General features: G+C 71.1%; 41 protein-coding genes and 1 pseudogene. 22 read left to right on the top strand and 20 right to left on the bottom strand.

Annotated features, from left to right (window positions below; genetic code table 11):
• Positions 1-322: 322 nt before the first annotated feature.
• Entirely contained in the window at positions 323-1,330 is a 1,008-nt protein-coding gene (locus tag ACFXAE_RS29235) for a stage II sporulation protein M (protein ID WP_384720212.1), read from the bottom strand.
• A gap of 149 nt (positions 1,331-1,479) precedes the next feature.
• Between ACFXAE_RS29235 and ACFXAE_RS29230 the strand changes: the two genes are divergently transcribed.
• On the top strand, positions 1,480-2,436 hold the full coding sequence (locus tag ACFXAE_RS29230; protein ID WP_384720215.1) for an RDD family protein: 957 nt from the start codon (positions 1,480-1,482) through the stop codon (positions 2,434-2,436).
• A gap of 20 nt (positions 2,437-2,456) precedes the next feature.
• On the opposite strand, the gene ACFXAE_RS29225 is transcribed toward ACFXAE_RS29230, so the two are convergent.
• Both ACFXAE_RS29225 and ahcY read right to left on the bottom strand, forming a co-directional pair.
• Positions 2,457-3,071 carry a hypothetical protein gene (locus ACFXAE_RS29225; RefSeq protein ID WP_384720209.1) on the bottom strand — a complete coding sequence of 205 codons (615 nt, stop codon included), beginning with the start codon at positions 3,069-3,071 and terminating at the stop codon, positions 2,457-2,459.
• A gap of 150 nt (positions 3,072-3,221) precedes the next feature.
• Complete coding sequence (gene ahcY / locus ACFXAE_RS29220; RefSeq protein WP_384720206.1) at positions 3,222-4,679, bottom strand: adenosylhomocysteinase; 1,458 nt, start codon at positions 4,677-4,679, stop codon at positions 3,222-3,224.
• 385 nt (positions 4,680-5,064) lie between these two features.
• Here ahcY and ACFXAE_RS29215 point away from each other — a divergent pair, with 385 nt between their 5' ends.
• Positions 5,065-5,211, top strand: a complete 147-nt coding sequence (locus tag ACFXAE_RS29215) for a hypothetical protein (protein WP_384720203.1) — start codon at positions 5,065-5,067, stop codon at positions 5,209-5,211.
• An 89-nt stretch (positions 5,212-5,300) separates the two neighbouring features.
• Here the strand turns inward: ACFXAE_RS29215 and ACFXAE_RS29210 are convergent, their stop codons facing one another.
• The 7 genes and pseudogenes from ACFXAE_RS29210 to ACFXAE_RS29180 form a co-directional block, all read right to left on the bottom strand.
• A complete protein-coding gene (locus ACFXAE_RS29210) occupies positions 5,301-6,281 on the bottom strand; it encodes a cation diffusion facilitator family transporter (RefSeq protein WP_384720200.1) in 981 nt (326 codons plus the stop codon).
• Between the two features lie 144 nt (positions 6,282-6,425).
• The gene (gene manA, locus ACFXAE_RS29205; protein ID WP_384720197.1) at positions 6,426-7,577 is read right to left on the bottom strand and encodes a mannose-6-phosphate isomerase, class I; all 1,152 of its coding nucleotides are present in this window, start codon (positions 7,575-7,577) and stop codon (positions 6,426-6,428) included.
• 95 nt (positions 7,578-7,672) lie between these two features.
• Entirely contained in the window at positions 7,673-8,800 is a 1,128-nt protein-coding gene (locus tag ACFXAE_RS29200; RefSeq protein WP_384720195.1) for an SIS domain-containing protein, read from the bottom strand.
• A 63-nt stretch (positions 8,801-8,863) separates the two neighbouring features.
• Complete coding sequence (locus ACFXAE_RS29195) at positions 8,864-9,034, bottom strand: Trm112 family protein (protein ID WP_217131152.1); 171 nt, start codon at positions 9,032-9,034, stop codon at positions 8,864-8,866.
• A gap of 326 nt (positions 9,035-9,360) precedes the next feature.
• The gene (locus ACFXAE_RS29190) at positions 9,361-10,728 is read right to left on the bottom strand and encodes a phosphomannomutase/phosphoglucomutase (protein ID WP_384720191.1); all 1,368 of its coding nucleotides are present in this window, start codon (positions 10,726-10,728) and stop codon (positions 9,361-9,363) included.
• 129 nt (positions 10,729-10,857) lie between these two features.
• A pseudogene (locus ACFXAE_RS29185) lies at positions 10,858-11,430 on the bottom strand (RNA-guided endonuclease TnpB family protein); the annotation flags it as partial.
• Positions 11,361-11,783: a DUF3499 domain-containing protein gene (locus ACFXAE_RS29180; protein WP_040907000.1), complete on the bottom strand. Its 423-nt coding sequence runs from the start codon at positions 11,781-11,783 to the stop codon at positions 11,361-11,363. The pseudogene ACFXAE_RS29185 and the gene ACFXAE_RS29180, both read right to left, overlap by 70 nt.
• Before the next feature lie 283 nt (positions 11,784-12,066).
• On the opposite strand from ACFXAE_RS29180, the gene ACFXAE_RS29175 reads away from it, so the two are divergent.
• A complete protein-coding gene (locus tag ACFXAE_RS29175; RefSeq protein WP_384720187.1) occupies positions 12,067-12,516 on the top strand; it encodes a metallopeptidase family protein in 450 nt (149 codons plus the stop codon).
• 214 nt (positions 12,517-12,730) lie between these two features.
• Here the strand turns inward: ACFXAE_RS29175 and ACFXAE_RS29170 are convergent, their stop codons facing one another.
• The 3 genes from ACFXAE_RS29170 to ACFXAE_RS29160 all read right to left on the bottom strand — a co-directional run bounded on the left by ACFXAE_RS29170 (position 12,731) and on the right by ACFXAE_RS29160 (position 18,455).
• Positions 12,731-14,248, bottom strand: a complete 1,518-nt coding sequence (locus tag ACFXAE_RS29170; RefSeq protein ID WP_384720184.1) for a DUF5719 family protein — start codon at positions 14,246-14,248, stop codon at positions 12,731-12,733.
• Positions 14,245-17,934, bottom strand: a complete 3,690-nt coding sequence (locus ACFXAE_RS29165; protein WP_384720181.1) for a glycosyltransferase — start codon at positions 17,932-17,934, stop codon at positions 14,245-14,247. Before ACFXAE_RS29165 ends, ACFXAE_RS29170 begins: the two co-directional genes overlap by 4 nt.
• A gap of 257 nt (positions 17,935-18,191) precedes the next feature.
• A complete protein-coding gene (locus ACFXAE_RS29160; protein WP_003975777.1) occupies positions 18,192-18,455 on the bottom strand; it encodes a WhiB family transcriptional regulator in 264 nt (87 codons plus the stop codon).
• 717 nt (positions 18,456-19,172) lie between these two features.
• Between ACFXAE_RS29160 and ACFXAE_RS29155 the strand changes: the two genes are divergently transcribed.
• Genes ACFXAE_RS29155 through ACFXAE_RS29140 form a run of 4 tightly spaced genes read left to right on the top strand, consistent with a single transcriptional unit; the run spans position 19,173 to position 23,051 of the window.
• The gene (locus ACFXAE_RS29155; protein WP_384720178.1) at positions 19,173-19,679 is read left to right on the top strand and encodes a cysteine dioxygenase; all 507 of its coding nucleotides are present in this window, start codon (positions 19,173-19,175) and stop codon (positions 19,677-19,679) included.
• A 33-nt stretch (positions 19,680-19,712) separates the two neighbouring features.
• The gene (gene cofD / locus ACFXAE_RS29150; protein WP_384720175.1) at positions 19,713-20,696 is read left to right on the top strand and encodes a 2-phospho-L-lactate transferase; all 984 of its coding nucleotides are present in this window, start codon (positions 19,713-19,715) and stop codon (positions 20,694-20,696) included.
• On the top strand, positions 20,693-21,994 hold the full coding sequence (locus ACFXAE_RS29145) for a coenzyme F420-0:L-glutamate ligase (protein WP_384720172.1): 1,302 nt from the start codon (positions 20,693-20,695) through the stop codon (positions 21,992-21,994). The genes cofD and ACFXAE_RS29145 overlap by 4 nt, the downstream gene beginning before the upstream one ends.
• Positions 21,995-22,049: 55 nt before the next feature.
• Entirely contained in the window at positions 22,050-23,051 is a 1,002-nt protein-coding gene (locus tag ACFXAE_RS29140; RefSeq protein ID WP_384720170.1) for a DNA-3-methyladenine glycosylase family protein, read from the top strand.
• A gap of 435 nt (positions 23,052-23,486) precedes the next feature.
• Here the strand turns inward: ACFXAE_RS29140 and ACFXAE_RS29135 are convergent, their stop codons facing one another.
• Complete coding sequence (locus tag ACFXAE_RS29135; protein WP_384720168.1) at positions 23,487-24,569, bottom strand: sugar phosphate nucleotidyltransferase; 1,083 nt, start codon at positions 24,567-24,569, stop codon at positions 23,487-23,489.
• Between the two features lie 96 nt (positions 24,570-24,665).
• Complete coding sequence (locus ACFXAE_RS29130; protein WP_384720166.1) at positions 24,666-26,252, bottom strand: N-acetylmuramoyl-L-alanine amidase; 1,587 nt, start codon at positions 26,250-26,252, stop codon at positions 24,666-24,668.
• A gap of 128 nt (positions 26,253-26,380) precedes the next feature.
• Here ACFXAE_RS29130 and ACFXAE_RS29125 point away from each other — a divergent pair, with 128 nt between their 5' ends.
• The 6 genes from ACFXAE_RS29125 to ACFXAE_RS29100 all read left to right on the top strand — a co-directional run bounded on the left by ACFXAE_RS29125 (position 26,381) and on the right by ACFXAE_RS29100 (position 34,863).
• Positions 26,381-27,142 carry a TIGR03089 family protein gene (locus ACFXAE_RS29125; protein ID WP_384720164.1) on the top strand — a complete coding sequence of 254 codons (762 nt, stop codon included), beginning with the start codon at positions 26,381-26,383 and terminating at the stop codon, positions 27,140-27,142.
• 218 nt (positions 27,143-27,360) lie between these two features.
• Entirely contained in the window at positions 27,361-28,566 is a 1,206-nt protein-coding gene (locus ACFXAE_RS29120; protein WP_384720162.1) for an LCP family protein, read from the top strand.
• Between the two features lie 244 nt (positions 28,567-28,810).
• The gene (locus ACFXAE_RS29115; protein WP_384720160.1) at positions 28,811-30,559 is read left to right on the top strand and encodes an LCP family protein; all 1,749 of its coding nucleotides are present in this window, start codon (positions 28,811-28,813) and stop codon (positions 30,557-30,559) included.
• A gap of 71 nt (positions 30,560-30,630) precedes the next feature.
• Positions 30,631-32,253, top strand: coding sequence for an LCP family protein (locus ACFXAE_RS29110; RefSeq protein ID WP_384720158.1), 1,623 nt, complete (start codon positions 30,631-30,633; stop codon positions 32,251-32,253).
• 148 nt (positions 32,254-32,401) lie between these two features.
• A complete protein-coding gene (locus tag ACFXAE_RS29105; RefSeq protein ID WP_384720156.1) occupies positions 32,402-34,000 on the top strand; it encodes an LCP family protein in 1,599 nt (532 codons plus the stop codon).
• 443 nt (positions 34,001-34,443) lie between these two features.
• Positions 34,444-34,863: a spore-associated protein A gene (locus tag ACFXAE_RS29100; protein ID WP_384720154.1), complete on the top strand. Its 420-nt coding sequence runs from the start codon at positions 34,444-34,446 to the stop codon at positions 34,861-34,863.
• A 262-nt stretch (positions 34,864-35,125) separates the two neighbouring features.
• On the opposite strand, the gene ACFXAE_RS29095 is transcribed toward ACFXAE_RS29100, so the two are convergent.
• Complete coding sequence (locus tag ACFXAE_RS29095) at positions 35,126-36,163, bottom strand: glycosyltransferase family 2 protein (RefSeq protein WP_384720152.1); 1,038 nt, start codon at positions 36,161-36,163, stop codon at positions 35,126-35,128.
• Positions 36,164-36,397: 234 nt separating this feature from the next.
• Between ACFXAE_RS29095 and ACFXAE_RS29090 the strand changes: the two genes are divergently transcribed.
• Complete coding sequence (locus ACFXAE_RS29090; RefSeq protein WP_384720150.1) at positions 36,398-37,759, top strand: LCP family protein; 1,362 nt, start codon at positions 36,398-36,400, stop codon at positions 37,757-37,759.
• Between the two features lie 18 nt (positions 37,760-37,777).
• Here the strand turns inward: ACFXAE_RS29090 and ACFXAE_RS29085 are convergent, their stop codons facing one another.
• Positions 37,778-38,335, bottom strand: coding sequence for an acyl-CoA thioesterase (locus ACFXAE_RS29085; protein WP_384720148.1), 558 nt, complete (start codon positions 38,333-38,335; stop codon positions 37,778-37,780).
• 119 nt (positions 38,336-38,454) lie between these two features.
• Here ACFXAE_RS29085 and ACFXAE_RS29080 point away from each other — a divergent pair, with 119 nt between their 5' ends.
• Positions 38,455-39,729, top strand: coding sequence for an LCP family protein (locus ACFXAE_RS29080; protein WP_384720146.1), 1,275 nt, complete (start codon positions 38,455-38,457; stop codon positions 39,727-39,729).
• 52 nt (positions 39,730-39,781) lie between these two features.
• Here the strand turns inward: ACFXAE_RS29080 and ACFXAE_RS29075 are convergent, their stop codons facing one another.
• The gene (locus ACFXAE_RS29075) at positions 39,782-40,150 is read right to left on the bottom strand and encodes a four-helix bundle copper-binding protein (protein ID WP_384720144.1); all 369 of its coding nucleotides are present in this window, start codon (positions 40,148-40,150) and stop codon (positions 39,782-39,784) included.
• 202 nt (positions 40,151-40,352) lie between these two features.
• On the opposite strand from ACFXAE_RS29075, the gene ACFXAE_RS29070 reads away from it, so the two are divergent.
• The 5 genes from ACFXAE_RS29070 to ACFXAE_RS29050 all read left to right on the top strand — a co-directional run bounded on the left by ACFXAE_RS29070 (position 40,353) and on the right by ACFXAE_RS29050 (position 44,166).
• Positions 40,353-41,516 carry a phosphatidylserine/phosphatidylglycerophosphate/cardiolipin synthase family protein gene (locus ACFXAE_RS29070; protein ID WP_384720142.1) on the top strand — a complete coding sequence of 388 codons (1,164 nt, stop codon included), beginning with the start codon at positions 40,353-40,355 and terminating at the stop codon, positions 41,514-41,516.
• Positions 41,517-41,584: 68 nt separating this feature from the next.
• Positions 41,585-42,226, top strand: a complete 642-nt coding sequence (locus ACFXAE_RS29065) for a dihydrofolate reductase family protein (RefSeq protein ID WP_384720140.1) — start codon at positions 41,585-41,587, stop codon at positions 42,224-42,226.
• A gap of 413 nt (positions 42,227-42,639) precedes the next feature.
• Positions 42,640-42,831 (top strand): hypothetical protein, encoded by a 192-nt coding sequence (locus ACFXAE_RS29060; protein WP_384720138.1) that lies wholly within the window; start codon positions 42,640-42,642, stop codon positions 42,829-42,831.
• The gene (locus tag ACFXAE_RS29055) at positions 42,815-43,339 is read left to right on the top strand and encodes a DUF6879 family protein (protein WP_384720136.1); all 525 of its coding nucleotides are present in this window, start codon (positions 42,815-42,817) and stop codon (positions 43,337-43,339) included. Before ACFXAE_RS29060 ends, ACFXAE_RS29055 begins: the two co-directional genes overlap by 17 nt.
• The gene (locus ACFXAE_RS29050) at positions 43,336-44,166 is read left to right on the top strand and encodes a helix-turn-helix domain-containing protein (RefSeq protein WP_384720134.1); all 831 of its coding nucleotides are present in this window, start codon (positions 43,336-43,338) and stop codon (positions 44,164-44,166) included. Before ACFXAE_RS29055 ends, ACFXAE_RS29050 begins: the two co-directional genes overlap by 4 nt.
• 606 nt (positions 44,167-44,772) lie before the next feature.
• Here the strand turns inward: ACFXAE_RS29050 and ACFXAE_RS29045 are convergent.
• Entirely contained in the window at positions 44,773-45,318 is a 546-nt protein-coding gene (locus ACFXAE_RS29045; RefSeq protein ID WP_384720132.1) for a hypothetical protein, read from the bottom strand.
• A gap of 140 nt (positions 45,319-45,458) precedes the next feature.
• Between ACFXAE_RS29045 and ACFXAE_RS29040 the strand changes: the two genes are divergently transcribed.
• On the top strand, positions 45,459-46,643 hold the full coding sequence (locus ACFXAE_RS29040) for a tyrosine-type recombinase/integrase (protein ID WP_384720130.1): 1,185 nt from the start codon (positions 45,459-45,461) through the stop codon (positions 46,641-46,643).
• 200 nt (positions 46,644-46,843) lie between these two features.
• Here the strand turns inward: ACFXAE_RS29040 and ACFXAE_RS29035 are convergent, their stop codons facing one another.
• Positions 46,844-48,001, bottom strand: a complete 1,158-nt coding sequence (locus tag ACFXAE_RS29035) for an acyl-CoA dehydrogenase (RefSeq protein WP_384720128.1) — start codon at positions 47,999-48,001, stop codon at positions 46,844-46,846.
• Positions 48,002-48,182: 181 nt separating this feature from the next.
• Here ACFXAE_RS29035 and ACFXAE_RS29030 point away from each other — a divergent pair, with 181 nt between their 5' ends.
• Positions 48,183-49,526: a UDP-glucose dehydrogenase family protein gene (locus ACFXAE_RS29030; RefSeq protein WP_384720126.1), complete on the top strand. Its 1,344-nt coding sequence runs from the start codon at positions 48,183-48,185 to the stop codon at positions 49,524-49,526.
• The last annotated feature ends 119 nt before the right edge of the window (positions 49,527-49,645 follow it).

The following is a 49,645-nucleotide window of genomic DNA, read 5'->3' as shown; positions in this document are numbered from 1 at the left end:
CTTGCGTTTCCGACTCTATCAGATCTTCCCGACCCGATTTCCTCGGTGCTTTCCAGGTTCCCGCTTCCGCGTTTCCCTTTCCGGCGGCTCCGACTTTATCAGAAGTTTTAGGGCGGACTGACCGGCCTTCGTTTTCCGATTTATCAGGAGGTGCTTCTTCGAAATCAGCGTTTCGATGAGAAGCTGACAGATGCTCACTGTCGCCTTCCGGGTCAGACCCCGTCTCCAGGCAACTGTTTGAATCTACCTCCCCACCGGATCCGTGTCAACGGGTCCTGCGGGGCGAAGAGGAGACTAGCAGCTCAGTGGTCCCTCGCGCACATCAGGCAGCCATGGGCACGTCGGCGCTGCGTTCGGACGCCTCCAGGTCACCGGTTTCGCCGGCGCGCGCCGCACGTCCGCCCAGGACATAGACGTAGGCCAGGAAGGTCAGCTCGGCGATGACTCCGATGGTGATGCGCGCCCAGGTGGGCAGGCCCGATGGGGTGACGAAGCCTTCGATGGCGCCGGAGACGAAGAGGACCAGGGCGAGGCCGATCGCCATGGCCAGGGCTGCCCGGCCTTCTGCCGCCAAGGCTGTGCGGCGGGTGCGGGGACCCGGATCGATGACGGTCCAGCCGAGGCGGAGGCCGGTTCCGGCTGCGACGAAGACCGCGGTGAGTTCCAGGAGGCCGTGCGGCAGGACGAGGCCGAGGAAGGTGTCGAGTCGGCCGGCGGAGGACATCAGACCGAAGCCGACGCCCAGGTTGAGCATGTTCTGGAAGAGGATCCAGAGGACCGGCAGGCCCAGGAAGACGCCCAGGATCAGGCAGAGGGCCGCGGCCCACGCGTTGTTCGTCCAGACCTGGGCGGCGAAGGACGCCGCGGGGTGGCTCGAGTAGTACGTCTCGTACTGGCCGCCGGGACGGGTGAGCTCGCGCAGCTCGCTGGGAGCCGCTATGGACGCCTGCACTTCGGGGTGGGTGCCTATCCACCAGCCGAGGAGTGCCGCGACGGCTGTCGAGAGGAGCGCTGTGGGCACCCACCAGTGGCGTGATTTGTAGACGGCGGCCGGGAAGCTGTGGGACAGGAAGCGTGTGACGTCCCGCCAGGAGGCGCGGCGGGCGCCGGTCACGGCGCTGCGCGCGCGTGCCACCAGCTGGCTGAGCCGGCCGGTCAGCTGCGGGTCGGGGGCGGCCGACTGGATCAGGGAGAGATGGGTGGCCGTGCGCTGGTAGAGGGTGACGAGTTCGTCGGCTTCCGCGCCGGTGAGGCGGCGCTGGCGCCGGAGCAGGGCGTCGAGGCGGTCCCACTCCGCGCGGTGGGCGGAGACGAAGACGTCGAGGTCCATCGGTGTGCCTGCTCCTCGGCTGTTCATCGGCGGTCGGCCGGACCGGTGAAAGGATGATCTGCTTGATCGGCTGGTCGTACTGCGGTGCGATGTGCCATCAGCTTGGCAGACTGGCGGTGTTCGGGGCAGGCCAGGGAAGGGCGGCGGGCGTGAGTGAGCTGGTGACGGGCGAGGCGGTGGCGTTGGAGCTGCGCCCCGCGAGGCTGCCCAGCAGGGCGCTGGCCGTGCTGCTCGATCTGGTGGCGGCCGTGGCCGCCTATGTCGCGGTGGCCATCGCTCTGGTGGCTGCCACGGCCTCGTTGGACGAGGCGGCGCAGACGGCGATATCGATCACCTTGTTCGTCCTCGTGCTGGTCGGTGGGCCGATCCTGGTCGAGACGCTCAGCCATGGGCGGTCGCTCGGGAAGATGGCCTGCGGGCTGCGGGTGGTGCGGGACGACGGGGGACCGATCCGGTTCCGGCACGCGCTGGTGCGGGGCCTGATCGGTGTGATCGAGATCCTGATGACGCTCGGGGTCGTGGCCTGCGTGGCGTCCCTGGTTTCGGCGCGGGGGCGGCGGCTCGGGGATGTGTTCGCGGGGACTCTGGTCGTACGGGAGCGGGTGCCGGTCGGACAGGCGGGGTTCGTGCCGCCGCCTCCGCCGTGGTTGGCCGGGCGTTTCTCGGGGCTTGATCTGTCGGCGGTGCCCGATGGCCTGTGGCTTGCCGTCCGGCAGTACCTGACGCGGATGGGGCAGCTCGATCCGCAGGTCGGCTGGTCGATGGCGGAACGGCTGGCCGCGGACCTGGCTGGGCGCACGGGGGCGCCGGTGCCGCCGGGGGTGCCGTCTGCGGCGTATCTCGCGGCGGTGGTGCAGGAGCGGCAGGCCCGGGAGGCCCGGCGGGCGTTCGGACACGGGTCGGCTGGAGGTGGCGGGCCCGTGGGTACGGCCGGTCCGGCGGGTTCCCCTGCCTCGCCGGTGTATCCCGCTGCGGCCGTCACGCCGGATGTACGGCCGACTGCGTATCCGTCGGCGGAGCCGGGAACCGTGGCGGAGCGGGCCGCCCTGCCGCAGAAGGGATCGTCGGCCGATCGGCCGTCGACGGGGTTCGCCCCGCCGGCGTAGGTGCCTTCGGAAGGCGCCGGTCAGTCGAAGACCGACGGTGGCGATTCGAGGTCCTCCAGCTCGATGCCGGGGGCCGCGAGGACCACGTCCCCGGCGAGGTGCACGGAGTGCTGCTCGCCCGTGTCCAAGGCTGTGACCTGGTATTCGTCCATGGTCAGGGGGCCGTTGTCAGTGGCGTGTGCTTCTCTTTTCACCAGCGCCCAGGACTGGTCCAGGGTGCGCGGGGCGAGGACCGGGTCCGTGAAGGCGACGAGGCGTACGCGGGTGGCTGATGCCGAGGGGGTGAGGCGCAGGAGGCGGGCGGTGGCGACGAGGAAGGCGGGGGACGAGCCGGTGAAGGCGTGGGCGCGCGCATTGCCTTCGGTGGCGTGGGTTCCGGTGGGGTCGGTGCGGACCCAGGTGACGCCGTCGAGAGCGGCGCCGCGGACCTGCCAGCTCGCGGCGTGGAGTTCGAGGCGGATGGGGCGGCCGAGTTCGTCGAGGGCGAGGTCGACCGAGCCCAGGTGATCGCCTGAGGGGGCGGTGAGCTGGGAGACGTAGCGCCAGCCGGAAGGGCCGGGGGCGCAGTGGAAGTGCTCTTCTGCGAGGGGGGTGTGATCGTGCGGATCGTGGAGCGAATAGCGGCCGCGGGGCATGGGGGTCCTGGGTCGTGACGGACTGGGCCGGGCTCCGGTCCGCCCATGGGGCAGGCCCCCGACACGGGGGTGCGGGGGCCTGCCTCGGAGGACCTGCTGCCGGGGAGTCCGTCCGTGCGCGGACGGACTCCCCGCGGTGGGAGCTCGGGCTCAGTAGCGGTAGTGGTCCGACTTGAACGGGCCCTCGACCTGCACACCGATGTACTCGGCCTGCTCCGGGCGGAGCGTGGTCAGCTTGACGCCGAGTGCGTCGAGGTGGAGGCGGGCGACCTTCTCGTCGAGGTGCTTGGGCAGCACGTAGACGCCGGTCGGGTACTCGTCGGGCTTGGTGAACAGCTCGATCTGGGCCAGGGTCTGGTCCGCGAAGGAGTTGGACATCACGAACGACGGGTGGCCGGTGGCGTTGCCCAGGTTCAGCAGGCGGCCCTCGGAGAGGACGATGATCTTCTTGCCGTCGGGGAAGGTCCAGGTGTGGACCTGCGGCTTGATCTCGTCCTTGACGATGCCGGGGACCTTGGCGAGGCCGGCCATGTCGATCTCGTTGTCGAAGTGGCCGATGTTGCCGACGATGGCCTGGTGCTTCATCTTGGCCATGTCGGCGGCCATGATGATGTCCTTGTTGCCGGTCGTGGTGACGAAGATGTCGGCCTTGTCGACGACCTCGTCGAGCGTCGTGACCTGGTAGCCGTCCATCGCGGCCTGCAGGGCGCAGATCGGGTCGATCTCGGTGATGATCACGCGGGCGCCCTGACCGCGGAGGGACTCCGCGCAGCCCTTGCCCACGTCGCCGTAACCGAACACGACCGCGGTCTTGCCGCCGATCAGGGTGTCGGTGGCGCGGTTGATGCCGTCGATCAGGGAGTGGCGGCAGCCGTACTTGTTGTCGAACTTCGACTTGGTGACGGCGTCGTTGACGTTGATCGCCGGGAACAGGAGGGTGCCGTCGCGCTGCATCTCGTACAGGCGGTGGACGCCGGTCGTGGTCTCCTCGGTGACACCGCGGATCTCGGAGGCGAGCTGGGTCCACTTCTGTGAGCCCTCGGTGATGGTGCGGTTGAGGAGCTCGAGGATGACGCGGTGTTCGTCGTTCTCGGCGGTGTCGACGGAGGGGACCTTTCCGTCCTTCTCGTACTCGACGCCCTTGTGGACGAGGAGGGTGGCGTCACCGCCGTCGTCAAGGATCATGTTGGGGCCACCGGTGGGGCTGTCCGGCCAGGTCAGCGCCTGCTCGGTGCACCACCAGTACTCCTCCAGGGTCTCGCCCTTCCAGGCGAAGACCGGAACGCCCTGCGGGTTGTCGGGCGTGCCGTTCGGGCCGACGGCGATGGCGGCCGCGGCGTGGTCCTGGGTGGAGAAGATGTTGCAGGACGCCCAGCGGACCTGTGCGCCGAGGGCGGTCAGGGTCTCGATGAGGACGGCGGTCTGCACGGTCATGTGCAGGGAGCCGGTGACCCGGGCGCCGGCCAGGGGCCGGGCCTCGGCGAACTCCTTGCGGATCGCCATCAGGCCGGGCATCTCGTGCTCGGCGAGGGTGATCTCCTTGCGGCCGAACTCGGCCAGGGAGAGGTCGGCGACCTTGAAGTCCTGTCGGTTGTCGACAGTCGTCATTACGAGCTGCTCCTCGGGGTGTGGGTCGAGGTGGGTACGGCTGGTCTGCACGGCGGCGGACACAGGGGTGCCCGAGGAGGACACAGGTATGCCCGCGTGCGCGCAGCACAGTCCGTCGGAGGCCCTCTCTCCCTCGGCCGGTCCTCGGTGGACCGCCCGACCGCCATCAGCAGCGACGTCTGGCTCCGTCCCAAGCTACACCGCCGGGCCGGGCCGACCCCAGTCCGCCCGCGTACACATCAGGCCGATCTGGCGAGCAGCCCGCTCCCGGTTCCCCAGTGGCCGTCGCCGTGCGGGCTGCCGGCCCCGCCCCGCGCGGACGGGCCGTGCGGGGAGGGGTTCGGGCATGGACCCGGGGCGGGGCACGCTGGTCGCGTGATGGGTGATGCTCGCGGCAGGGCTGCTGACGGTGGTGGCCCTGGGGGCTCTGCGGCTGGACCACGGGATGGCCGATGTGCGGGGCGAGAGCACGGCACCCGCGTACCGGCCCGGTGCGGAGTTCAGTACGGAGTTGTGGCCCGCGCACTTCTGACGCGCGGCGCCGCCCGGACGACGGAGGGGCCCGCCGTTGTGGCGGGCCCCTTCGTCATGAGGTCCTGTGGTTCCCGGCGGGGTCAGGACTCAGTGAGCGGTGTCGTGCGGCGTCGGGCCGCCGGGGGTGGCCTTGGGGTCGGCGCCCTTGGCGGCTTCGGTCTCACTGTAGATGTCGGGCTCGAGGTAGATCACCCGGGCGATCGGGACGGCGTCGCGGATGCGGGACTCGGCGGCATCGATGGCGGAGGCGATCTCGCCGGCCGTGTCGTCGTGCCGGACGGCGATCTTCGCGGCGACCAGCAGCTCCTCGGGACCGATGTGGAGGGTACGCATGTGGATGATGCGGGTGACGGTGTCGCCGTCGACGACGGCGGCCTCGATCTTCTGGGTCTCCTCGGCGCCCGCGGCCTCACCGAGCAGCAGCGACTTCGTCTCGACGGCGAGGACCAGGGCGATCAGGATGAGCAGGACGCCGATGCAGAGGGTGCCGATGCCGTCCCAGACGCTGTCGCCGGTGGCCAGGGCCATGCCGACACCGCCGAGGGCGAGGATCAGGCCGACGAGCGCGCCGAGGTCTTCCAGGAGGACGACCGGCAGCTCGGGCGCCTTGGCGTGGCGGACGAACTCCTTCCAGGAGCGCCCGCCGCGCAGGACGTTGGACTCCTTGATGGCGGTACGGAAGGAGAAGGTCTCGGCGATGATCGCGAAGACGAGGACGCCGACCGGCCAGTACCAGTGCGTCAGCTCGTGCGGGTGCTTGATCTTCTCGTAGCCCTCGTAGAGGGCGAACATGCCACCGACCGAGAACAGCACGATGGAGACGAGGAAGGCGTAGATGTAGCGCTCCCGGCCGTAGCCGAAGGGGTGCTGCGGGGTGGCCTGGCGCTGTGCCCTCTTGCCGCCGACGAGGAGCAGGGCCTGGTTGCCGGAGTCGGCGAGCGAGTGCACGGACTCGGCGAGCATCGATGACGAGTTACTGAAGATGAACGCCACGAACTTCGCTACCGCGATCGCGAGGTTGGCGACGAGTGCCGCCACGATCGCCTTGGTGCCGCCTGACGCGCTCATGTGTTCGCGTTGTCCCTTCGTACGCCGTGTGGGGCCCGGGCAGGCGTGAGTGCACGCCGCCCGGGACTTTGCCCGTCCTTTGACGGTGGGCCATTGTTGCAGCCCGGTTCGGCGACGGCGTGTCAGGTCGCCGTCACGGGGTGATCAGGCGACGACGGTGGCCCTGAACAGGGTTCCGGTACCCGATACTTCGGCCTTTTCACCCGAAGGGACGAACACGGAGGTGCCCGGGGTCAGGTCGTGCTCGCCCGCTCGTACGGAGCCGGCGGTGCAGAGCAGGATCTGCGGGGTGGTCAGGGTGAGGTCGTGGGTGGCGCCGCCCGCGGGGAGGACGTAGCGGGAGAGGCGGAACTCGTCGATGGGGGTCTCGTAGACCTCCTCGCCGTCCGGGCCGGCCTCCGGGCGCAGCACGCCGGGGTCGCCGGCCTCGAAGCGGACGATGCGCAGGAGTTCGGGGACGTCGACGTGTTTGGGGGTGAGGCCGCAGCGCAGGACGTTGTCGGAGTTGGCCATGATCTCGACGCCGAGGCCGTCGAGGTAGGCGTGTGGGACGCCGGCGCCGAGGAAGAGGGCCTCGCCGGGCTGGAGCCGGACGTGGTTGAGGAGCATCGCGGCGATGACACCGGGGTCGCCCGGGTAGTGGTGGGCGATGTCGGCGTACGGGGCGTAGTCGCCGCCGAGGCGGTCGCAGGCGGCGGCCGTCTCGGTGACGGTGCGGGCCATCGCCTCGGGGTCGGCGGTGAGGATCGCGGTGAGGACCTCGCGCAGGGCCGCCTCTTCGGGGTGGGCGTGCAGCAGGTCGACGTACGGCTTGAGGGAGTCGACGCCGAGGCCGTCGAGGAGCTCGGCGGCGCGCTGCGGGTCGCGGAAGCCGCACAGACCGTCGAACTCGGTGAGAGCGCAGATCAGTTCGGGCTTGTGGTTGGCGTCCTTGTAGTTGCGGTGCGGGGCGGTGACGGGGACTCCGCGGCGCTCCTCGTCCGCGTGGCCCTCCTTCGCCTGGGTCAGGTCGGGGTGGACCTGGAGGGAGAGCGGGGCTCCGGCGGCGAGGAGTTTGAGCAGGAAGGGCAGGCGGGGGCCGAACTTGGCGACCGAGTCCGCGCCGAGTTCCCGCTCCGGGTCGGCGTCGATGACCTCGACGAGCGTGCCCCGGTCGGTGCGCGAGGGCGCGCCGGGGTGGGCGCCCATCCACATCTCCGCCTGCGGCTCGCCGGTCGGTTCGGTGCCGAGCAGCCCCGGGATGGCGGTGGTGGACCCCCAGGCGTAGGGGCGGATGGTGTTGTCGAGGCGGTCCATGGGGTTCTCTGCGTTCCTTCTGCCGGTTCTCACGCGTACGCGCGGTGCGTGCCGTGCGTCTGCGCGGAGGGAGGGTCAGGTGTTCCCGGGCATGATCAGGCTCCCGAGGCGAGCGCCAGGTAAACGGCGGCGAAATCCGTGACGGCGATCAGTTCCGCGAGGGTCTCCAGTTCGCCGCCCTCCTCCGGTTCCAGCTCGCTGATCGGCGTGTCGTGGGTGAGTGCCAGGTCACGGGCGGCGGGGGCGGCGGTGAGGCCGCCGATGGGGCGGTCGCGGAGCAGCACCACGCGCGCGTGCAGGGCGGGTGCTTCCTCCACGCGGTCACGGAAGAAGTCGTCCGGGTCCGCGCCGGCGGCGTGCCGGCCGGACAGCAGGGCGCTGTGCGCGGCGAGCGCCTCGGGGAGTTCGGCGACGACGGCGGGGGTGCCGGAAAGCTCGGCGAGGGCGGCGGCGAAGCGGCGGCCCGCCGGGCCGGCCGAGACTCCTTCGGTCCATACGACGGGGAGCGCGTCGGCGAGTTCGGCGGCCAGGGTCTTGGCGGGGTTGCTGTACGTCGCGATGGCCGGACCGCAGCGTTCGGCGATGCCGTCGAGGCGGTCGGCGACCTTCTCCAGGGCGTCCGGCGGGGCGGTGAGCAGGCCGGTGCGGTCCAGAAGCGCGAGCAGCGGGGTGAGCAGCGCCCACAGGACGCCGGGGGCGGAGGCGGCCAGGGGTTCGTCCTGGTCGTAGGACGCGGTGGCCATGGGGACGAACAGGCCGACGGAGCCGCTCACCGTCTCGGCGAGCGGGGTGCGGGCGGGGGCGACGGCGACGACGGTGCAACCGCGGCGGTAGGCCTGTTCGGAGAGCAGGGACAGGCCCGGTTCGGTGCCGTCCGGGGTGGCGATGAGGAGCAGGTCCACGGAGCCGGCCCAGCCGGGCAGTTCCCAGCGCAGGGCGCCTGCCGCGGGGGCGACGCCGGTGGGTGCGAGGCGGGTGACGGGACTGCCGGCGCCGGCCAGGGTGCCGAGGAGGTCTGCGGTATGGGTGGCGGCGGCGCCGGGGCCGGCGATGAGTACGGCGCGGGGGCGGCCGTCGGGCTTCAGGTCGTTGACGCCGGCCTCGGCGGCGTGCCGTGCGGCGGTGCGGACGCGGGCGCCGGCTTCTGCGGCGCCGCGGAGCAGGGCGCGGCGGTCGGCCTCGGCGAGGCCCTCCGGTGAGTCGAGCAGCGATTCGTCGAGCATGGGCGACAGGCTCCGGTCTCCGATCGGCGGGGCGTCGGCGGTACGTGGTGTGCCGGTTACCCGTTATGCGGGGCGGCGAGCCTCGTCGACGAGGAGTACGGGGATGCCGTCGCGGACGGGGTAGGCCAGGCCGCAGTTCTGGCCGGTGCAGATCAGTTCCGTGTCCTGCTCCTTGAGGGGGGAGTGGCAGGCCGGGCAGGCGAGGATCTCCAGGAGGCCGGCTTCGAGTGGCATGGGGGTCCCTTCGCTGGGTGGATGTGCTGGTCAGGGTACCGCTGGTGGGGGGTGAGTGGCGGAGTGGGCGGGGTGGGAGCGGGTCTGCGTCGGCCGGTGCTTGCGGGGTGCTCGGCGTGGGTGGGGGCCGGGGGTGTTCGCGCGGCCCGGTGCTTGCGGGGTGCCTCCCCGCTCTCCGGCTTCTCCCCCACTCCCGACTTCGCTCGAGCGGGAGGGACCCCCATGAGCGGGAGGTGCCCCCACCGCCCGCCCGTGCCGCCCTGGGGGAGGCACGACTGCCCGCGGGAACGAGACCCCGCAGGGTCGGCTGCCCGCGGGGGCGGGGGTCAGGACGCTCTGATGATGGCCAGGGCTTCGTCGCGGATTTTTTTCATGGTGGGCTCGTCCCGGGCCTCTGCGTTCAGGCGGAGGAGGGGTTCCGTGTTGGAGGGGCGGACGTTGAACCACCAGTCGGTGGAGGTGACGGTGAGGCCGTCCAGTTCGTCGAGGGTGATGCCGTCGCGGCCCTCGTACGCGGCCCTGATCGCGGCGAGGCGAGCGGTCTGGTCGTCGACCGTGGAGTTGATCTCGCCGGAGCCCGCGTAGCGGTCGTACTGCGCGACCAGGGCCGACAGCGTGCCCTGCTGGCCGCCGAGGGCGGCAAGGACGTGCAGGGCGGCCAGCATGCCCGTGTCGGCGTTCCAGAAGTCGCGGAAGTAGTAGTGCGCGGAGTGCTCGCCGCCGAAGATCGCGCCGGTCCTGGCCATCTCGGCCTTGATGAAGGAGTGGCCCACGCGGGTGCGCTCGGGGGTGCCGCCGTTCTCCCGTACGACCTCGGGGACCGACCAGGACGTGATCAGGTTGTGGATGATCGTGCCCTTGCCGCCGTTGCGTGCCAGCTCGCGGGAGGCGACCAGGGCGGTGATCGCGGACGGGGAGACCGGTTCGCCCCGCTCGTCGACGACGAAGCAGCGGTCGGCGTCGCCGTCGAAGGCGAGGCCGAGGTCGGCGCCCTCCTCGCGGACCCGCCTCTGCAGGTCGACGAGGTTGGCCGGGTCGAGGGGGTTGGCCTCGTGGTTGGGGAAGGTGCCGTCGAGTTCGAAGTACATCGGGACGAGGGTGAGCGGCAGGCCGGCGAAGACCGTCGGGACCGTGTGCCCGCCCATGCCGTTGCCCGCGTCGACGACGGCCTTCAGGGGGCGGATCGAGGTCAGGTCGACGAGCGAGCGCAGGTGTGCCGCGTAGTCGTCCAGCGTGTCGCGCCGGGTGATCGTCCCCCGGGTACCGGCCGGCTCCGGGGCGCCCGACCCGCTCCACCGCTCGACGAGTTCCCGGATGTCGGCCAGACCGGTGTCCTGGCCGACGGGGGCGGCGCCCGCGCGGCACAGCTTGATGCCGTTGTACCGGGCCGGGTTGTGGGACGCGGTGAACATCGCGCCGGGGAGGTTCAGCGCGCCCGAGGCGTAGTAGAGCTGGTCCGTGGAGCACAGGCCGATCTCGGTGACGTCGGCGCCCTGGGCCGCCGCCCCGCGTGCGAAGGCGCCCGACAGCCCGGGGGACGACGGCCGCATGTCGTGACCGGTGACGACGGCGGCCCTGCCGGTCACCCGGACGAAGGCGGCGCCGAAGAGTTCGGCCAGGGACTCGTCCCACTGGTCGGGAACGACTCCGCGCACGTCGTACGCCTTCACGATCTGCGACAGATCAGCAGCCACGGCCAGCCCTTCCGGAAGTCCTGTCGGTCACCACAAACTACCCTTGAGTGCTCTCCCGGCTGAGGCCGGGAGATTCCTGCTTACCTCGCGGCAGCGGGCTTGGCGCGCTTGGCGCGCCTGACGACTGCCCTCCCGGCTGCCGGGCGTGGTGAGACCACAGGCGGAGCAGCGCCGGGAGGTGCCGGGGGCGGGGACCTTGACCAGGGTGCCGCCGAGCTGGGCGGTCCTGTACGTGAGCAGGGTGACCGTGCGGCCCCGGGCCTCACCTCTGAGGGAGCGGTTCAGCCCGGTTTTCTGGGCGACGTTCTTCCCTGGTGTCTCGATGGTTCCCCTGGCCGATGTGACCATGTTCGTGATGGTGAGTGCTTCGACCACGACGGTGCCGTAGGTGCGGGCGATGGCGGTGGCCGTCCGGTGCTGCCGGTCCAGGGCCCGGCGCTTGGCTTTCGCGCGCAGTCCTGCGATCCGGTCGTAGGTGTGGTGCGGTCGGCGGCTGGTGCGTTCGCCGGACCTGCGGTGCTGCTTGCGCCGCGCGGCGCGCTGCTCCAGGTGCAGGAGCTCGGTCTTCTCCTTGTCGGTCAGCCGCTCGCCGTGCTCGTACGTTGCGCCGTCGGAGAGGGCGGCTCGCCCGGTCAGTTGTCCGGGGAGCGGAGTACGCGCAGGTGGCCGCGGCGCGCGACCTCCATGGGGTCCGCGGTGCGGGAGCCGCCACCCGCTCCCGCCGCCCGCTCCTGGGGGCGGGCCGCCTCGCGCACCGCGTTCGCAAGCGCTTCCAGGTCGTCTCCGCTGGGCTGGGCCGGGGCCGAACCGTCGAGCAGACGGACGACCTCCCAGCCGCGTGGTGCGGTGAGACGCTCGGAGTGTTCCGCGCACAGGTCGTAGCAGTGAGGTTCGGCGTAGGTGGCGAGCGGGCCGAGGACCGCGGTCGAGTCGGCGTAGACGTACGTCAGCGTCGCGACGGCGGGACGGCCGCAGGCGGTGCGCGAACAGCGACGTACAGGGCTCACGATGTTGGACGGTACCGCACTCTTGAGCGGGCCGCGACGACTCTCCACCAGGTCACTCCCCCGTGTCGTGGCGTGAACCGCCCCACATGCCCCTTTGGGCACACCTCGCCGACCTGGCGGGACGCGGGGGTTCGGGGGTCCGGCCGATTCTGATTCCGGTCACCAGTTGGTACAAACACTGCCAATTACCTTGAGGTCATCGGTCTCGGAGAGATACGGAATCGAGCCCAACCTTGGCCGGAATGGTCATGTTGTGACATGCCGTGTGGGTCGGCCGGAAGGGGTGCGGGGATCGGGCGGGGCGGCGACGTGACGACTACGCTTCGCGGTGATGGACAGCTCTGTGACGCCCCGTACCGCCGACCCCGGCCCCGGGCCCCGACGCCGTGATCGCCACGGCCGGGGCATGCGCGGCCCGATCGCACCCCCGCAGGTGCCGCTCGCCGCGAGCCGTGCGGAGACGTTCGCGGATCTCGTGCAGGACTCCGTGGAACGGCTGGAGCGGCGGTGGCCGCAGTTGGCCGACATCGATTTCCTGGTGCTGGATGTGCCGCGGCTGGACGGGAGGGCCTGGAGCGATGAGACGGTACCGCTGGGTGGGACCGTGGCTGCCCGTGAGGGGCGGTCGGCGCGGGTGGTGATCTATCGGCGGCCGGTGGAGATCCGTACCAAGGGGCGGGACGAGCGGGCGGCTCTTGTGCACGAGGTCGTGGTCGAGCAGGTGGCGGAGCTGCTGGGGCTGACGCCGGAGACGGTGGATCCCCGGTACGGGGAGGACTGACGCCGCGTGTGAGTGCCTGCGTGGCCCGGCGCCTTGCGGGTGCCCCGGCGTGGGTGTGGGCCGGGGTGGGGTTGCGCGCAGCCCGACGCTTGCGGGGTGCCGTCGCGCCCACCCGTGCCGCCCTGCGGCACGACCGCCCGCGGGAACGCGAGGGCGGACGGCTGTTCGCGGGGGTGCGGGGCGGATCCGGCTCGGATCCGCCCCCGGTTCGTGGTCAGTTCTGCAGGATCGACAGGTCCTCGGTCGACTGCGGTACCGCGACCGTTCCCCGGTCGTCCGGGAGGGGCTGGACCGTGAAGAACGGGACGCCGTTCTCCGTCGCCGTCAGCGTCCGGGACGCGTAGACCGGCATGTCCGACCGGGGTTCCACGGTGAGGGCGTACGTGCCCTTCGCCCCGGCCGGCACCGGCGCCTCGATGTCCTGCGTCGTGCCCGACTTGATCGTGTACGTCTTCGAGGCCGCCGTACCCCCCTCGGTGCCCGCCGAAGCCGTGACCGTGATCTTCGCCGTGCCCTCGGGAGCCGTCACCGAGAGCGTCGTGCCCTTGGCCGTGTTGTCCACGGACGTCGCACGCGTGCCGACCTGTCGTGCGGCCGGGACGAAGGCCGACTCCTGGCTGTCGCCCTTGCCGCGCAGCACCCGTGCCGCCGCCACGACCGGGACGGAGTCGTCCGCCGCCGTCAGGACCAGGGAGCCCGCCTCGCCGCGCATGATGTCGCCCAGGTCGACGGCCGTCGTCATGCCGCCCTTCACGTGGAGGGTGTCGTGGCCGGCCGGGGTGATCAGGCCGGAGGGGGAGGCGAGGCGCACCTTCAGGTCGACGTCGGCGTCACCGGGGGTGAAGGCGACCAGGCGTACGGCGGTGGCGTCCTTCGGGATGCCGGGCAGGACCAGGCTGCCGGACGGGTCGGCCGACGCGGGCAGCCAGTCGCCGCCCAGCCTGCCGTCCAGGGCCTGTACGGCGGCGCCGACCCTGCCGCTGCGGACCACCACGTGCACGGTCACGTCGGTCTGCTTCTCGTCGGTGAGCGTCGAGAGCAGGACCGGCTCGGCGGAGTGCGGCTGGACCGTGATGTCCTCCCCCACCGTCGTCTCGAGGGCACCGTCCTTGCCGTAGAGCTCGATGTCCACGACCGCCGCCGAGTCGTCGGGGTTGGACAGATGGACGTAGTCGGTGCGGTCGGCGTCGGTGCTCGTGCCGGGGAACCAGAACTCCGTGTCCGGGGCCGTGCAGGTGACGCCGTGCATGCCCCGGCCCGTGCCCGCGGTGACCGTTGTCGTCCCCTGCACGGTCCAGCCCGGCGCGAAGCGGCCCTCGGCGATGCCGAGGAGGGCGGGGGACTCGCCGCCGGTCGTCTCCCCGGCGACCGGCTTGCCGGGCTCCTCGGGCTCCAGTACGGGCTTCTCGGACGTGGCGTCCTTGTCGTCCTCGGACTTCGGCTCGTCCGGCTTCTGCTCGTCCGGCTTCTGCTCCGTGGCCGGCCGGAGTTCGGCCCGGCCCTCGTTCTCCGTGCCCTTCGTGACCGGTGTGAAGGACGTGTACGTCGTCTCGGCCAGGTCGGAGGTGCTGGGCGGGGGGCACACCAGGCTCGTGCGTTCCACGGGGAGGTGGGCCGCCGCCTCCGCCGTCCCGCCCGTGGCCTTGGCGTCCGGTGAGGACACCGCGGCGAAGCCGGTGACGGCGGCGAGCGCGGTCACGCCCGCGATCAGGGACAGGGTGGTGCGGTTCACTGCTGGCTCCCGTCGGGACGCTCACTGCCCGTGCCGTGGGGGTCGTACGACGTGTCGTAACCCTGTGGGTAGTTCTGGTCGTAGCCCTGTGTGTAGGTCTGGTCGTACGGCGTCTGCTGGGTGCCGTAGGCGTACGGGTCGTACTCGCCGCCCTGGGGGTAGGCCTCCGCCGGGTGGGGCCGGCCGTAGGCGTCCGCCGGGTACTGCTGGTACTGCTCGTCCGGGTAGGCGTTCGGGTACTGCGCCGCCGCGTCCCAGTCGCCGTAGTCGGGCTGTTGCGGGACGGGGGCGGGAGGCTGCTCGGGCGGGGTGGGGAAGTCCTCGTCGGCGCCCGGTGCTTCGGCGGCGGATTCCGTCCCTGCCTCCGCCTCCGCCTCCGCCTCGGCCTGGGCGCGCAGGCGGCGGGCGCGGCGGCCCTCGCCGGCCATGGCCTCGGCGGGGACGGCCGGCTCCTCGGGCAGGTCGTCGTCGATGTCGCGGCGGCGGCCGGGCAGGGCCATGACGACGAGGACGACGGCGAGCAGGCCCTGGGCCCACAGCCAGGCGGTGTGGGTGACCGGGTCGTCGTAGGTGACGTCCAGCGTGCCGCCGGAGGCGGGGAGTTCGAAGCCCTGGGCCCAGCCGTCGACCGTGGTGCGGGTCAGCGGCTTGCCGTCGAGGGTGGCGGTCCAGCCCTCGGCGGCGGTGTCGGCGAGGCGCAGGACGCGGCCCTCCGCGCCGTCCGGGATCTCGGTGTGGACGTCGACCGGTCCGGCGGCGACGGGCACGGGCTCGCCGTCGCCGTCCTCGGCGGGGACGATGCTCGCGCGGGCGACCTGCCGGTCCACCCGCCACAGCGCGCCGCCCGCCCGCTGGCTGAGCCGGGACAGGCCGGGGGTGGCGTCCAGGACCCGGGTGACCTCGCGGGGTGCGCCCGGGTGGACGAGGACGTAGCGGACGGCGAAGCCGCCGAGCTGGTCGGCCTGGTCGGCGCCGGAGCCGGCGACGAGGTTGGCGACGACCTTGTCGAGCGCGATGTTCTCGCCGTCCACCGCGGCGGTCTCCGCGTCGCCCATGCGGGCGCCGGAGCCGCGGACCAGGACGTAGCCGACCCGGGCGGTGGAGTCGCTGTCGAGGACGAGGGTGCGTGCCTGGTCCCGGGTGCCGCTCTCCTCGGCGACGAACGCGGGCACCTGGACGGGGTCGCGCCGCTCCACGGGCCCGTCGGCGCCGCGGATCACCCAGCCGGCGACGGCGACCAGCGGACCGACCGCGCAGGCGAGGGCGATCAGCGCGGCGACCGGCTGGCGCCAGCCGAAGCTCTGCTCGGCGACACGCGCGCGTGCCCCGTCGGCGCCGAGCGTGGCGGCGGCCAGGACGGCGATGCCGTAGACGAGGGTGGCGGGACCCGCCCAGGTGGAGCTGTTGGACAGGACCGCGAAGACGAGGCCCACCAGGGCGGCCGCCCACGCGGTGAGGATCGCCGTCCGGCGTTCGGAGCGGAGCAGGGCCGCGAGCGCGGCGAGCACCAGGCCGATGAGCAGCAGGCCGCCGACGGTGCCCGGGCCGCCCGGGCTCGCGCCGAGCAGGTCGAGGGCGGAGGCGGCGGAGGGGCCGTACTCCAGGCCCGCTTCCCGGAAGAAGCCGAGCGGGAGGAGGGAGAGCGACCACGGGGCGAGGACCAGCAGGGGGGTGCCCAGCTGGGCCAGGAAGCGCAGTCCGTAGGCCGGGATGTCGCTCCTGCGCAGGGCCAGTACGCCGGCACCGAGGACCAGGGCGACGGGCCACACGATCGGGGTGAACGCCGTGGTGACCGTCAGCAGCAGGGCGTACGCCCAGGTGGCGCGCCAGCTGCCGCGGGTGCCCTCGGGACTCGTGAGGCCGCTCGCGGCGATGCCCGCGCGGGCGATCAGCGGCAGCAGTACGGCGAGCACGGCGGTGCCGATGCGGCCGCCGGCCAGGGCGCCGGTCGCGGCGGGCAGGAAGGCGTAGGCGACGGCCGCCCACGCGCGCAGCAGCCGGGACTCGACGAGCGGGCGGGAGGCGAAGTACGCGGTGAGGCCGGCCAGCGGTACCGAGCAGACCAGGAGGATCGTGACGGCGAGGCCGGTGGAGCCGAGCAGGAGGGAGGCGAAGGCCGCGACGATCGCCAGGTAGGGCGGTGCGGATCCGGTGCCGCCGGCGCCCACGGTGTGCCAGGCGTCGGTGTAGCGGTCCCACAGCTCACCGGCGCCGGCGGGCGCGGGGAGCAGGGCGCCGCCCGCGAGCGCGCCGCCGCCGAGGAGCTGGCGGCAGGCCGCGAGGGAGACCAGCAGCAGCACCAGGAAGAGCACCGGCCCGGGCTTGCGGGCGATCCGCTTGAGGCGGGCGAACTGCTCGACCTCCAGGAAGTCGGCGTCGTCGCCGCCGGGTCCGGACTCGACGGTGCCGCCGTGGCGTCCCGCGCCGGAGGCGGCTTCGGGGTCGGAGCGTCCGACGAGGCTGCTCGCGACCTGTTCCACGGTGACGCGGACGGTCGCGCCGGGCGGCGGGAACAGCGGCCGCATCTCGCCCTTGTCGGGCTGCGGGCTGCCGCGGTGACGCCGCCCGGCGAGGATCCGTTCGGGTCGCAGCAGGGTGCCCATGAGGCCGCGGATCTCGTCGACGGCCTGTCCGGGGACCTTGCCGACGAGGTAGGCGAGGGTGCGCAGCAGGGTGCCGAGGACGACCCGGAGCAGCACCCAGGGCAGGGCGGCCGTGCGGGCGTTGACGAGCAGGGTGTAGACGGCGCCCGCCTTGTCCACCTTGTGCGGGGAGGCGGAGGTGCGGCCCACGCAGTCGACGGTGCGGCGCTCGCGGGAGGCGGCTTCGGCGTGCCGGACGACCGCGTCGGGGGCGATCAGGACCCGGTGTCCCGCGGAGTGGGCGCGCCAGCACAGGTCGACGTCGTCGCGCATGAGGGGCAGGTGCCGGTCGAACCCGCCGAGCCGGTCGAAGACGTCGCGGCGGATCAGCATGCCGGCGGTGGACACCGACAGCACGGACCGTACGTGGTCGTGCTGGCCCTGGTCCTGTTCGCGGCGGTCCAGGCCGGTCCAGCGGCGCCCGGAGTTGGCGATGGAGACGCCGACCTCGAGGAGCTGCCTGCGGTCGTACCAGCCGCGGAGCTTGGGGCCGACGACGGCGACGTCGTCACGGCCGAGTTCGTACTCGTTCTCCACGACGCGCAGCATCCGGGCCAGCGCGTCGGGTTCGGGGGCGCAGTCGTCGTGCAGCAGCCACAGCCACTGCACCGGCTCCCCGTGCGGGAGTTCCGGCAGGTCGTAGGCGTCGTCGCGCCAGCTGCGGGTGACCGGGTCCCAGCCGCTCGGCCGCTTCAGGTACGGCAGGTCGTCCGGCGTGAGGTGCGGGGCGTTGCGGTGGCACTCCTCGACCGCCTGGCCGAAGCCGGTGCGCCGGGCGAGGTGCAGTACGTGGTCGTCGCCGAGGGCCTCGGCGACCAGCCGGGCGGAGTCGTCCGCGCTGCCGGTGTCGGCGCCCATGGCGAACTGGACGGGGCGCTCCTGGCCGAGCAGCCCGGCGAGCGCGTCGGGCAGCCAGCGGGCGCCGTCGTGGGAGACGAGGACCGCCGTCACCACGTGACGCGGGAACTCGGGCGGGCGGGTCGGGTCGAACCCGGCTGTGGCAGCGAGGTCTTGCCGGGCTGCCGTGTGACTGTGCACGGACATCGAGGTACGGGCCCCGGTTCGGTGGTCTGTGGGGGACGCCTGTGCCCGATGGGGGCAGCGGGGCGTCTCGGACGAGCGACCACACTATCGGCAGATGGAACGGGGCGGTGCGGAGCGTCTCGATGAGGGGCGGTGGCCGGGCGACGGACGGGCGGAGCGGCCCGCCGCCTGTGGACGACCCACCCGCGACGGGCCTTGAGCGACGTATGCGCGAAGTGGCACGCGTGCTGTGCGTACGGCGGTGATGTGCCGCCGCGTCAGACGGCGGCCTTCTTCAGCCGGCGGCGCTCCCGCTCGGACAGGCCGCCCCAGATGCCGAAGCGCTCGTCGTTGGCGAGGGCGTACTCGAGGCACTCGGAGCGGACCTCGCACGCGAGGCAGACCTTCTTCGCCTCCCGGGTCGAGCCGCCCTTCTCGGGGAAGAAGGACTCGGGGTCGGTCTGGGCGCACAGCGCGCGCTCCTGCCAGCCGAGCTCCTCGTCCGCGTCGTCGACCAGCAGTTGCTGCACCAGCTCGGTCATGTGCGCCCCTCGTCCGTCCTTCGCGTCCCCGTGATCCAGCCGTTACCGATTCCGGCTGAACGACACGAGTGAAATTACAAGTGTGCTGCTCCGGGCGAGTCAAGCTGAGATCTGCTATTGGGCCCCTTATTCACTCTGCGGAACCAAGGCCGAGCGGAAAGTGTTCAAATCGTCCTAAACCTTGACACGCGTACGGAACCCGCGAGGGCTTCCGGCCCCCGCGGAGCCTCTACAGGGAAGACGCCCAGGGGATCGATCTCGTTGCTGCACCCGCACAGGAGCGAACCGGATCACAGTCGGATCACGGGATCGCAACGGCGTGCGGGCACCCGGCCGTGGGCACCATGTGTCCCGGGAAACGACTGAGCAAACCTTTCGCCTACGAGATGAACCGGATGAGGTGAACCATGTCCCACATACCGGGCGTCAAGTTGACAGTGAAGGAGTGAACCGCTGTCCTAGTGGGCATGCTCGCGAATCCGGCACTCACCTCGACCCGCTCCGTCGGGTTCCTCGGTGCTGCCCGCGCTCGCTGTAGCTGTCGCTGTTCCGGCTGTTGAGCCCTCTCCCGTAGCTCCAGCCCCCGCCGGGCCACAGACCCGGCCGCTGTTTCCTCCGCTCCCACCAGGGCACCCCTCGCCGCCGCCCGCGACCCGGGCGCACGCGACGCGACACCCTCACCCCCACCGCCTTCTCCGCCAAGGAACCTCCGCATCCATGAACAGCGACAGCGACCTCCAGATCGCCGGCGACATCCTCGAAGTCCCGCACCTGCTCCAGCCCCCGCGCGAGCACCCGGCCACCGTCGCCGAGTTCGCCGGCCTGGCCCGCTCCATCGCCGCCGACCGCTCGCGGTGGGAGCACCTCGTCGAGTACGACGCCACCAGCCGCTGGTACCACCGGCTGCGCACCGGCCCCGGCTACGAGGTGTGGCTGCTGTCCTGGGTGCCCGGCCAGGGCAGCGGGCCGCACGACCACGGCCGCTCCTCCGGCGTGCTCACCGTCCTGGACGGCACCCTGACCGAGCGCACCGAGCGCGGCACGCGCGTGTTGACGGCCGGCGCGCAGCGCGTGTTCGCGCCGGGCTATGTGCACGAGGTCGTCAACGACGCCCTGGAACCCGCGGTCAGCCTGCACATCTACTATCCGGGCCTGACCGAGATGACGGCGCACACCTCCGTCCGCTGCGAGGCCCGCGCGGTGCCCGGCCCGGTAACTGCCTGACGCGATGTCGTAGCGGCCTGCGAGGATGGCCCCATGCGCATTGTGGTTCTGGCAGGCGGCATCGGCGGTGCCCGTTTCCTGCGCGGTCTGAAGCGGACCGTGCCGGACGCGGACATCACGGTCATCGGCAACACCGGGGACGACATCCACCTCTTCGGGCTGAAGGTCTGCCCGGACCTCGACACGGTGATGTACACGCTCGGCGGCGGTATCAACGAGGAGCAGGGCTGGGGGCGGACCGACGAGACCTTCCACCTCAAGGAGGAGCTCGCGGCGTACGGCGTCGGCCCGGAGTGGTTCGGGCTCGGCGACCGGGACTTCGCCACACACATCGTGCGGACACAGATGCTCGGCGCCGGCTTCCCGCTCAGCGCGGTGACCGAGGCGCTCTGCGACCGCTGGAAACCCGGCGTGCGCCTCATCCCCATGACCGACGACCGCGTGGAGACGCACGTGGCCGTCACGTTGCCCGACAGCGGCTCCGGCGCGGGGTCCGGCGAGCGCAAGGCGGTCCACTTCCAGGAGTACTGGGTGCGGCTGCGGGCCTCGGTGCCGGCCGAGGCGGTCGTGCCGGTCGGTGCGGAGCAGGCGAAGCCGGCGCCGGGCGTCCTGGAGGCGATCGCCGAGGCCGACGTGATCCTCTTCCCGCCGTCCAATCCCGTGGTCTCCGTCGGCACCATCCTCGCCGTCCCCGGCATCAGGGAGGCGATCGCCGACGCGGGCGTGCCGGTGATCGGCCTGTCGCCGATCGTCGGGGACGCGCCCGTGCGCGGCATGGCCGACAAGGTGCTGGCGGCCGTCGGCGTGGAGTCCACGGCCCCGGCGGTGGCCGAGCACTACGGTTCGGGCCTGCTGGACGGCTGGCTGGTCGACACGGTCGACGCGGCCTGCGTGGAGCGCGTCGAGGCGGCCGGGATCCGCTGCCGTGCCGTACCGCTGATGATGACCGACGTCGACGCGGCCGCGCGGATGGCGCGGGAGGCGCTGGCGCTGGCGGAGGAGGTCCGGGCGGTATGAGCGGCACGGGCTACCGGGTCCGGCCCGTGGCGGGCCTGCCCGAGATCCGCGAGGGCGACGACCTGGCCAAGCTGATCGCGGCCGCCGCACCGGACCTGTCCGACGGCGACGTCCTCCTCGTCACCTCGAAGATCGTCTCCAAGGCGGAGGGCCGGATCGTCGAGGCGACGGACCGGGAGGCCGCGATCGACGCGGAGACGGTGCGCGTGGTGGCCCGGCGCGGCTCCCTGCGCATCGTGGAGAACCGGCAGGGCCTGGTCATGGCAGCGGCCGGAGTCGACGCCTCCAACACCCCCGCCGGTACGGTCCTGCTGCTGCCCGAGGATCCGGACGCCTCCGCGCGGACGATCCGTCAGGGCCTGCGCGACGCCCTCGGCGTCGAGGTCGGCGTGATCGTCACCGACACCTTCGGCCGGCCCTGGCGCGCGGGGCTGACCGATGTCGCGATCGGCGCGGCGGGCGTCCGGGTGCTGGACGACCTGCGCGGTGGCACCGACGCGTACGGCAATCCGCTCGGCGCCACGGTCGTCGCCACGGCCGACGAGCTCGCCGCGGCGGGCGATCTGGTCAAGGGCAAGGCGTCCGGCCTCCCGGTGGCCGTGGTCCGCGGGCTGCCGCACCTGGTGGCGGCCGACGACGGCGAGGGAGCGCGGGCGATGGTCCGCGGCGCGCGCGACGACATGTTCCGCCTCGGCACGTCCGAGGCGGTACGCCAGGCGGTGACCCAGCGCCGTACGGTGCGGGCCTTCACGGACGAGCCGGTCGACCCCGGAGCCGTACGCCGCGCGGTGGCCGCGGCGGTCACGGCACCGGCCCCGCACCACACTACGCCGTGGCGGTTCGTGCTGCTGGAGTCGCCCGGGTCCCGCACCCGTCTCCTGGACGCCATGCGCGAGGCGTGGATCGCGGACCTGCGCCGCGACGGAAAGACGGAGGAGTCGATCGCCAAGCGCGTCCGCCGCGGCGACGTCCTGCGCAACGCGCCGTATCTGGTCGTCCCCTGTCTGGTCATGGACGGTTCGCACACCTACGGGGACGCGCGGCGGGACGGCGCGGAGCGGGAGATGTTCGTGGTCGCCACGGGCGCCGGCGTGCAGAACTTCCTGGTCGCGCTGGCCGGGGAGCGGCTGGGCTCGGCGTGGGTGTCGTCGACGATGTTCTGCCGCGAGGTGGTCCGTGAGGTCCTGGACCTGCCCGCGGACTGGGATCCGATGGGCGCGGTGGCGGTCGGCCACCCGGCGGAGGAGCCGCGGCCGCGGCCGGAGCGGGACGCGGGCGGTTTCATCGAGGTGCGGTGAGGCTGGGCCTACCCTCATAAAGGCCCCCGCTCCACTTCCACCCCCGGGATCTCTCGTGGCAGGACGTTTCGCTCCCCGCCCGGCTCGTACGACAGTGCGCGGCGGGCAGGTCGCCGTGTCCGGGGGAACGCCCCGCCGGGCACCGGCTCCGGCCCGCGTACGGACGTGGGTGCCAAAGGGGCCCCTGGACCTCGGGCTGGTCCTCGGTCCGCTGCGCCGCGGACCGGGTGATCCGACGTTCCGGGCGCTGCCGGACGGTTCCGTGTGGCGGGCCGGCCTGACGCCGGCGGGTCCGGGGACGCTGCGGGTGACGGGGCGCGGCGGGGAGGTCCGGGGAGAGGCTTGGGGGCCGGGGGCCGACTGGCTTCTGGACAAGCTGCCGGAGATGCTCGGTGCCGCCGACGACCCGTCCGCCTTCGTGCCCCGGCACAAGCTGCTGGCACTGACCCGGCACCGGCGTCCGGGGCTGCGGCTGACGCGGACCGGGCTGGTGCTGGAGTCGCTGATTCCGTCGATTCTGGAGCAGAAGGTCACGACGGGGGAGGCGTACCGGGCGTGGCGGCTGCTGGTACGGAAGTACGGGGAGCCGGCGCCCGGGCCCGCGCCGGAGCGGATGTCGGTGATGCCGGCGCCGCGGACGTGGGCGCTGATTCCCTCCTGGGAATGGCACCGGGCCGGGGTCGACGACAAGCGGGCGTCGACGGTTCTGCGGGCGGTGCGGGTCGCCGCGCGGCTGGAGGAGGCTGTCGGGATGCCTCCGGAGGCGGCGCGGGCGCGGTTGGAGCTGGTGCCGGGGATCGGGCCGTGGACGTCGGCGGAGACGGTGCAGCGCAGTCATGGGGCGGCGGATGCGGTGACCGTGGGGGATCTGCATCTGCCGGGGATCGTGGGCTGGGCTCTTGCGGGGGACCGGTATGCGGATGACACGGTGATGTTGTCGCTGCTGGAGCCGTATGCGGGGCAGCGGCATCGGGCTGCGCGGCTGGTTCTGCTGAGCGGGAGAGTGCCGGGGCGGCGGGCGCCGCGGATGCCGTACGGGGACATCGGGCGGCTTTGAGGTTCGGCTGGGCCGGTGTTCGGTGGGGCGCGGCCCGGCGTGTTACGGGTGCCCCGCGTCGGGGCGGGCCGGGGGTGGGTCTGCGCGGCCCGGCGTGTTACGGGGTGCCCCCGTGTTGGTGGGGGCCGGGGGTTGTTCGCGCGGCCCGGCGCTTGCGGGGTGCCGTCGCGCCCACCCGTGCCGCCCCAGCGGCACGACTGCCCGCGGACCGTGAGGGCAACGACACAGCTGCCCGCGGACCGTGAAGGCAACGGCACGACCGCCCGCGGACCGTGAAGGCAACGACACAGCTGCCCGCGGACCGCGAAGGCAACGGCACGACCGCCCGCGGACCGTGAAGGCAACGACACGACCGCCCGCGGACCGCGAAGGCAACGGCACGACTGCCCGCGGGAGTGGTGGGTGTGGGGTCGGTTCGTCTGTCGGCCGCTGGTGTTACTGGTCCGAGGAGAAGCGGAGGGCGCCCGCCGGGATCGTCGCGTCGCACCAGACGCGGGCGCCCTCGCGGAGTTCGTTGCGGGGGCCGATGACCGCGCCGTCGCCTATGACCGTGCCGGTGAGGACCGAGCGCTCGCCCACCCGTGCCCGCGTACCGATCAGCGAGTCCGTGATGACCGCGCCCGGCTCGATCACCGCCCCCGGCAGGATCGTGCTGCCGAAGACGCGCGCGCCCTCCGCCACGAACGCGCCCTCGCCCACCACCGTCCCGCCCGCCAGCTTCGCGTCCGGTGCCACGGTCGCCGTGGGCAGCACCAGCCGGTCCCCGCAGCGCCCGGGCACCGCCGGCGACGGCGCACGGCCCAGCACCAGATCCGCCGAGCCCCGTACGAAGGCCGCCGGGGTCCCCAGGTCCAGCCAGTACGTGGAGTCGACCATCCCCTGCAGGTGCGCCCCCGCCGCCAGCAGCCCCGGGAACGTCTCCCGTTCCACCGACACCACCCGCCCCGCCGGGATCGTGTCGATCACCGACCGGCGGAAGACGTACGCCCCCGCGTTGATCTGGTCGGTGACGATCTCCTCCGGTGTCTGCGGCTTCTCCAGGAACGCCCGCACCCGTCCCGATTCGTCCGTCGGCACCAGCCCGTACGCCCGCGGGTCCGTCACCTTTGTCAGGTGCAGCGAGACGTCCGCGCCGGTCGTCTCGTGCGTGCGCACCAGCGCCCGGATGTCCAGCCCCGTCAGGATGTCCCCGTTGAAGACCAGCACCGGCTCGTCCGGCCCCGAGTGCAGCCGGGACGCGGCGTTCCGGATGGCGCCGCCCGTGCCGAGCGGCTCCTCCTCCGTCATGTACTCGAGGTGCAGCCCCAGGGCCGCCCCGTCGCCGAAGTACGGCTCGAAGACCTCGGCCAGGTAGGACGTGGCCAGGACGATGTGCTCGACGCCCGCCGCTCTCGCTCTCGCCAGCTGGTGCGTGAGGAAGGGCACCCCGGCCGCCGGGACCATGGGTTTGGGCGTGTGCACCGTGAGCGGTCGCAGCCGCGTGCCTTTGCCGCCGACCAGGAGGATCGCTTCTGTCACCTGTCGTCTCTGCTTCCTGCCGGGACCGGCCGAACTGTCTTTCGGCCGGCCAGTGTATGCAGACCGCCTCCGGCAGGAAGGAGCGCCCGGCCCGCCTCAGCGGCCCTGGTAACGGGCTGCCGTGGCACGCGCGGTGCCGAGCTTCTTGTACAGCTTCCCCCCTGGGCACGAGGTGTTGAACCCGTCCCGGTGACCGGAGATCACGTTCAGTCGTACCTTCTTGCCTTTTCGGTAGAGATTGCCACCGGCGGACTTCAGATATGTCTTGGCGCGCGGATTCATCCCGTGCAGTCCGAGTTTCCACGCGGTGAGCCGGGCGACGGCCTTCACGGCGGAGGAGGACGGCTTCCTGGAGCCGTAGGAGCCGATCACCGCGATGCCCGCGGTGTCGGTGTTGAAGCCCATGGTGTGGGCCCCCTTGACCGGCTTCGCCACTCCCCCGGCCCGGCCCTCGTAGATCCTGCCGCACTTGTCGACGAGGAAGTTGTAGCCGATGTCCCGCCAGCCCAGGCTCCGCACGTGGTAGCGGTAGAACCCGCGGACGAGCGAAGGTGCCTGCGAGCACGTGTAGCCGTTGCCGGAGGCGGTGTGGTGCACGAAGGCCGCCTTGACCTTGCCGGTGTACACGAACCGCTTCTCCCGCAGACTCTCGTCGGCTCCCCAGCCGCGCCGGGTGACGATGGCGGGGCGCGGCCCGATGTACGGCCTGGCCCGCTGCCGCTCGGTCAGTTCGGCCCCGCGCAGGGTGAGGTACTCCTGCCGGGTCTGCTCGCCGTTCAGCGCGGGGATCTCCAGGGCGCCGAACGGTGCGAGTGCGGAGTTGGCCGCGGAGGCGGCGGTCGCCTCGGCGCTCATGACGCCGGTGCGCGGCCCCTCCAGGGCCTCGTCCCCCGGGTCGACGAGATCGAGCCGCAGCCCGGAGGGCAACACCGCGTGGTCACCGATCCAGGGCTCACCGGCCTCCGACTCACCGGCCTCCGACTCACCGGCCCCCAGCTCACCAGCCTCCGACTCACCGGCCCCCAGCTCACCAGCCTCCGACTCACCGGCCCCCAGCTCACCAGCCTCCGACTCACCGGCCCCAGGCTCACCAGCCTCCGACTCACCGGCCCCAGGCTCACCGGCTTCCGACTCGCCGGCCCAGGGCTCGCCGATCTCGGGCTCATCCGCCCCAGCCCCCTCGTCCCCGCCCTCACCGGGCTCCGGCCGAACCCGGATCTCCACCCCGTCGGACTCCCCCACCCACAGCGGTGCCGTGGCGCCGCGGACCCCGTCCGCGGCGCCCTCCGCGCTGCCCGGATCGGCCGCGTGGTCGGCGTAGTGCGTCTCGACGTCCCGCCAGCCGGACCAGGCGCCGGTGCGGGCCGCCCGGGTGCGGACCTGGACGCGGCCGTGGAGTTCGGCGGCGGGGTCGTCCCAGACGACCCCGAGGAGGGAGAAGGGCCGTACGGCCCGCGGGGCGAGGCCGAGGACGGCGCCGGAGGCACGGTCGCGGGTGAGGGGTCTCAGGGGCAGCGACTGGGTGCTGCCGGGTACGTCGGGCCGGGCCGTCACCGCTGCGCGCGTGGCCGCTTCCGCCGTCGGCGCCGGTCTCGCGTCCGCCGCGGTGGCGGGCGGGGCGAGCGGGAGGGCGAGGGCGGCGGCGCAGGTGACACCGATTGAGGAAGCAAGAATTCCACGCATGCCCCTGAGCTTGGACACAGTCAGACAAATCTGTCCATCGGGGAGTTGACGGCCCGTCGGAGCCCGTTCCCCCGAACCGGTGTCCCGGCGGGCGGTGCGCGCGGACGGGCCCGCGTACGCTTGCGCGGGTGAACGCCACCGACCGCACCCCTGCCGACCTGCTGAGTTCCGCGCTGGCCGCGGACCCTGGACGCCCCCTGGTGACCTTCTACGACGACGCCACGGGCGAACGCGTCGAATTGTCCGTGGCCACCTTCGCCAATTGGGTGGCCAAGACCGCCAACCTCCTCCAGGACGAGCTGTCCGTGGAACCCGGCGACCGGGTGGCCCTGCTGCTGCCCGCGCACTGGCAGACGGCGGTCTGGCTGCTGGCGTGCGCGTCGGTGGGCGTGGTCGCGGACGTGGCCGGGGACCCGGCGGCGGCGGACGTGGTGGTGAGCGGTCCGGAGCCGGAGTCGCTGGAGGCGGCGCGGGCCTGCTCGGGGGCCAGGATCGCACTGGCGCTCAGGCCGCTCGGCGGGCGCTTCCCGCAGCCGCCGGAGGGCTTCGCCGACTACGCCGTCGAGGTACCGGGGCAGGGCGACCGCTTCGTGCCGTACGCGCCCGTCGACCCCGAGGAGCCGGCGCTGATCGTGGCGGGCCGGGAGTTCACCGGGGCGGAGGTGGTCGAGCGGGCCCGGGCCGAGGCGCCGGAGCTCGGTCTGACCGGACCGGGTTCGCGGATCCTGTCGGGGCGGCCGTACGCCACGTGGGAGGGTCTGAACACGGGCCTGTACGGGCCACTGGCGACCGGCGGCTCCGTGGTGCTGTGCCGGAACCTGGACCGCCTCGGGGACGGCGCCCTGGACAAGCGGGTGGAGAGCGAACGGGTGACGGTCATCGCCCGGTGACGGCATCGCCGCCCACCGCGCCGCGAAAGGCCCCGCCCACCGCGCCGGAAACGCGTTCCCCACCGCCCGCCGAAACCGAACCCCCCTCGACACCCCCCGTCCGCCCCCTCCCCTCCCCCGTCCGGCGCACCACCACCCGCCCCGGGCCGCCGTCCCGGGTCATCGTCGTACGCAACGGCACCACCACACGCCGTACGCAGTGAGGGGTGGACCCGGTCATGAGCGACACCGCAGGCGCGTCCTCCGCGCAGCCGGGGGACAGCCGTGCCCTCGGCCCGGGGACGGGGTCCTCGGCGAGCGGGCGGGGGCGGGCCCGGCGCCGGCGGCGGCGCTGGGCGTGCGGCACCGGGCTCGCCGTCGCCGTCGTGCTGCTCGCGGCAGCGGGCGCCGGGTGGGCGGTGTACCGGAAGCTGGAGGGGAACATCACCCCGGACGAGGCGGCGGCCGCCGAACTCGCGCGGTTCGAGAAGGACCGGCCCACGGCGCTCGTCGAGGACGCCCGGAACATCCTGCTGATCGGCTCGGACTCGCGCTCCGGGGACGGGAACGCCCGCTACGGGCGGGACGCGGGGACGGAGCGTTCGGACACCGTGATCCTGCTGCACCTGTCGGGGGGCCGGCGCAGCGCCACCGCGGTGTCCGTCCCCCGGGACCTGATGGTGGACGTGCCCGGCTGCCGCCGCCCCGACGGGTCGCGTGCCGAGCCGGTGTTCACGGTGTTCAACTCCGCCTTCGCGGTGGGCGGTTCGGCCTGCACCATCCGAACGGTGGAGAAACTCACGGACATCCGCGTCGACCACCACGTCGTCGTCGACTTCGACGGTTTCAAGGACATGGTCGACGCGGTGGGCGGTGTCGAGGTGTGCCTGCGCGAGCCCGTCGACGACGAGGACGCCGAACTGAGACTTCCGGCGGGCCGGGTGACGCTGGACGGGGAGCAGGCGCTCGGTTATGTCCGCGCCCGCAAGTCCCTCGGCGACGGCAGCGACACCAGCCGCATGGAGCGCCAGCAGCGCTTCCTCGGCGCGCTGGTCAACAAGGTGAGCGGCAATGACGTTCTGCTGAATCCGGTGAAGCTGTATCCCGTTCTGGACGCGGCCACCTCGTCGCTCACGACCGACCCGGGGCTGGCCAGTCTGCGGGGTCTGTACGATCTCGCGCGCGGGTTGCGCGAGATCCCCGCGGAGCGGGTGCACTTCCTGACCGTTCCCCGGGAGCCGTACGCCGGGAACGTGAATCGGGACCAACTCGCGCAGCCCGCCGCAGAGGAACTGTTCGAACGGCTGCGCGGGGACGCACCCGTGGCCGTCGACACGGACGGTGACCGGAAGGGCACGGAAAAGGAATCCGGGAAGGCGTCCGGCGACTCCTCTCCGGCACCGACGTTCTCGGGAAACACGGCCGCCGAGGACACCTGCGCGTAGAGCCTGCCCCGAGCCAACTCCAAGGCACCGCGCCTTTGTCCGAAGAAATGGGCGGATTGCCCACTTGTGAGGAAGTGGAATTCGTCACCGCCGTCGCTTCCACTCGATCAGGACCGTTAGTGTGAGCGCTCCGGTGCGTCCGTTCCTTCAGGCCTGTCCTGAGAATCCCGCACTGTGTGACCGAGACCCGAGCGCCTTGGAAGGGGAAAGGCGCCGCGTGGGCCCGACGGAGGATTCAAGCGACGTGGACGCGCAAGGCCGTGGGCGGGCGGAGAACATCGATCCCGCAGACCAGTGGGTACTCAACCCGGACACCGGCGAATACGAACTGCGACTGGGCCCTTCCGCACCGCAATCGGCGGTTCCCGGACCGCGCGGACCGCGCCCCCCGGGTGCGGGCGCCGCGCGCGGCCGGTCGGCGGCGCCGGGCCGCACCCCCGAACGTGAGCGGGAGGCACCCGGTCGCGAGGTGCCGCCGCAGCGCAGACGCCGGGGTGTGCCGCAGGAGCCGCCCCCGGGGCAGCGCGGGCGCCGGCCGGCGAAGAAGAAGTCGAAGGCGAAGAAGGTCCTGCTGTGGACCGGCGGCACGATGGCGTTCGTGGTGCTCGTGGCCGGCACGGCCGGGTACCTCTATCTGGAACATCTGAACGACAACATCCAGTCCGTCTCCGACGACGGCGCCAGCACGGGCGGCTTCAGCAAGGACAAGGCGATCAACATCCTGCTGATCGGCACCGACAAGCGCACCGGCTCCGGCAACGAAAGCTACGGCGACAAAGGCAGCGAGGGGCACGCCGACACCACGCTCCTGCTGCACGTCTCCAAGGACCGTTCCAACGCGACCGCGCTGAGCATTCCGCGTGACCTGATAGTCGACGTCCCCGACTGCCCGACGCAGCAGGAGGACGGCAGCGAGAAGATCATCCCGGGCTCGGCCGGCGTCCGCTTCAACACCAGCCTCGGCCAGGGTGGCCGTACGCCCAGCTGCACCATGCGGACGGTGACGGAGCTGACCGGCATCACGCCGGACAACTTCATGGTGGCCGACTTCAACGCGGTGAAGACGCTGACGTCGGCGGTCGGTGGCGTCGAGGTGTGTCTGGCCAAGGACATCGACGACCCGGATTCTCATCTGAAGCTGTCCAAGGGCACGCACACCATCGAGGGTGAGGACGCGCTGGCGTTCGTCCGCACCCGGCACTCGGTCGGCTTCGGCGGCGATCTGAGCCGGATCGAGTTGCAACAGCAGTTCCTGAGCTCGCTGATGCGGAAGCTGAAGTCGAACGACACGCTCACCAGTCCGACGAAGATGATCAAGCTGGCAGAGGCGGGGACCAAGGCGCTCACCGTCGACTCCCAGTTGGACAGCATCAACAAGCTCAAGGACCTGGGTCTGGAGCTGGGCAAGCTCAACGTCAAGAACCTGACCTTCGCCACCGTGCCGGTCAAGGACAACCCGGCCGAGAAGACGCCGGTGACCGTCGTGCTGAAGGAGTCCGCCCAGCAGGTCTTCGACATGGTCAAGAACGACGTCTCCTTCACCGAGGTCAAGCAGCAGAAGAAGAAGGAGAAGGCCGCCGTCGCCGCCCGGCTGAAGGGCGAGAAGGCACCGGCCTCCGAGGTCCGCGTGCGGATCCTCAACGGCGGCGCCGTGGACGGCAGCGCCCAGGAGACCCTCAGCTGGCTGCAGGTGAACCAGGGCGTCACCAAGTCGGAGAACGCCGGCAACGCGCCCGAGGAACTGAGCAGGACGACGCTGGAGTACGCCCCCGACCAGGCCGACCAGGCACGCCGCCTGGCCGACATCATGGGGCTGTCCGGTTCGGCGATGAAGCCCGGCGAGAGCGTCACCAACTCCCAGGGCGTGCCCGCGATGACGCTGACCCTCGGCAAGGACTTCAAGGGTGCCGGCGTCAAAATCGACGCGGCCGCCGCGGACGTGCCCGATGACGCCCGGAAGTCCACGGCGGACAAGGTCGAGTGCGCCAAGTGACCTGACGGGCCTGTTCCGCGTCCTACAGGGCGCGGGGCAGGCCCGTTCCATGGTGCGGCGAGGGGGAGACGGTGACGCGGAGCGGTGTGCGGGAGGAACCCGGGCCCGGCCTGCCGGACGGCGGCCCTCGGGCCCCGGAGGGCGGTGACGGCCCGCCGAAAGGCGGACGGCGGCCGTCCGCCGGGCGGGGCCGGCGCGCGCTGCGCTGGTCGGCGGCGACCCTGGCCGTACTGATACTCGGGACGGCCGGCGCCGGTTACCTGTACTACGAGCATCTGAACGGCAATATCGAGAAGGGTGAGCGCAGCAGCGGTGACTCCAAGGCGCACAAGACCGGGCCGAACGCGGCCGGGCAGACGCCACTGAACATCCTGCTGATCGGCTCCGACAGCCGCGCCTCCGACAAGAACGTCGCGCTCGGCGGCAGCCGGGACACCCGCGGCAATCCACCGCTGGGCGATGTGCAGATGCTGATCCATCTCGCCGCCGACCGCGAGAGCGCGGCCGTGGTGAGCATCCCGCGCGACACCCGGGTCGACGTCCCCGAGTGCACCGACCCGAAGACCGGGGACACCTACCCGGCCACCAACGACATCATCAACACCTCGCTGGCCCGCGGCGGTCCCGGTTGCACCCTGGCCACCTGGGAGAACCTCACCGGCGTCTACATCGACCACTGGATGACGATCGACTTCGCGGGCGTCGTGTCGATGGCGGACGCCATCGGCGGCGTCGAGGTCTGCGTCGACCAGAACGTGTGGGACCGCCCGCTGCCCGGTGTGCCCGGCGGCTCGGGCCTGAAGATGAAGGCCGGGTCGGAGAAGGTCGAGGGCGAGCGGGCGCTGCAGTGGCTGCGTACCCGGCACGCCTGGGGCAGCGACCTGCTGCGGGCGCGGGCCCAGCACATGTACATGAACTCGATGATCCGCACCCTGCGCGACCAGAACGTGTTCACCGACACGGGCAGGCTGATGGACCTGGCGGAGGCGGCGACCGGCTCGCTGACGGTCTCCGAGGAGATCGGCTCGGTGAAGAAGCTGTACGACCTGGGGATGCAGCTGAAGACGGTGCCGCCGGACCGCATCACCATGACGACGCTGCCCACGGTCGAGGACCCGCAGAACCGCAACCACCTGCTCGCGGCCGGCGCCGACGCCGAGCGGGTGTGGACCATGCTCCGCGACGACGTGTCCTTCGACGGCAAGGGCGGCAAGGGCGGCAAGAACAAGACGAGCGGCGAGGACGAGAAGGGCAGGGCCGCCGCCGACCCCGCCGCCCCGGACGCCGAGATCGGCGTCCTCGTCCAGAACGCCACCCGGTCCGCGTCCCTCGGCCCCGTCACCGGCCGGGCGAACGCGATCGCCCGGTCCCTGGTGGCGAAGGGTTTCCCCCGCGCCGCGCCGGACACCTCCCGCGCGCTCGCCGAGCAGCGGACCGTCGTACGGTATCCGGCCGCCGACTCGCAGGGGGACGCCCGGCGGGTGGCCGAGTCGCTCGGTATCCCGGCGAGTTCCGTCAAGCAGTCCGCCGATGTCTCCGGTGTCACGGTCGTGATCGGCGCGGACTGGCGTGAGGGCACGGCCTATCCGGAGCAGGTGCCGCCCGCCGCCGGCGATCTGCCGGACGACGCCGACGCCCTCAGCGGCGCGGAGACGGGCAGGTGCATGGACGTGTACAAGCCGTACCGCTGGTAGCGCGCCGGGGCTCCCCGGCCCCCGCGTAACTTGTTGAAGTCGGTTGGAATACCGGGGCAACTGACGGGCCCGTCGTGCGTCTAACAGGACGCAGGACGGGCCTGCTTCACGAGGCGAGGGGTTGCCAGGAGTGGGGAGAACGGCGGCAGTGACGCAGAACGCCGCACCGGAGACACTCGGTGACGACGAGCGTGAGGTGGACCCGGACGACAGTCCGGCCGAGGGCGGGGACGAAGGCGAGGGCAAGGGCGCGGACGGCCCCCGCCCGCGCCGCGCACGCCGGCTGCTCAAGTGGTTCGCGGCGGTCCTCGCCCTGCTCATAGTCGGCACGGCCGGGGCGGGTTACCTCTACTACCGGCAGCTGAACCACAACATCAAGAAGGACGCCCTGAACCTGGGCGACGCCGAGGTCGCCGAGCCGACGCCGAACGCGGCCGGGCAGACCCCGCTGAACATCCTGCTCATCGGCAGCGACGCGCGGGACACCGAGAAGAACCAGCGACTCGGCGGTGCTCGCGAGACGTTCGGCTCCACTCCGCTCGCCGACGTCCAGATGCTGGTGCACCTGTCCGCCGACCGCTCCAACATGTCCGTGGTCAGCATGCCGCGCGACACCCTGCTCCAGATCCCCAAGTGCACCGACCCGGACGACGGGACGGTGTACCCGGCGAGCGACGGGCGGACGATGACCAACCAGAGCCTCGGCCACGGCGGCCCCGGCTGCACGGTGGCCACCTGGCAGGAGCTCACCGGCATCCACATCGACCACTTCGTCATGGTCGACTTCGCGGGCGTGGTCTCCATGGCGGACGCGGTCGGCGGTGTTCCGGTGTGCGTCGACGCCAACATCCACTCGCGCGACGGCCAGGGCCACGGCTCCGGGCTGAAACTCGAGAAGGGCACCCACCCGGTGAAGGGCGAGCAGGCCCTGCAATGGCTGCGCACGCGCTACGGCTTCGAGGACGGCAGCGACCTCGCCCGTGCCAAGGCCCAGCACATGTACATGAACTCGCTGGTCCGCGAGCTGCGCGAGAACGCCACCCTCAGCAACCCCAACAAGCTGCGCAGACTCGCCGAGAAGGCCACCGAGGCACTCACCGTCGACCCCGGCCTCGACACGGTGAAGAAGCTGTACGACCTGAGCACCGAACTGCGCAAGGTGGAGCCGGAGCGCATCACCATGACGACGATGCCCAACCGGTACGTGGGCGCTCGCGTGGAACCGACCGAGGACGCCGAGCAGTTGTTCCGTCTGGTGCGCGAGGACATCGCCCTCGACGGCAAGGACGCCGAGCCGGTGAAGGCCGAGGAGAAGACGCCGTCGGACCCGGCGGCCGACGACGCCGACATCGCCGTACAGGTCCGCAACGGCACCCGCACCGACACCCTCGCCGCCGCGCCCGGGCGCACCGACACGGTCGTGACGGCGCTGCGGGAGAAGGGCTTCACCGCGGCGACCGCCGACACCATCAGTGCCCTCAGCGAGAAGCGGACGGTGGTGCAGTACCCGAGCGCCGACCTGGAGGGCGACGCCCGCCGCGTCGCCGACGCCCTCGGCGTCCCGGCGAGCGCGGTGAAGCGCTCCACCGAGGTGTCCGGCGTCACGCTCGTCGTGGGCGCCGACTGGCGCGAGGGCACGACGTACAAGGCGCCCGAGGAGGACAACACCACCCCCGAGACCGCACAGGCGCTCAACGGGGCCGACGACAAGGCGTGCATGCACGTCAGTCCGGGCTTCACCTGGTGAACCTGCGACGAGCATGAACGCGACGAGCCCCTTCCCGGCCGGAGGGGGACCCTCGGTACAAGGCCCCACGGGGCGAGCACCGCACCCTCAGGATCCCGGCCGCTGTCGCGCACACCATGGCCTGCGGGAAGGAACGGCTCCGACTGTCAGGGTCCCGGACGGGCAGGCGGTTCCGCACCGGTGATGCACTTATCGGCCATCGCCCCTGCCTATCCGGCCATCTCCCCGTACGGGTATTCCCGGTTCGGCTCCGCCATACAATGATCTTGGACGGATCCGGACCCGGATCCTCCGGCAGGATTCCCGCAAGGACCCGTCAGTGCTCGGACTCGCGCCGGTGCGGTCGCGGGGCCACGGCATCCCTGCCGGCCGTCCCGGGCGACAACCGGCTTTCCCTGGCCGTCGCCTTCGCCATCACGACAATCCCGACCTAGGAGAATGTCATGCGCATTCCGAGACGACTCATGTCCGCCGCGGCAGTCCTCGGCCTCACTGTCACCGGAACGGCCCTCACGACCGGCACCGCCGAGGCGGCCTCGTACAACAGCGCCTGTGGTTCGGGTTACAAAGTGATCGACTCGATGGATGTGGGCGACGGCAACACGTTCCTGACCTACAACAGCTCCACCGGATACAACTGCGTCGTGACCGTGGGCGACGCCCCGGGAACGCCCCAGATCCTGGGAGCCAACCTGCGGCGCCACAACACCACCACCTCATGGCCGGCCGGCACGCAGGACGACGGGGTCTACAACTACTACGCGGGGCCCCTCTACCTCTACGCCCCGGGTGCCTGCATCGACTGGGGCGGCCGCGCGGAGTCCAACTACACGCGCATCAACTACGGCGTCCACTGCGGCTGACGGCATTCGCCCCGCAGTTCAGGGAGCCTCGCCCGTCGCGATGCGTGGGCCGTCGCCTGATCGACGGCCCACGAAAAGGCTTCCGGGGACCCGCGCCGCCCTGGTTCCGTCCCCTTGTGGCTGTGGGCGCACGCCCGGGACTCCGCCGGCACCCTGATCCGGCGGTGGCGGGCCCTGTGCGGTCGGCCCGACGAGCGCCGGCAGCGGGCCGACCGTACGCCTTCTCACGCCACCCTCACCGGTCCCCCGGCATGCGATGACGTCAGGAGGCCGGCGCGTCCGCGCGGACCGCGGGGCGCCGGCTCGCGATCACCTTGCGCGCCAGGGCCTTCGGGCTGGTGAGGAAGCCCCAGCCCCACGACATGTGCATGGTGGCCAGCGCCACCGGGATCTGCAGCCGCGCCTTGAACGGCAGTCCCCTGCCGGCCGGTACGGACCCCAGCACGATCGCCGCGAGGTAACCGCCGGGCACCACGAAGCCCCACGGGGTCAGCGCGGCCCCCACCACGATCCCGGCCGCGATCGCGCACACCGCGGTCGGCGGGGCGAGGTAGCGCAGGTTGATGGAACCGGAGTGGTAGCGGGCCACGACGTGCCGCCAACGGCCGTAGTCCTTGTACTGCTTGGCCAGCGCCCGCACGCTCGGCCGGGGCCGGTACGACACCTTCAGCTCCGGCGAGAACCAGATCAGCCCGCCGGCCTCACGGATGCGGAAGTTCAGCTCCCAGTCCTGGGCGCGGATGAACTCCACGTTGTAACCGCCCTGCCGCTCCAGCGCCTCGCGCCGGAACACCCCCAGGTACACCGTCTCGGCGGGAGCGGCCTCGCCGCCGGTGTGGAAGGCGGCGTTGCCCACACCTATCCTCGACGTCATCGCGGCCGCGACGGCGTGCTCCCAGTCGTTCTCCCCCTCGGCGTGCATGATGCCGCCGACGTTCTGCGCGCCGGTCTCCTCCAGGAGCCGCACGGCGGTCGCGATGTAGTTCGGGGAGAGCATCCCGTGCCCGTCGACGCGGACCACGACCGGATGGCGCGAGGCCTGGATCGCCGCGTTGAGGGCGGCCGGGGTGCGGCCGGTCGGATTGGGCACGGTGTGCACCCGCGGGTCCTCGGCCACGAGCTCGGCGGCGATCTCGTCCGTGCGGTCCGTGGACGGACCGAGGGCGATCACGACCTCCATCTCGCCGGCGTACTCCTGGGCGAGGATCGCGCGGACGGCGCCGCGCAGGTGCCGCTCCTCGTTGAGGACGGGCATGATCACGGAAACGGCGGGGAGCCGCACGTCGGGATTGGCGTTCATAGGGCCCTCACGTTACCGCGAACGGGGGACACCGCCGCGCGCGCCGGGGGCGATGTACCGGGCCACAGATCGTATCGGCCTACCGTGCTCACGATCCCACGCACGGCCGTCGTCCGGAGGTGTCCCCCCTTGCCCACGCCGCCGCGGTCCCCCCGGCCCCGCCCCGCACCGCAGCGTCCCCCACGGCCACCCGCGCCGCCCTCCGCTTTGCCGCGCGGGAAGCCGCGCTGGGTCATGCGCACCGTCTCCATGCTGTCGGTCGTGGTGCTCGCCTCCGCCGGGATCGGACACACGGTGATGAGCGGCCTCGACGAGGACATCGCCCGGGTCGACCCGTTCCGCGACATGAAGAACCGGCCCGAGGCCGGTCACGGCATGAACATCCTGCTCGTCGGCACCGACGGCCGGGAAAGGATCGGCGCGAAGGAGCGGGCGAAGTACCGGCTCGGCGGGGAGCCCTGCCACTGCACCGACACGATCATGATCGTGCACATCTCGGCGGACCGCGACCGTGCCACCGTGGTCAGCCTACCCCGCGACTCGTACGCCGTGACGCCCCCGCACACCGACCGCGTGAGCGGCGAGCGGCACGAGGGGCACCCGCTCAAGCTGAACACGGCGTACGCGGAGGGCGGGCCGCGGCTGACCGTGCGCACGGTCGAGAAGATGACCCGGGTGAAGATCGACCACTACCTGGAGGTCGACTTCACCAGCTTCATGCGGACCGTGGACGTGGTCGGCGGCGTCGAGATCTGCACCGGCGAACCGCTGAAGGACAGCCACACCGGCCTCGACCTGCCCGCCGGCCGGCACACCCTCGAAGGCGGCCAGGCCCTGCAGTACGTCCGCGCCCGGCACGTCGACGGCGCCTCCGACCTCAGCCGGATGAAACGCCAGCAGCACTTCATGGCGGCCCTGGTGGACCGGGTCACCTCCTCCGGCATCCTGCTGAACCCGATGAGGTTCCGGGACGTGACCCGGGCGGTGCTCGGCTCGGTCCGCGCCGACGAGGGCTTCGGCACCGGCGAACTCCTGGACCTCGGCCGGGCGATGCGGAACTTCTCGCCCTCCTCCTCCGAGTTCACCACCGTGCCGATCTCCGACATGAGACACGCCGTGAAGGGCGTCGGCTCGACCCTGAAGTGGGACTCCGGGAAGGCCGGGCGCATCTTCGACGCGCTGCGCCGGGACGAGCCGCTCTCCGCGCACCGCACCCCCGACGCGGCGCTCCGCGTCCCGGTGGACCCCCGGCAGGTCCGCGTCCAGGTCGAGAACGGCACCCGCACCGCGGGCCTCGGCCGACGGGTCGACGCCGCGCTGGCGGCGACCGGCTTCGCCACCACCCGTGCCCCGGTCAACGCGGCGGACCAGGACGTGCGGCGGACGGTCGTCGCCTACGACCCCCGCTGGGACCGCTCCGCGAAATCCCTCGCGGCGGCCCTTCCCGGCAGCGAGCTGCGCGCGGTGAAGGGCCAGGGCGCCACGCTGAAGGTGATCGCGGGCGCCGACTTCGAGAAGGTCCGCACGGTGCGGGCGCAGGACCCGGGGCAGGGCGAGTTCGGGGTGGTGCGGGGCGACGAGGCGGGCTGCTCCTGACCTCCCCGGACGGAACGGCTAGTCCTCGAACCCCTCGGCGGCCCGCTTCTCCCGCAGTTCCACGATCGCCCGGCGGCGGGCCAGGCGGTGGGCGCGGCGGATCTGGGCCTCCTGGTAGCGGCGCCTGTCCCGCTCGGTCTCCGGCGTCACCGGCGGCACCCGGCGCGGCTTGCCGTCGGCGTCGACGGCCGCGAAGACGAGGTACGCCGAGCCGACCTGGGTGGGCGGCGTGGACTCGTTCCAGCGCTCGGCCAGCACCCGCACCCCGACCTCCATCGAGGTCCGCCCGGTCCAGTTGACCTGGGCCTTCACATGGACCAGATCACCGACGCGGACCGGCTCCAGAAAGACCATCTCGTCCATGGAGGCGGTGACGGCAGGCCCTCCGGAATGCCGTCCGGCGACGGCGCCCGCGGCGTCGTCGACCAGCTTCATGATCACCCCGCCGTGCACCGTGCCCAGGAGGTTGGTGTCGTTGTGGGTCATGATGTGGCTGAGGGTCGTACGGGACGCCGAGGTGGACTTGCCCGGGATCTCCGGAATCTCCGTGGCTGCGGCGGAGGCCTGATCTGTCATGGCCTCCACCTTATGCCGAGGTCACATCTGCGGAATTTGTGTCAGCTTCGCAACAGCGGTGACCTGATTTTCCGACGACCCTTGTATGGCGCACAGCCCGGACCTGCACACTGTCTTCCATGACTGATTGGCCCGAGGCACGGCCCGACGACCACCGCGGCGGACGCTACGGACGCGGCAGCGCGAGCGCACAGCCCGAGAGCGCCCGCGTCATGCGGCAGGTCCGCCGCGGCCCGGCGGTCCCTCCCGGGCAGGGCGCGTACGGCGGCGTCCCGCAGCAGCCGTCGTACGTGGACGGCCACGGCGGCGGCGACGGCTACGACAGCGGCTACAACACCGGCCAGGTCTACGGCACGCCCGGGGGCGGCGGGCCCGCCGGGCCGGGCGGTGACGGCTACGGCCCGCAGCGCCCCGCGCCGGACTGGCGCCGCCGCGTCAAGTGGACGGCGATCACCGTGGTGACGGTGCTGGTCGTGACGACCGTCGGCACGTACTTCTGGGCCGACTCCAAGCTCAACCGCGACGTCGACCTGTCGAAGGTGATCGAGCGGCCCGAGAAGGGCGAGGGCACCAACTACCTCATCGTCGGCTCCGACAGCCGCGAGGGCATGACCGCCGAGGACAAGAAGAAGCTGCACACCGGGTCCGCCGACGGCAAGCGCACGGACTCGATGATGATCCTGCACACCGGTGACAACGGCCCCACCCTGATCTCGCTGCCCCGGGACTCCAACGTCGAGATCCCGTCCTTCGTGGGCTCCGATTCGGGCAAGACCTACCCCGCGACCGGCCGGCAGGTGAAGCTCAACGCCGCCTACGCCGAGGACGGGCCCGAACTGCTGGTCCGCACGGTCGAGTTCAACACCGGCCTGCACATCGACCACTACGTGGAGATCGGCTTCGGCGGCTTCGCGAGCATCGTGGACGCGGTCGGCGGCGTGGAGATGGACATCCCGCAGGACATCAAGGACACCAAGTCCGGCGCCGACCTCAAGAAGGGCAAGCAGACCCTGAACGGCGAGGAGGCCCTCGCCTTCGTCCGCACCCGCTACGCGCTGGCCGGCTCCGACCTGGACCGCACGAAGAACCAGCAGAAGTTCCTCTCCGCCCTCGCCAACCAGGTGGCCACGCCGGGCACGGTCCTCAACCCCTTCAAGCTCTACCCGACCATGGGCGCCGGCCTGGACTCCCTGATCGTCGACAAGGACATGGGCCTGCTCGACCTCGCCGACATGTTCTGGTCGATGAAGGGCGTCAGCGGCGGCGAGGGCACGTCCATGAACATGCCGATCGCGGGCTCCACCGGCGGCAACCTGCTCTGGGACAAGGCGAAGGTGAAGCAGCTGGTGAGCCAGCTGAACAACGACGAGAAGGTCACCGTCAAGGGCGACTGAACCGGCTGTGGGCACCCCGCGGGGGTGCCCACAGCCCCGTCCGGCGACGGCGTCACATCGTGGCGCCCGCCATCGCACGGCACATCTCGGAGCAGCGGCGACAGGACTCGGCGCAGCGCGCCATCCGGTCGTCGTCCGGCATGGACATGCACGCCTCGGCGCACATGTCGCAGGCCTGCGCGCACATCATGCACATCTCGTTCGCCAGCGGTGAGCGGCGCATCATCATGTCCGCGCACATGCGGGTCATCTCCGAGCAGTCCATGAGCGTCCGCATGATCTGCATCCGGTCCTGGCCGCCCGTCTGCAGACAGGAGCTCATGGTCTCCTCGCACACACCGTGGCAGGCCATGCAGGCGGCGATGCAGTCCTGCGTCTCCTTGCTCATCGGTTCCGTGGTGGTCGGCTGCTGCTGGGTCATGGTTCCTCCCGGGGGGACGGAGAGGGCCGGGGCCCGGCCCCCGCCCCTCCGTCCTACGCCCCCTCCCCCATGACCGCCACAGGACGGCCCCGCCCGCCACCCCGCTCCGCATGTCTGCTTGAAAGCACCACCGGCGGCAAAAAGAGGTGAGGCGGCCGGGGCACACCCCGGGGGCCGGACGAGCGGGCAGGGGAGAGCACAGGTGACACCACAGGCGGAGCGACAGCGGCTGCGCAGACGGCTGGAGCGGCTCATCGGCATCGCCGCGACCGAGGGCAACGAACTCGTGCCGCTGCGCAACGGCGACCAGATCTTCCCCGCGATGCTGGAGGCCATCCGCGCCGCGGAACACACCGTCGACATGATGACGTTCGTGTACTGGCGCGGCGACATAGCGCGGGAGTTCGCCGACGCCCTGGCCGAGCGGGCGCGCTCGGGGGTCCGGGTGCGGCTGCTGCTGGACGGTTTCGGCGCCAAGGAGATCGAGCCGGAGCTGCTGGACGCCATGGACGACGCCGGTGTCCGGGTGGCCTGGTTCCGCAAGCCCACCCGGCTGTCGCCGATGCGGCAGAACCACCGCTGTCACCGCAAGGTCCTGGTGACCGACGAGCACACCGCCTTCACCGGGGGTGTCGGCATCGCAGAGGAGTGGTGCGGTGACGCCCGCACCCCGGGCGAGTGGCGCGACACCCACGTGAGGGTCAAGGGACCCGCCGTGGACGGTATAGCCGCGGCCTTCGCCCAGAACTGGGCCGAGTGCCACGACGACCTGTACGACGAGCACGACCGCTTCACCTCCCAGGAGCAGCCGGGGAACGCCACGGTGCAGGTGGTGCGGGGTTCGGCCAGTTTCGGCTGGCAGGACATGCAGACACTGCTGCGCGTGGTGATCACCTCGGCGCAGGAGCGTTTTCGGCTCTCCACCGCCTACTTCGCGCCCGATCCCTACTTCATCGGCCTGCTGGCCGACGCCGCCCGCCGGGGGGTGTGCGTCGAGATCCTGCTGCCCGGCCCGCACACCGACCAGCGGGCCTGCCTGCTGGCCGGACGGCAGCACTACCAGACCCTCGTCGACGCGGGCGTGGACGTGCGGGAGTACCAGCCGACCATGCTGCACACGAAGATCATCACGGTGGACGGCGTCTGTTCGCTGATCGGCTCCAGCAACTTCAACCGCCGCTCGATGGAGCACGACGAGGAAGTCATGCTGGCCGTCCTCGACGAGGACTTCACCGCCGAGCTGGACGCCGACTTCGACGCCGACCGCAAGCTGAGCGAGCCCGTCGACCCGGCCCGCTGGCGGCGCCGCCCCCTGTCCGAGCGCCTCGCCGAGGCGGCGGTCACGCCGATCCGGCGATTTCTCTGACGGCACACCGATGAGTCCGTCCGGCCCGGGGAGTCCTGTCCTTGTCACCGACGTTTCAGGAGGGAACCGTGCAGCTGCTGAGAGTGCAGAACTTCACCGTCTCGAGCGACGGGATCGGCGCCGGCGAGGACCAGAGCCTGGAGCGTCCGTTCGGCCATGTCGATCCCGGCCCGATGTTCGCCTGGGCCGGTGCCACGGCGAGCTGGCCCAACCGCACCGATCCCGGGGGGACGCGGGGTCTCGACGACTACTTCACCCGCGACTTCACCCACAACATCGGCGCCGAGATCATGGGGCGCAACAAGTTCGGGCCACAGCGCGGGCCCTGGCAGGACCACGAGTGGCGCGGTTGGTGGGGGGACGAACCGCCGTTCCGCACCCCGGTGTTCGTGATGACCCACCACGAACGTCCGTCCTTCACGCTCTCCGACACCACGTTCCACTTCGTCGGCGGCGACCCGGCCACCGTGCTGGAGCGGGCGCGGGAGGCGGCCGGGGGCAAGGACGTCCGGCTCGGCGGCGGGGTCACCACCGTCCGCCAGTTCCTCGACGCCGGTCTGGTGGACACCCTGCATGTGGCGGTGTCGCCGGTGAAGCTCGGTTCCGGACTCCGGCTCTGGGAGTCCCCCGACGAGTTGCGCGACCGCTTCCACCTCGACGTGGTGCCCAGCCCGAGCGGAGTCACGCACCACCTGTTCTGGAGGAAATGAGACGCGGGCGGCCGCCGGGTGCCGCGTCCGGGCGGCGGCAGGGAGCGCACGGCCACCGGGCACCCCCTGCCGGCCCCGGCCGTCACGGCAGGTTGCGGGCCATCACGATGCGCTGGACCTGATTCGTGCCCTCATAAATCTGGGTGCTTTACAGACCACACAGCCGTGACCTGCGCGAACACCCCTCCCAGAGGGAGGCCCCCCAGCATTTCCCCATGATCATCAAGAGTCTGTCCAGGTGGGACCAGCCGCAGCAGAGGCACAACCGGATGGGCAGTGGACGAGCAGGCATGCGGGAGGTTAGGCGGTTTCCCGTTCCGTCAACCGTGATCGCTTGACCCGCACGCCCGGCCCTCGGGAGCATCGACCCAGATGCGAGGCACTGGCAGCGGCATGGGAGGGGAACCCAGACCATGAAGGTCACCAAGCTGGTCAGCACGTGCGACATCAAGGACTGCCCGACGATCTACGCGACGGATCGCGGCACCTTCCTGGTGCAAGGCGAGTCACCGACCGACCACGGGCTTCAGATTCCCGCTCATGAAACCCTGGTCGAGATCCCGAAGGAACTGCTCCAGAAGGCCGTCCGTGACAACCTCATCTAAGACCCTCGGCGACCTCTTCGACTCGTTCGAGCGTGAGGCTTTCCGTCTGGAGACCCTGGACGACTACAGCAAGTCCGGGAACGTCGACGCGTATCACGCCTACCTGGCCGAAGAGCCGCAGCCGGATGACTACAACGCCGGGTGGGTGGAGGAACTGCGCTCGCACACCGAAAACGGGAAGCGGGTCTATAGGGTGCACATTCTGTCGCGCCCACTCACGGACTATCTTTGCTTCGAACTCGGGTGGGGCTACCGGAAGAACATGACCGGGGGCGAAGAGTTCTTCATCCTCGACATCACCGACAAACCAAATCCCCTGCCCGGCGTGCCGGACTTCTGGTGCTTCGACTCGGAGTCCGTGGCCGTGATGAACTACGACGGGGCAGGAAAGTACCTGGGTTCACAGGTGCTGGAGACAGACCGGGCTGCGGAGTTCGTCAGGTACCGTGATACGGCGCTTGCGCACGCAGAACCATTCACCGAATGGTGGGCCAAGTACAGGGCGTGAACAGAGCACAGATTGGGGCCGCGCTGCGGGCGCTGCGAATGGCATCCGGAAAGGAAGCCAAGGCAGTGGCCCGCAGCGCCCTCATGTCTCCGTCCAAGCTGTCCAAGATCGAGAATGCCAAGCTCGCACCGAGCGCCACGGACGTTGAACGCATCCTAACCGCCATCGGCGTCTCAGATGAGGTCAAGGCCGAGTACACCGAGGCCGCCCGAGCATCGGCGACGGAAGCGACAGCATGGCGGCTACTGAAGCGCATCGGCGTCCACAAAGGGCAGCAAGCCGCCAAGGCCCTGGAAGCCCAGATGTCGACGCTGCGGCTCTTTCAACCGGCCCTGGTCCCCGGCCTGCTTCAAACCCCCGAGTACATCCGCGCCGTTCTGAAACGGCACAACCTGAGTGAAGACGCCGTCACGCGCACGATCAACGGAAGACTTGAACGGCAAGCGGTTCTCTACGACAGCACGAAATCACTCCAGTTCGCCATCACGGAACCCGTACTGAGGTGGAGAATCGTCCCCCCGCAGATGATGGCGACACAACTCGACCGCATCGCCTCCATATCGCGCCTGCCTCATGTGGATATTCGAGTCGTACCGCTGGCGATTCAGCAGCGGGACATCGCAAATCACGCATTCGCCATTCGCGATGACCACATGGTGACGATAGAGACCGTGCACGCTGAAGTCGTCGTTACGGACCCCAGAGACGTTGGGCTGTACGTAGGTAAGTTTGATGGGTTCGCAGCCATAGCTCTGTCAGGAGACAGAATGCGGGGCCTGCTCGAAGACATCCGAAATGACTTTTTGCGGGAACAGGAAACACCCTAGAGGCACGCCCTCGGCCAGCCGAAGATGGCGTCATGGGGAGCGAAGAGAGAACTTCCGATCCAGTGTCGACCGCATCGGCAATCAGCCTGATGGAGGGGCGAAGTGAGCCGTCTCCTAAGCCTGGTTGCCGTACCTGCCTCTCGCTCTCGGTCGCTCGCGAGAACGCGCGATCCGTGGGGGACCACAGCGGGGTTTCAGACGGCAACGTGAGGCTCCGCCGCCACCAAGCCGAGGTGCACGAGTGACGCGCACGGGAGCGGCGCAGCGGCTGTTCACTGACCGACCGCTGATGACGATGCGCGTTTCCCGTGACTCCGGGCGAATGTGGGAGCCCGAGCGGGCGGTGTCGGCGAGCGACGATCTGGCACCTCTGATGACTTCAGCGTGGCCGCCGTGCAAGTGCGCGCGGTGCGCCGAGTCCGGCAAGCGTTCCGACCGCTGAGCGGCTCTCCCCTCACCCACGACCGGGGCTTGTTCAGGTAGTTGGCAACTTCGTCCACCGTCATGAGCTTGTCACGCGCCATTTTTGTCCCTCAAGAAACAAGAAAGCCCCCGAAGACCCTCGGGGGCTCAATGCTCAACAGGTGCTGGGGAATTCAGCCGATCTCATTCGCTTCCGGCTTCAGCCAGCTCGCCAAGCACAGTTCTGGCCTTGTCCGTCAACTCGCCTCCGGCCTTACCAGCGACCGTGGTCAGGAAACCGTCCCTTCTGGCCCGCTTCAGGTGATCCTTCACCGTCTCGGGTCGACGGCCGATGAGCCGGGACAGCCACGGAACAGGCGCAGCCGCCCCCATGTCAGCCATGGCGGTGTACGTGGCCGCAAGCAGTGCCAAGTACCGCTCGGAGACCCCGTCCCCCTCCAGGGCGAGCCCGGCTGCTTCTCCCATCTCGTTGAGCTTCGCTGCCACCTCGTCCAGCGTCCGCTGGGCTTCAGGAGCCTGCTTCGCCAAGTTCAGGGCCGCCGCCATGTCGAGCCTGCGCAGGACGGTGGTCGAGATGCCACGCACGGTCTCACGAGGAGGCGCACCCTCGGCCGGCTCGACGGTGATCCGCTGGGGTCCGCCATTGATCGGCCCTACGGGCCACCACATGCGCACCACCCATGGGCCTTGCTGCTGCGTGATCTCGAACCCGCTGTCATCTGCTTCCATACCCCCAACGTAGCACACCCAGGGGGTTCCACCCTGGGTTGACAACTCAGGGTGGTCGCTGCGCAGACTTGAGGTGCCGGGAGTGGCCGGCGCGACGGCGGGGCGGTCCCGTGCGTCGACAGCAGGAGGGGGCTGCCTCAGTGGCAAGGGCATGGGTCGCACGGTCCAAGGACGACCCGAAGAAGTGGACGACGTTCTGGTACGACCCCGACGGCAAGCAGCGTCAGAAGACCTTCGCGACCAAGGCGCGAGCGGACGACCAGCGCAAGCGCAAGGAACAGGAACTCGACGCCGAAACGTATCTCGACGACCGGTTGGGCAAGCAGTCGGTGACGGCCGTCTGGGAGCAGTGGACCAATCAAAGGAAGCTGACGAACAGCACCAAGAAGCAGTACCGGTCCATCCTCAACACGACCATTGAGCCGTTCTTCAAGGCTCGTTCCATCGTGTCTCTGAAGGTCGCCGACATTGAGCAGTGGCTCTTGTGGATGGAGAGGGACCGAAAGCTCTCGGCCCGGACGCGGCGTCAGCGGTTCTCGTTCTTCTCCGGAATGATGGACTGGGCTGTCGTCAACGAGATCATCGGGCGGAACCCCTGCAAGAAGGTCAAGGGCGCCGGGAGCCGGGCCAAGGAGATCCGGGAGCACAAGAGCAAGGGCCGTCGGCTCACAACGCGTGAGGTGCTGGCGATGTTGGAAGCCTGCCCTCCCCGCTACCGCGCGATGCTGTGGCTGATGGCGGGGTGCGGCCTGCGGCTGGGCGAAGCCATGGCCGTCTCCCGCGATCAGATCGACTTCAAGGCCGAGAGCCTTCGAGTGGACTTCCAGATCACCGAGGACGGGGAGACCGAGTCAGGCAAGAACAGCGCTCTTCAGCGGCGGCACATCAAGGCTCGGGATGAGGAAGAGCCGGGGCGCATCGTGCCCCTGCCGCCCAACGTCGCCTTCGAGCTGCGGCGACACATCAAGAACCACGGTGTGTGGGGGCCGGAACGGCTGCTCTTCCCCAACGTGACGCGGACCGGGTACCTGTACGCGTCGTACTTCTACCCGAAGATCTGGTTGGTGGCGCTGGACAAGGGCGGGGTGTCCTACTGCAAGGCGCACTCGCTCCGGCACTACTACGGCTCCCGCCTGCTGTACGCCGGAGTCCCTGAGAACGACGTGGCGGACTGGATGGGCCACAGCAGCACGGACGTGCTCAGGGAGCACTACCACTACATCTTCGAAGGAGCCGAGCAGCGCGGCCGGGCCGCCATCGCAACCATGCTGACGCCCGGCGCCGATGACCCCGACGACCTCACAGACACGTCAGAGGTCGCCTGACTCCCACACGACAACAGCCCCCGGCAACTCGCCGGGGACTGCGTTCGTTTGTGCTGGTCAGCGGGTGTTCTCGAGTCGCCAGCTCCCCAGGATTCCCCCAGCATGACGCCCATGAACGGCCCTGATCAGGCCGCAACGGGCAGAAAGCCGAGAGCGCTCCTTCGGAGCCTCAAAATCGCCTCTGACCTGCAAAAACCCTGCTACGGAAGGTTCCTGGCCATCACGATGCGCTGGACCTGATTCGTGCCCTCATAAATCTGGGTGATCTTGGCGTCGCGCATCATGCGCTCGACCGGGTAGTCGCGGGTGTAGCCGTAGCCGCCCAGGAGCTGGACGGCGTCGGTGGTGACCTCCATGGCGACGTCGGAGGCGAAGCACTTCGCCGCGGCGCCCTGGAAGGTGAGGTCGGCGTCGCCGCGCTCGGACTTCGCCGCGGCGGCGTAGGTGAGCTGGCGGGCGGCCTCGATCTTCATGGCCATGTCGGCGAGCATGAACTGGATGCCCTGGAAGTCGGCGATCGGCTTGCCGAACTGCTTGCGCTCCTTCACGTAGCCCTTGGCGTAGTCGAGGGCGCCCTGGGCGATGCCGAGGGCCTGGGCGGCGATGGTGATGCGGGTGTGGTCCAGGGTCTTCATCGCCGTGGCGAAGCCGGTGCCCTCCTCGCCGATCATGCGGTCGGCGGGGATGCGGACGTTGTCGAGGTAGACCTCGCGGGTCGGGGAGCCCTTGATGCCGAGCTTCTTCTCCGGGGCGCCGAAGGAGACGCCCTCGTCGGACTTCTCGACGACGAAGGCGGAGATGCCCTTCGAGCGCTTGGCCGGGTCGGTGACGGCCATCACCGTGTAGTACTCGGACTCGCCGGCGTTGGTGATCCAGCGCTTCACGCCGCTCAGGACGTAGTGGTCGCCGTCGCGGACCGCCCGGGTCTTCATGCCGGCCGCGTCGGAGCCGGCGTCGGGCTCGGAGAGGCAGTACGAGAACATGCCGTCGCCCTTGGCGAGCGGGGTCAGGTACTTCTTCTTCAGCGCCTCGGAGCCGGAGAGGATCACCGGCAGCGAGCCCAGCTTGTTCACGGCGGGGATGAGGGAGGAGGACGCGCAGACGCGGGCCACCTCCTCGATCACGATCACCGTGGCGAGGGCGTCCGCGCCGGCGCCGCCGAACTCCTCGGGCACGTGGACGGCGTGCAGGTCGTTCGCAACGAGGGCGGTGAGGGCCTCGCGGGGGAAGCGGGCCTCCTCGTCCACCGCGGCGGCGTACGGCGCGATCTTCGCCTCGGCCAGCGCGCGGACGGCGTCGCGGAGCATGTCGTGCTCCTCCAACGGGCGGTACAGGTCGAAGTCAGCCGATCCGGCCAAGGTCTCTCACGCTCCAAAACGCTGCGATGCTGGTCACGCTAACTACCGTTAAGTAACTCAAATTTTAGAGCGTCGTCCACGGTTGTGGATAGGTGAGCTGGGCGACAGGCCGCCGATGGCGTTCCCGGGCCCCCGGTTATGCTCGGGCCCGCACTGCTTGCCGCACACCCCTGGAGCACTCATGGCCCTCAAGATCACCGTGATCGGCACCGGTTATCTCGGCGCGACCCACGCGGCGGCCATGGCGGAGCTGGGGTTCGAGGTGCTGGGCCTCGACGTCGTACCGGAGAAGATCGACAAGCTCCGGCGCGGTGAGGTCCCGATGTACGAGCCGGGACTGGAAGAGCTGCTGCGCAGGCACGTGGCCGGGATCGAGGGGTCCAGCGGGCGGCTGCGGTTCACCATGGACTGGGCCGAGCTCGGTGAGTTCGGTGATGTCCACTTCGTCTGTGTGAACACCCCGCAGCGGCACGGCGAGTACGCCTGCGACATGTCGTACGTCGACTCCGCGATCGCCTCGCTCGCGCCGCATCTGAAGGGTCCCGCGCTGGTCGTGGGCAAGTCGACGGTGCCGGTCGGGTCGGCGGACCGGCTGGCCGCGTACCTGGCCGAGCACGCCCCGGCCGGGGCGGACGCGGAGCTGGCGTGGAACCCGGAGTTCCTGCGCGAGGGCTTCGCCGTGCGCGACACGCTGCGCCCGGACCGGGTCGTGGTGGGCGTGCGCAGTGAGCGGGCGGAGAAGGTGCTGCGGGAGGTGTACGCCACGCCGGTCGAGGAGGGCTCGCCGTTCGTGGTGACCGACTTCGCGACCGCGGAACTGGTGAAGACCTCCGCGAACTCCTTCCTGGCCACCAAGATCTCGTTCATCAACGCGATGGCCGAGGTGTGCGAGGCCGCGGACGGCGACGTCGCCAAACTGGCGGAGGCCATCGGCTACGACGACCGGATCGGCGCGAAGTTCCTGCGGGCCGGGATCGGTTTCGGCGGCGGCTGTCTGCCGAAGGACATCCGGGCGTTCATGGCGCGCGCCGGTGAGCTGGGCGCGGACCAGGCGCTGACGTTCCTGCGGGAGATCGACTCGATCAACATGCGCCAGCGCGGCCGGATGGTGGAGCTGACACGACAGGCTCTGGGCGGCGGGTCGTTCCTGGGCAGGCGGGTGGCGGTGCTGGGCGCGACCTTCAAGCCGGACTCGGACGACGTCCGGGACTCGCCGGCGCTGAACGTGGCCGGGCAGATCCACCTGCAGGGCGGCCAGGTCACGGTGTACGACCCGAAGGGCATGGACAACGCCCGCAGCCTCTTCCCGACCCTGGGGTACGCCGACTCGGCGCTGGAGGCGGTGCGCGGCGCGGACGTCGTGCTGCACCTGACGGAGTGGCGGGAGTTCCGGGAGCTGGACCCGGCGGCGCTGGGCGAGGTGGCGGCACAGCGGCTGATCCTCGACGGACGCAACGCGCTCGACCCGGAGGCGTGGCGGCGGGCCGACTGGCGCTACCGCGCGATGGGGCGCCCCACCGCGTAGACAAGAAGCGGCAGGACGCCGGTTCGGCGCGCCGCGGCGGGGCCGCGCGCCGCCGCCGCCCGCCCAGTCGCGCGACACCGCCGCGGCGGGCGCGGGGCCCAGGCCCCCCCCCCCGCGGC

Source organism: Streptomyces sp. NPDC059454 (assembly GCF_042749965.1).
Classification (GTDB): Bacteria; Actinomycetota; Actinomycetes; order Streptomycetales; family Streptomycetaceae; genus Streptomyces.
This window is presented reverse-complemented; position numbering and strand designations above follow the sequence as displayed.

Excerpts from the sequence above, each read along its gene's own strand:
- ACFXAE_RS29030 (WP_384720126.1), top strand. The coding sequence starts at position 48,183 with ATGGCCCTCAAGATCACCGTGATCGGCACCGGTTATCTCGGCGCGACC.
- ACFXAE_RS29080 (WP_384720146.1), top strand. The coding sequence starts at position 38,455 with ATGACTGATTGGCCCGAGGCACGGCCCGACGACCACCGCGGCGGACGC.
- ACFXAE_RS29100 (WP_384720154.1), top strand. The coding sequence starts at position 34,444 with ATGCGCATTCCGAGACGACTCATGTCCGCCGCGGCAGTCCTCGGCCTC.
- ACFXAE_RS29175 (WP_384720187.1), top strand. The coding sequence starts at position 12,067 with ATGGACAGCTCTGTGACGCCCCGTACCGCCGACCCCGGCCCCGGGCCC.
- ahcY (WP_384720206.1), bottom strand. The coding sequence starts at position 4,679 with ATGACGACTGTCGACAACCGACAGGACTTCAAGGTCGCCGACCTCTCC.
- cofD (WP_384720175.1), top strand. The coding sequence starts at position 19,713 with ATGCGCATTGTGGTTCTGGCAGGCGGCATCGGCGGTGCCCGTTTCCTG.
- ACFXAE_RS29060 (WP_384720138.1), top strand. The coding sequence starts at position 42,640 with ATGAAGGTCACCAAGCTGGTCAGCACGTGCGACATCAAGGACTGCCCG.
- ACFXAE_RS29215 (WP_384720203.1), top strand. The coding sequence starts at position 5,065 with ATGCTCGCGGCAGGGCTGCTGACGGTGGTGGCCCTGGGGGCTCTGCGG.
- ACFXAE_RS29235 (WP_384720212.1), bottom strand. The coding sequence starts at position 1,330 with ATGGACCTCGACGTCTTCGTCTCCGCCCACCGCGCGGAGTGGGACCGC.
- ACFXAE_RS29120 (WP_384720162.1), top strand. The coding sequence starts at position 27,361 with ATGAGCGACACCGCAGGCGCGTCCTCCGCGCAGCCGGGGGACAGCCGT.
- manA (WP_384720197.1), bottom strand. The coding sequence starts at position 7,577 with ATGGACCGCCTCGACAACACCATCCGCCCCTACGCCTGGGGGTCCACC.
- ACFXAE_RS29225 (WP_384720209.1), bottom strand. The coding sequence starts at position 3,071 with ATGCCCCGCGGCCGCTATTCGCTCCACGATCCGCACGATCACACCCCC.
- ACFXAE_RS29145 (WP_384720172.1), top strand. The coding sequence starts at position 20,693 with ATGAGCGGCACGGGCTACCGGGTCCGGCCCGTGGCGGGCCTGCCCGAG.
- ACFXAE_RS29090 (WP_384720150.1), top strand. The coding sequence starts at position 36,398 with ATGCGCACCGTCTCCATGCTGTCGGTCGTGGTGCTCGCCTCCGCCGGG.
- ACFXAE_RS29195 (WP_217131152.1), bottom strand. The coding sequence starts at position 9,034 with ATGCCACTCGAAGCCGGCCTCCTGGAGATCCTCGCCTGCCCGGCCTGC.
- ACFXAE_RS29160 (WP_003975777.1), bottom strand. The coding sequence starts at position 18,455 with ATGACCGAGCTGGTGCAGCAACTGCTGGTCGACGACGCGGACGAGGAG.
- ACFXAE_RS29045 (WP_384720132.1), bottom strand. The coding sequence starts at position 45,318 with ATGGAAGCAGATGACAGCGGGTTCGAGATCACGCAGCAGCAAGGCCCA.
- ACFXAE_RS29095 (WP_384720152.1), bottom strand. The coding sequence starts at position 36,163 with ATGAACGCCAATCCCGACGTGCGGCTCCCCGCCGTTTCCGTGATCATG.
- ACFXAE_RS29165 (WP_384720181.1), bottom strand. The coding sequence starts at position 17,934 with ATGTCCGTGCACAGTCACACGGCAGCCCGGCAAGACCTCGCTGCCACA.
- ACFXAE_RS29210 (WP_384720200.1), bottom strand. The coding sequence starts at position 6,281 with ATGAGCGCGTCAGGCGGCACCAAGGCGATCGTGGCGGCACTCGTCGCC.
- ACFXAE_RS29200 (WP_384720195.1), bottom strand. The coding sequence starts at position 8,800 with ATGCTCGACGAATCGCTGCTCGACTCACCGGAGGGCCTCGCCGAGGCC.
- ACFXAE_RS29155 (WP_384720178.1), top strand. The coding sequence starts at position 19,173 with ATGAACAGCGACAGCGACCTCCAGATCGCCGGCGACATCCTCGAAGTC.
- ACFXAE_RS29085 (WP_384720148.1), bottom strand. The coding sequence starts at position 38,335 with ATGACAGATCAGGCCTCCGCCGCAGCCACGGAGATTCCGGAGATCCCG.
- ACFXAE_RS29075 (WP_384720144.1), bottom strand. The coding sequence starts at position 40,150 with ATGACCCAGCAGCAGCCGACCACCACGGAACCGATGAGCAAGGAGACG.
- ACFXAE_RS29130 (WP_384720166.1), bottom strand. The coding sequence starts at position 26,252 with ATGCGTGGAATTCTTGCTTCCTCAATCGGTGTCACCTGCGCCGCCGCC.